The sequence below is a fragment of the Leucothrix pacifica genome (assembly GCF_003172875.1).
Classification (GTDB): domain Bacteria; phylum Pseudomonadota; class Gammaproteobacteria; order Thiotrichales; family Thiotrichaceae; genus Leucothrix; species Leucothrix pacifica.
In genome coordinates this window covers 1-57,671 of sequence record NZ_QGKM01000027.1, presented here as the reverse complement: position 1 = coordinate 57,671, position 57,671 = coordinate 1, and the positions used below count along the sequence as shown (strand labels likewise).

Annotated in this window: 57 protein-coding genes and 1 other RNA gene (1 of these 58 running past the window's edge); 19 read left to right on the top strand and 39 right to left on the bottom strand. The window is 45.8% G+C overall.

Features of this window, described 5'->3' with window-relative positions:
- Nucleotides 1-188: the 5' end (the start) of a peptide-methionine (R)-S-oxide reductase MsrB gene (gene msrB / locus DKW60_RS10885; RefSeq protein WP_109837684.1), read on the bottom strand. The gene continues 328 nt to the left of window position 1, outside the view; only the first 188 of its 516 coding nucleotides appear in the window; it begins with the start codon at nt 186-188; its stop codon lies off the left edge, out of view.
- Nucleotides 189-415: 227 nt separating this feature from the next.
- On the opposite strand from msrB, the gene DKW60_RS10880 reads away from it, so the two are divergent.
- The gene (locus DKW60_RS10880) at nt 416-1,675 is read left to right on the top strand and encodes a glycoside hydrolase family 26 protein (protein ID WP_146203472.1); all 1,260 of its coding nucleotides are present in this window, start codon (nt 416-418) and stop codon (nt 1,673-1,675) included.
- Here DKW60_RS10880 and DKW60_RS10875 read toward each other — a convergent pair.
- A complete protein-coding gene (locus tag DKW60_RS10875; RefSeq protein ID WP_181389658.1) occupies nt 1,672-2,577 on the bottom strand; it encodes an ABC transporter ATP-binding protein in 906 nt (301 codons plus the stop codon). The genes DKW60_RS10880 and DKW60_RS10875 overlap by 4 nt on opposite strands.
- Nucleotides 2,574-3,371, bottom strand: coding sequence for an ABC transporter permease subunit (locus DKW60_RS10870; RefSeq protein ID WP_109837681.1), 798 nt, complete (start codon nt 3,369-3,371; stop codon nt 2,574-2,576). The genes DKW60_RS10875 and DKW60_RS10870 overlap by 4 nt, the downstream gene beginning before the upstream one ends.
- Before the next feature lie 555 nt (nt 3,372-3,926).
- Here DKW60_RS10870 and DKW60_RS10865 point away from each other — a divergent pair.
- A complete protein-coding gene (locus DKW60_RS10865) occupies nt 3,927-5,570 on the top strand; it encodes a peptidoglycan DD-metalloendopeptidase family protein (RefSeq protein ID WP_109837680.1) in 1,644 nt (547 codons plus the stop codon).
- Nucleotides 5,563-6,684: an anhydro-N-acetylmuramic acid kinase gene (locus tag DKW60_RS10860; protein ID WP_281271846.1), complete on the top strand. Its 1,122-nt coding sequence runs from the start codon at nt 5,563-5,565 to the stop codon at nt 6,682-6,684. Before DKW60_RS10865 ends, DKW60_RS10860 begins: the two co-directional genes overlap by 8 nt.
- 33 nt (nt 6,685-6,717) lie before the next feature.
- On the opposite strand, the gene panC is transcribed toward DKW60_RS10860, so the two are convergent.
- The 7 genes from panC to pssA all read right to left on the bottom strand — a co-directional run bounded on the left by panC (nt 6,718) and on the right by pssA (nt 13,346).
- Entirely contained in the window at nt 6,718-7,566 is an 849-nt protein-coding gene (panC, locus tag DKW60_RS10855) for a pantoate--beta-alanine ligase (RefSeq protein ID WP_109837679.1), read from the bottom strand.
- A gap of 18 nt (nt 7,567-7,584) precedes the next feature.
- A complete protein-coding gene (gene folK, locus DKW60_RS10850; protein ID WP_109837678.1) occupies nt 7,585-8,097 on the bottom strand; it encodes a 2-amino-4-hydroxy-6-hydroxymethyldihydropteridine diphosphokinase in 513 nt (170 codons plus the stop codon).
- A complete protein-coding gene (gene pcnB / locus DKW60_RS10845) occupies nt 8,094-9,392 on the bottom strand; it encodes a polynucleotide adenylyltransferase PcnB (protein ID WP_181389657.1) in 1,299 nt (432 codons plus the stop codon). The genes folK and pcnB overlap by 4 nt, the downstream gene beginning before the upstream one ends.
- An 81-nt stretch (nt 9,393-9,473) precedes the next feature.
- On the bottom strand, nt 9,474-9,953 hold the full coding sequence (rimI, locus tag DKW60_RS10840) for a ribosomal protein S18-alanine N-acetyltransferase (RefSeq protein ID WP_109837676.1): 480 nt from the start codon (nt 9,951-9,953) through the stop codon (nt 9,474-9,476).
- A complete protein-coding gene (locus DKW60_RS10835; RefSeq protein WP_109837675.1) occupies nt 9,950-10,945 on the bottom strand; it encodes a uracil-DNA glycosylase in 996 nt (331 codons plus the stop codon). The genes rimI and DKW60_RS10835 overlap by 4 nt, the downstream gene beginning before the upstream one ends.
- 3 nt (nt 10,946-10,948) lie before the next feature.
- On the bottom strand, nt 10,949-12,496 hold the full coding sequence (locus tag DKW60_RS10830) for a 2-isopropylmalate synthase (RefSeq protein WP_109837674.1): 1,548 nt from the start codon (nt 12,494-12,496) through the stop codon (nt 10,949-10,951).
- 61 nt (nt 12,497-12,557) lie between these two features.
- Entirely contained in the window at nt 12,558-13,346 is a 789-nt protein-coding gene (pssA, locus tag DKW60_RS10825; protein ID WP_109837673.1) for a CDP-diacylglycerol--serine O-phosphatidyltransferase, read from the bottom strand.
- 157 nt (nt 13,347-13,503) lie between these two features.
- Between pssA and DKW60_RS10820 the strand changes: the two genes are divergently transcribed.
- Nucleotides 13,504-15,576 carry a S9 family peptidase gene (locus DKW60_RS10820; RefSeq protein WP_109837672.1) on the top strand — a complete coding sequence of 691 codons (2,073 nt, stop codon included), beginning with the start codon at nt 13,504-13,506 and terminating at the stop codon, nt 15,574-15,576.
- Between the two features lie 57 nt (nt 15,577-15,633).
- On the opposite strand, the gene DKW60_RS10815 is transcribed toward DKW60_RS10820, so the two are convergent.
- The 5 genes from DKW60_RS10815 to trhO all read right to left on the bottom strand — a co-directional run bounded on the left by DKW60_RS10815 (nt 15,634) and on the right by trhO (nt 19,801).
- Nucleotides 15,634-16,176 (bottom strand): DUF937 domain-containing protein, encoded by a 543-nt coding sequence (locus DKW60_RS10815; RefSeq protein WP_181389656.1) that lies wholly within the window; start codon nt 16,174-16,176, stop codon nt 15,634-15,636.
- Nucleotides 16,177-16,766: 590 nt separating this feature from the next.
- The gene (locus DKW60_RS10810) at nt 16,767-17,426 is read right to left on the bottom strand and encodes a class I SAM-dependent methyltransferase (RefSeq protein WP_109837670.1); all 660 of its coding nucleotides are present in this window, start codon (nt 17,424-17,426) and stop codon (nt 16,767-16,769) included.
- Nucleotides 17,426-17,923 carry a GNAT family N-acetyltransferase gene (locus tag DKW60_RS10805; RefSeq protein WP_181389655.1) on the bottom strand — a complete coding sequence of 166 codons (498 nt, stop codon included), beginning with the start codon at nt 17,921-17,923 and terminating at the stop codon, nt 17,426-17,428. Before DKW60_RS10805 ends, DKW60_RS10810 begins: the two co-directional genes overlap by 1 nt.
- A gap of 110 nt (nt 17,924-18,033) precedes the next feature.
- The gene (locus DKW60_RS10800) at nt 18,034-18,756 is read right to left on the bottom strand and encodes a TerC family protein (RefSeq protein ID WP_109837668.1); all 723 of its coding nucleotides are present in this window, start codon (nt 18,754-18,756) and stop codon (nt 18,034-18,036) included.
- A 52-nt stretch (nt 18,757-18,808) separates the two neighbouring features.
- The gene (gene trhO / locus DKW60_RS10795; RefSeq protein ID WP_109837667.1) at nt 18,809-19,801 is read right to left on the bottom strand and encodes an oxygen-dependent tRNA uridine(34) hydroxylase TrhO; all 993 of its coding nucleotides are present in this window, start codon (nt 19,799-19,801) and stop codon (nt 18,809-18,811) included.
- Nucleotides 19,802-19,998: 197 nt separating this feature from the next.
- Here trhO and DKW60_RS10790 point away from each other — a divergent pair, with 197 nt between their 5' ends.
- The 6 genes from DKW60_RS10790 to DKW60_RS10765 all read left to right on the top strand — a co-directional run bounded on the left by DKW60_RS10790 (nt 19,999) and on the right by DKW60_RS10765 (nt 25,604).
- Entirely contained in the window at nt 19,999-20,841 is an 843-nt protein-coding gene (locus DKW60_RS10790; RefSeq protein WP_109837666.1) for a CvfB family protein, read from the top strand.
- Between the two features lies 1 nt (nt 20,842).
- Nucleotides 20,843-21,775 carry a ribosome biogenesis GTPase YlqF gene (gene ylqF, locus DKW60_RS10785; RefSeq protein WP_109837665.1) on the top strand — a complete coding sequence of 311 codons (933 nt, stop codon included), beginning with the start codon at nt 20,843-20,845 and terminating at the stop codon, nt 21,773-21,775.
- 199 nt (nt 21,776-21,974) lie between these two features.
- The gene (locus DKW60_RS10780; protein WP_109837664.1) at nt 21,975-22,541 is read left to right on the top strand and encodes a hypothetical protein; all 567 of its coding nucleotides are present in this window, start codon (nt 21,975-21,977) and stop codon (nt 22,539-22,541) included.
- A gap of 3 nt (nt 22,542-22,544) precedes the next feature.
- Complete coding sequence (locus DKW60_RS10775; RefSeq protein ID WP_109837663.1) at nt 22,545-23,954, top strand: hypothetical protein; 1,410 nt, start codon at nt 22,545-22,547, stop codon at nt 23,952-23,954.
- A gap of 43 nt (nt 23,955-23,997) precedes the next feature.
- Complete coding sequence (locus DKW60_RS10770; RefSeq protein ID WP_109837662.1) at nt 23,998-24,543, top strand: Rab family GTPase; 546 nt, start codon at nt 23,998-24,000, stop codon at nt 24,541-24,543.
- A gap of 29 nt (nt 24,544-24,572) precedes the next feature.
- A complete protein-coding gene (locus tag DKW60_RS10765; RefSeq protein ID WP_245929680.1) occupies nt 24,573-25,604 on the top strand; it encodes an HD-GYP domain-containing protein in 1,032 nt (343 codons plus the stop codon).
- 15 nt (nt 25,605-25,619) lie between these two features.
- Here the strand turns inward: DKW60_RS10765 and asd are convergent, their stop codons facing one another.
- Nucleotides 25,620-26,468, bottom strand: a complete 849-nt coding sequence (gene asd, locus DKW60_RS10760; RefSeq protein WP_245929679.1) for an archaetidylserine decarboxylase — start codon at nt 26,466-26,468, stop codon at nt 25,620-25,622.
- Nucleotides 26,469-26,550: 82 nt separating this feature from the next.
- Here asd and prmB point away from each other — a divergent pair, with 82 nt between their 5' ends.
- Nucleotides 26,551-27,453, top strand: coding sequence for a 50S ribosomal protein L3 N(5)-glutamine methyltransferase (gene prmB / locus DKW60_RS10755; protein ID WP_109837659.1), 903 nt, complete (start codon nt 26,551-26,553; stop codon nt 27,451-27,453).
- Nucleotides 27,454-27,486: 33 nt separating this feature from the next.
- On the opposite strand, the gene lnt is transcribed toward prmB, so the two are convergent.
- The 11 genes from lnt to miaB all read right to left on the bottom strand — a co-directional run bounded on the left by lnt (nt 27,487) and on the right by miaB (nt 38,856).
- Nucleotides 27,487-29,064 carry an apolipoprotein N-acyltransferase gene (gene lnt / locus DKW60_RS10750; protein WP_109837658.1) on the bottom strand — a complete coding sequence of 526 codons (1,578 nt, stop codon included), beginning with the start codon at nt 29,062-29,064 and terminating at the stop codon, nt 27,487-27,489.
- Between the two features lie 12 nt (nt 29,065-29,076).
- Nucleotides 29,077-29,919: a CorC family transporter gene (locus DKW60_RS10745; protein WP_109837657.1), complete on the bottom strand. Its 843-nt coding sequence runs from the start codon at nt 29,917-29,919 to the stop codon at nt 29,077-29,079.
- Nucleotides 29,900-30,376 carry an rRNA maturation RNase YbeY gene (gene ybeY / locus DKW60_RS10740; protein ID WP_109837656.1) on the bottom strand — a complete coding sequence of 159 codons (477 nt, stop codon included), beginning with the start codon at nt 30,374-30,376 and terminating at the stop codon, nt 29,900-29,902. The genes DKW60_RS10745 and ybeY overlap by 20 nt, the downstream gene beginning before the upstream one ends.
- The gene (locus tag DKW60_RS10735) at nt 30,376-31,272 is read right to left on the bottom strand and encodes a PhoH family protein (RefSeq protein ID WP_219988718.1); all 897 of its coding nucleotides are present in this window, start codon (nt 31,270-31,272) and stop codon (nt 30,376-30,378) included. Before DKW60_RS10735 ends, ybeY begins: the two co-directional genes overlap by 1 nt.
- Before the next feature lie 271 nt (nt 31,273-31,543).
- Entirely contained in the window at nt 31,544-32,767 is a 1,224-nt protein-coding gene (gene nqrF / locus DKW60_RS10730) for an NADH:ubiquinone reductase (Na(+)-transporting) subunit F (RefSeq protein ID WP_109837654.1), read from the bottom strand.
- A 12-nt stretch (nt 32,768-32,779) separates the two neighbouring features.
- A complete protein-coding gene (nqrE, locus tag DKW60_RS10725; protein ID WP_109837653.1) occupies nt 32,780-33,376 on the bottom strand; it encodes an NADH:ubiquinone reductase (Na(+)-transporting) subunit E in 597 nt (198 codons plus the stop codon).
- A complete protein-coding gene (locus tag DKW60_RS10720) occupies nt 33,376-34,053 on the bottom strand; it encodes an NADH:ubiquinone reductase (Na(+)-transporting) subunit D (protein WP_109837652.1) in 678 nt (225 codons plus the stop codon). The genes nqrE and DKW60_RS10720 overlap by 1 nt, the downstream gene beginning before the upstream one ends.
- Nucleotides 34,050-34,859: a Na(+)-translocating NADH-quinone reductase subunit C gene (locus DKW60_RS10715; protein WP_342767117.1), complete on the bottom strand. Its 810-nt coding sequence runs from the start codon at nt 34,857-34,859 to the stop codon at nt 34,050-34,052. Before DKW60_RS10715 ends, DKW60_RS10720 begins: the two co-directional genes overlap by 4 nt.
- Nucleotides 34,856-36,088 carry an NADH:ubiquinone reductase (Na(+)-transporting) subunit B gene (locus DKW60_RS10710; RefSeq protein ID WP_109837651.1) on the bottom strand — a complete coding sequence of 411 codons (1,233 nt, stop codon included), beginning with the start codon at nt 36,086-36,088 and terminating at the stop codon, nt 34,856-34,858. The genes DKW60_RS10715 and DKW60_RS10710 overlap by 4 nt, the downstream gene beginning before the upstream one ends.
- Nucleotides 36,088-37,443, bottom strand: coding sequence for a Na(+)-translocating NADH-quinone reductase subunit A (locus DKW60_RS10705; protein ID WP_109837650.1), 1,356 nt, complete (start codon nt 37,441-37,443; stop codon nt 36,088-36,090). Before DKW60_RS10705 ends, DKW60_RS10710 begins: the two co-directional genes overlap by 1 nt.
- Before the next feature lie 24 nt (nt 37,444-37,467).
- Nucleotides 37,468-38,856: a tRNA (N6-isopentenyl adenosine(37)-C2)-methylthiotransferase MiaB gene (gene miaB, locus DKW60_RS10700; RefSeq protein ID WP_109837649.1), complete on the bottom strand. Its 1,389-nt coding sequence runs from the start codon at nt 38,854-38,856 to the stop codon at nt 37,468-37,470.
- Between the two features lie 161 nt (nt 38,857-39,017).
- Here miaB and DKW60_RS10695 point away from each other — a divergent pair, with 161 nt between their 5' ends.
- Nucleotides 39,018-39,854: an SH3 domain-containing protein gene (locus DKW60_RS10695; RefSeq protein ID WP_109837648.1), complete on the top strand. Its 837-nt coding sequence runs from the start codon at nt 39,018-39,020 to the stop codon at nt 39,852-39,854.
- An 85-nt stretch (nt 39,855-39,939) separates the two neighbouring features.
- Here the strand turns inward: DKW60_RS10695 and ssrA are convergent.
- Both ssrA and DKW60_RS10685 read right to left on the bottom strand, forming a co-directional pair.
- Nucleotides 39,940-40,295: a transfer-messenger RNA gene (gene ssrA, locus DKW60_RS10690) on the bottom strand.
- Between the two features lie 85 nt (nt 40,296-40,380).
- A complete protein-coding gene (locus DKW60_RS10685) occupies nt 40,381-41,337 on the bottom strand; it encodes a helix-turn-helix domain-containing protein (RefSeq protein WP_181389654.1) in 957 nt (318 codons plus the stop codon).
- Nucleotides 41,338-41,874: 537 nt separating this feature from the next.
- On the opposite strand from DKW60_RS10685, the gene DKW60_RS10680 reads away from it, so the two are divergent.
- Complete coding sequence (locus DKW60_RS10680; protein ID WP_109837646.1) at nt 41,875-43,722, top strand: DEAD/DEAH box helicase; 1,848 nt, start codon at nt 41,875-41,877, stop codon at nt 43,720-43,722.
- 238 nt (nt 43,723-43,960) lie between these two features.
- Here DKW60_RS10680 and cmoB read toward each other — a convergent pair whose 3' ends face one another.
- From cmoB to DKW60_RS10655, 5 genes are read right to left on the bottom strand one after another with little or no spacing between them, the layout of a single operon-like run.
- Nucleotides 43,961-44,956 carry a tRNA 5-methoxyuridine(34)/uridine 5-oxyacetic acid(34) synthase CmoB gene (gene cmoB / locus DKW60_RS10675; RefSeq protein ID WP_219988716.1) on the bottom strand — a complete coding sequence of 332 codons (996 nt, stop codon included), beginning with the start codon at nt 44,954-44,956 and terminating at the stop codon, nt 43,961-43,963.
- 3 nt (nt 44,957-44,959) lie between these two features.
- Nucleotides 44,960-45,754, bottom strand: a complete 795-nt coding sequence (locus tag DKW60_RS10670; protein ID WP_109837645.1) for an SDR family NAD(P)-dependent oxidoreductase — start codon at nt 45,752-45,754, stop codon at nt 44,960-44,962.
- Nucleotides 45,755-45,770: 16 nt separating this feature from the next.
- Nucleotides 45,771-47,081, bottom strand: coding sequence for a coiled-coil domain-containing protein (locus DKW60_RS10665; protein WP_109837644.1), 1,311 nt, complete (start codon nt 47,079-47,081; stop codon nt 45,771-45,773).
- Entirely contained in the window at nt 47,078-48,067 is a 990-nt protein-coding gene (locus DKW60_RS10660; RefSeq protein WP_109837643.1) for a MotA/TolQ/ExbB proton channel family protein, read from the bottom strand. Before DKW60_RS10660 ends, DKW60_RS10665 begins: the two co-directional genes overlap by 4 nt.
- A gap of 12 nt (nt 48,068-48,079) precedes the next feature.
- Nucleotides 48,080-48,790, bottom strand: a complete 711-nt coding sequence (locus DKW60_RS10655) for an HAD family hydrolase (protein WP_109837642.1) — start codon at nt 48,788-48,790, stop codon at nt 48,080-48,082.
- 64 nt (nt 48,791-48,854) lie between these two features.
- Here DKW60_RS10655 and DKW60_RS10650 point away from each other — a divergent pair, with 64 nt between their 5' ends.
- The gene (locus DKW60_RS10650) at nt 48,855-49,364 is read left to right on the top strand and encodes a TlpA family protein disulfide reductase (protein WP_181389653.1); all 510 of its coding nucleotides are present in this window, start codon (nt 48,855-48,857) and stop codon (nt 49,362-49,364) included.
- A gap of 93 nt (nt 49,365-49,457) precedes the next feature.
- Here DKW60_RS10650 and DKW60_RS10645 read toward each other — a convergent pair whose 3' ends face one another.
- Nucleotides 49,458-50,204, bottom strand: coding sequence for a phosphate/phosphite/phosphonate ABC transporter substrate-binding protein (locus DKW60_RS10645; RefSeq protein ID WP_109837640.1), 747 nt, complete (start codon nt 50,202-50,204; stop codon nt 49,458-49,460).
- Nucleotides 50,201-50,689, bottom strand: a complete 489-nt coding sequence (locus DKW60_RS10640; protein ID WP_109837639.1) for a PAS domain-containing protein — start codon at nt 50,687-50,689, stop codon at nt 50,201-50,203. Before DKW60_RS10640 ends, DKW60_RS10645 begins: the two co-directional genes overlap by 4 nt.
- A 214-nt stretch (nt 50,690-50,903) precedes the next feature.
- On the opposite strand from DKW60_RS10640, the gene DKW60_RS10635 reads away from it, so the two are divergent.
- Nucleotides 50,904-51,569: an HAD-IA family hydrolase gene (locus DKW60_RS10635; RefSeq protein WP_109837638.1), complete on the top strand. Its 666-nt coding sequence runs from the start codon at nt 50,904-50,906 to the stop codon at nt 51,567-51,569.
- Nucleotides 51,570-51,617: 48 nt separating this feature from the next.
- Here the strand turns inward: DKW60_RS10635 and mtgA are convergent, their stop codons facing one another.
- A complete protein-coding gene (mtgA, locus tag DKW60_RS10630; RefSeq protein WP_219988715.1) occupies nt 51,618-52,331 on the bottom strand; it encodes a monofunctional biosynthetic peptidoglycan transglycosylase in 714 nt (237 codons plus the stop codon).
- Nucleotides 52,332-52,379: 48 nt separating this feature from the next.
- On the opposite strand from mtgA, the gene DKW60_RS10625 reads away from it, so the two are divergent.
- On the top strand, nt 52,380-53,603 hold the full coding sequence (locus tag DKW60_RS10625) for a GNAT family N-acetyltransferase (RefSeq protein ID WP_109837637.1): 1,224 nt from the start codon (nt 52,380-52,382) through the stop codon (nt 53,601-53,603).
- Nucleotides 53,600-54,202, top strand: coding sequence for a DUF938 domain-containing protein (locus DKW60_RS10620; RefSeq protein ID WP_109837636.1), 603 nt, complete (start codon nt 53,600-53,602; stop codon nt 54,200-54,202). Before DKW60_RS10625 ends, DKW60_RS10620 begins: the two co-directional genes overlap by 4 nt.
- Before the next feature lie 115 nt (nt 54,203-54,317).
- Here the strand turns inward: DKW60_RS10620 and fsa are convergent, their stop codons facing one another.
- Complete coding sequence (fsa, locus tag DKW60_RS10615) at nt 54,318-54,974, bottom strand: fructose-6-phosphate aldolase (RefSeq protein ID WP_109837635.1); 657 nt, start codon at nt 54,972-54,974, stop codon at nt 54,318-54,320.
- A 302-nt stretch (nt 54,975-55,276) separates the two neighbouring features.
- On the opposite strand from fsa, the gene DKW60_RS10610 reads away from it, so the two are divergent.
- Both DKW60_RS10610 and DKW60_RS10605 read left to right on the top strand, forming a co-directional pair.
- Nucleotides 55,277-55,723: a LysM peptidoglycan-binding domain-containing protein gene (locus tag DKW60_RS10610; RefSeq protein WP_109837634.1), complete on the top strand. Its 447-nt coding sequence runs from the start codon at nt 55,277-55,279 to the stop codon at nt 55,721-55,723.
- Nucleotides 55,724-56,020: 297 nt separating this feature from the next.
- Nucleotides 56,021-57,364: a cytochrome-c peroxidase gene (locus DKW60_RS10605; RefSeq protein ID WP_109837633.1), complete on the top strand. Its 1,344-nt coding sequence runs from the start codon at nt 56,021-56,023 to the stop codon at nt 57,362-57,364.
- Nucleotides 57,365-57,379: 15 nt separating this feature from the next.
- On the opposite strand, the gene DKW60_RS10600 is transcribed toward DKW60_RS10605, so the two are convergent.
- On the bottom strand, nt 57,380-57,671 hold a 292-nt coding region (locus tag DKW60_RS10600; RefSeq protein WP_181389652.1), incomplete at its 5' end, for an ASPIC/UnbV domain-containing protein.

Here is a 57,671-nt window from a genome sequence, read left to right as displayed (position 1 = left end):
CGCAGAATCGCAAAGCGATCCTTACCTAATAGCTTCAGCCATTCCTGATCTGTTTTTACGATTTCAAATACCTCAGTTCCGTCAGCCTGCACGACTCCGCTTGCCAAAGCTGCGCTACCCGCGCCAATGACTGCTAGTTTGAGGCTACCTCTTAAAAAATCTCTTCTTGATAAAATTTGTTCGTTCATCAGTTATGACTCCTGATTATTTTAATGTTTGTGGTTATCTTATTTTGTATACGCACAGAATCATTATTTAGATTGGATGATTTACTTGTTTACTACAAATAGACCTGATATCCGTAGCACAATGCACCGCTTAGCAGTCTGCCAGAATCTTCTTGTATTCAACATAAACAGGCCTTAGAGTTATGACAAAATAATTAATTATAAGTTTGTTGCACGGGGAATTTCTGTTGAAGTCTTGGTTAATGCTAACCGCATGCGTAATGGTATGCGCGTTCCTTCTCGGCTGTAATGGTGGCACATCGGTCAGCTCAGGCGCTGAAGCACCATTTGTGTCCGCGTACTCTGTTGATAAAATTCAGGATCGTGTACTACTTGGAGCCTATCTGGATCAGGATGGTTGGGATGAGCAAATCATTGACATCTTTAACGAAAAACTCCACAAGCCTATATCGGTGATCAATGTATTCAGTAGCTTTGACATGGACTGGACTTACCTGAAATACCAGAGTAGTAACGTCGTGTCACGTCAGGCTATTCCCATGATCACCTGGATGCCCACCGTCAACAAACGACCAGACGATAGCTTGCTCTCTGAAATTTCCGATGGCGCATGGGACGACTATCTTTATGAATGGATTAATGGCTTCAGACTATGGCTAGCCAACTATGATGCGAATTATCAGCCTAAAGTCATGATTCGCTTTGCCCATGAATTTAATAGTGATTGGTTTCCGTGGAGTAACCAACCGGATGAGTTGATCAAAGCCTGGCGTCATATACATCAACGGTTCGTTGCAGCTGGCGTGGCGAAGCATGTGGAATGGGTGTGGAACGTCAACAATGTTGATGTCGATGATTATAATGACTTCTCTGTTTATTATCCCGGTGATGATGTAGTGGACTGGGTATCCATTGATGGCTATAACTGGGGCAGCAATTATCACTACACCCGCTGGAAAAGTTTTGATGAAACATTCAGTCAGTCATATGTGAAGCTAGTTACAGACTTTCCGGACAAGCCTATTATGATTGCCGAAGTATCTTCGACTGAGCCAGCCGATCTTCCTAATGAAGCACAGGGTCAGTACGGTGATGATAGTGACATTTACGAGAGTAAGGCTGCGTGGGTTAATGACATGCTGGTGACTATTGAAAACAACTACCCCGCTATTAAAGCGCTGGTCTGGTTCAATAGTAATAAAGAACTCAACTGGGCATTGGACGCCGAGCACAATACGGGCTTGGGAGCCTTTAATGCTGGTATTGAACGCGCTCATTACACAACCTTAGATGAGGTTTCATCAACAACCGTAAAACGTCCAGCTTCACCCGCAGCCAATGTAATCCCTGAAGTGGTTGGTTCCGAGCTATTACAACAGGAAGCTGACTATCTAAGAATGCTGCCCAGACAACAGCGCCAACATCTCAGACAGTCACGTTTCGCCAGCAAGGAAGCATTACTGTCAGTGCCATCCGTGGATGACTAAAAATAAACCTGATCTTCCAATGTACGCCCGTTAACCAGCTGTCGGTAAGGCCATCCCTTCTCCGACAAATGCTGCATCAATAACATATCAAGATTACTATGCTGTTTACTATCGTATTCGAGTACAAAACGATTCGGGGCGTTAAAGCTTACCGCTGTTACTCCTGGCAGAGACAATAACGATTCACGAATGTCTTGATCAGTGGTTTTGAGTTCAGCCATCACCACAGTTAAGTAACCACTATTACGTGCCTGATGAATATCGACCACACCTTTCAAGTGACCTTTATCCAAATGCACCACACTCTGGCAAACCTTTTCCAGTTCATCCAAATTGTGCGAGCTGATAATAAAGGTCGCGTTTTTTGAAGCATCATTAATTAATGAGCGCATCACCTTCACATTGGGCGGATCAAGACCCGCTGTTGGCTCATCTAATAGAATCAGCTCAGGACTACCCATTAATGCCTGCGCCAGTAAAATCCGCTTACGCATACCATGACTCAACGCCTCTGGTTTCATATCATAAGTGTTTGATAAATCCACCTGCTGTAAAACCCGCTTAACTTCGTTACCCGCCTTGGAGCCAATAAAACCTTGTAGCTTTGCAAATAACTCCAGTTGATGGCCAATGCTAAAACGAGGATCCAGATTGGCATCTTGCGGGAGTGCAGCAAGACGACCATGTAATGCTTTTGACCCCGCCTGATGACCCATAATCAAGGCATCACCACTACTCGCTCTGAGAAATCCACATAGCAAGCTGAATAATGTTGTTTTACCGGCACCATTCGGACCAATTAATGCAATGGGTGCTCCTGCCTCTAATGTCAGTGACACATTATCAAGCGCCAGCGTGCTGCCGTAGCGCTTTGTGATATTAGTACATTGAATAAGACTCACCAGTCACTCCTTTGCATAATCACACGCCCCAGAAACAGTAGAACAATGGTTTGAATTACTGGAATCGCTGCCAGTGATAAGGTATTCCAACCAGATAGTTGTAATAAGGATTGCACTTGCGCTCCGGGCAATACCATATCCAGAATACTGAGCCCCGGAAACTGACGCGAAAGCCAACCGGTTAACATGGAACACACTATCCAGATAATCACCGCATACATTGTCGCCTGTCGCGCCGAGCGTGCCATCGAAGAGACCCATGCCATTAATGCCGTATAGGGCAATAACACCAACATCATATTGACCAAAATGATGGCTGAGAGATGAAGTGAAGGCTGTAACAATGTGCTATCTCTCATCAGGACCAATGCAACCGCTGATAGTAGTGCCAGTAACGTTAACATTAACAAAATCAGCAGCTGTCCTAGAAAGCGACCAAAGAAGATTGTGTCTCTGCCAGCACGTAAGCTTAACAAGCGTAAGGTACCACGTGCCCTGTCTGACGCAGTCTGATCCGCTGTCAGCACGACACAAAAAACAGGGAACAAATACAGCGCAATTACCCACAATACCGCCAATTCCGGCACTTGCCATGACAGCAGATTATTAATGATAGTGGAATTAAAAAAACTGACGATAATTCCACCGGGCGCATCAGCCATAAAAAACTGTGCAGCACTGTAAATGGGATAACGAAGAATCAAGAACCAAACCAGGGAAAATGCGAGCAGAGATAGCAACCCCCTGCGGGTCATAATCAAACGACTTAATTCATATCGGGCAATAATAAACACGTCACCTACTCTATCGTGATGTTACGAAGCCTCATGATGCTTGCTTTAATAATTTGTCGCAACCATGGTACGAATATGCAAGTGGTTATCATCAGCATCAGGAGAATTAATCAAGCCAATGGAGTTATTTCAGCTCTGATTAATCTCATCGTAATTAAAATATCCTTCTTGAGCTGACCATAAGTGATGTAGAATATCGCTCGATATGGTTATTTTTTACACTATCTAATCTTAGGCATTTAATTTACTGAAGTATTTAATTAACAAACATAAGCCAAGTTACGCTAGAGTAGCGCCCATGTGATTTATAGGAAAGCAATTCAATACAACAAACATTTACAAGTTTTGTGCATACCTTTAACATGAGCCTCGCTTGTAGGGAGCTGGTCTGATTAACAAACCCGAGATACCGTCAGGCTGTTAATATTTTTTTCTCAGAGTGTATAAACTTGCGGACATATTATATTTCATGGTATGTAATAATGCTAAGGCGCAAAGGGGCGCTGCTGTGGTTATGCTAGTGACACATTTCTATACTTTACGGAGCTGCCAATCTTGAGTTCTCGAACAAAAGAATCGTCAGTCAATAACAATAAGAACTGGGATGACGTGTTAGCACGTTATGACATACAAAATCAGGTTGACCTTGGTTTCGATTCACCACATGACGATGCGGCTGAAATTGCCGACACTACCCCGGAGAAGCAACCTCCACGATGGGCAGGACGAGCGATTATATTAGTTGGTTGTGCGACTGCGCTCGGGAATATTCCTTTACAGTCATTTCTACCTAACACTCAAAGTAATCACTTTGAAATAAGTGTTAATGACGCAAGTAGTGCACCAACACCATCCACTGTGGCAGAGATAGCTACGGCTAAAGACGTCAAACCTGGACCTACTTTACAGCTCGCATCCATTGCCAAGCCTGTTGTAGCCTCCAGCCCAACAGCGGCTGAAGCGGTTATCAATAACACCGACATTCAAGTTGCTGACTACAATGACGAAGCAGTTCTGGAACTAACGTTACCCAAACGTGCCCTTGAAACCTATACAGGTCACGAATTAATTAATACAGAAAGTACTTGGCACACTTATACGGTCAAGCGCTATGATAGTCTGCACAATACTTTCAGTAAAATTAAACAAGCATCGATTCTTAATGACCTTCGCAGTAACGAAGAAATCAAAGAAGCACTGAAAGACATGAAGATGGACACTATTGTCCGTGCCAAGTCACATGACGGTAAGCTTGAACAGCTTGCATTCACGCCGGATAACAAGAAAAGCTTTGTTATCGAGCCGGATGGTCAGGGTGGCTACACGGGTCAATGGCAATCGAAAGTATTCGAAGTCCGTCAAGCAAGAGCCACGTTCTCAGTTAAGAATGGCTTGTTCTTAGATGGAAAGAGAGTTGAAGTTCCTAGCAATATTATTCGACAAGTTGTGAGTGTATTTGACTGGGATATCGACTTTTCACACGACGTACGTGTGGGCGACCAAGTAACGGTTGTTTACGAGAATATTTACCATGATGGCGATTTAGTGGGTAGTCAGAACTTGTTAGCGGCTGAATTTATCAACAAAGGTAAAATTCACCGCACGATTCGCCACACTACGGCAAGAGGTCTGACTGATTTCTTCACGCCTGAAGGCCGCGAAATGAAGCGTGCCTTTATTCGTACCCCGGTAGCTCATGCTCGTGTGTCCTCACACTTTAACCCGGGCCGATTCCATCCTGTACTTCACAAAATTCGCGCTCACAAGGGAACGGATTTTGCTGCTCGCAGAGGAACACCAGTCATGGCGACCGGTGATGGCGTAGTTCAGCTTAAAGGACGTAAGGGCGGCTACGGTAACACAATTATCTTAAAGCACCGTGAAGGTTATACCACGTTGTATTCTCATCTTTCTAAATACAAGAAAGATCTGAAGCAAGGCCAGGTAGTAGCCCAGGGTGAGATCATCGGCTATGTTGGATCTACAGGTCTGGCCACTGGCCCTCATCTTCATTATGAGTTCCGCAAGAATAATATTCCTGCCGACCCACTAACGGTTGAATTACCTAATAGCATGTCTCTAACGAAAAAAGAGTTAGTGAAGTTCAGAGCTGATGCAATCAATATGAAGCTACAACTTAACGTACTACATCGTTTTGCTATGGAAAACTTCGATATCAACAGCGCTACCGGTGGCTAATCAACAGCCGGACGCCGAATACTATATCGGGATAATGTCAGGAACCAGCATGGACGCTATCGACGCTGTGCTGGTTTGCTTCAAGCCTGATGATCAACTTGAAACTTCTGAAGTTCACTCCACACCCTTCCCTGAAAAAATTCGCCAATCACTTCGCGAGTTAATAAAACCCGATTGGGCCGGCTCTCTTAAAGAAGTTGCAAACCTTAACGCAACACTTGGTACTCTGTACGCCCAAACCGCGCAAACACTCATCGACAAGTCCGGATTACCCAAAGAAGCTATTTCAGCGATTGGCAATCACGGTCAAACGGTGTGGCATCAACCTGATATCGAGCCTCGATTTAGCTGGCAATTGGGTGATGCTAATCAAATAGCGGAAATAACGGGCGTGACTACGATTGCTGATTTTCGTAACCGCGATATCGCCGCTGGCGGTGAAGGCGCACCATTGGTACCAGCATTTCATCAATCGGTATTTTCATCAGCTAACAAACATCGGGTCGTTGTGAATATCGGTGGTATTTCTAATATCAGCGTACTCTCTCCGGAACAATCTACAATTGGATTCGACACCGGTCCCGGTAACGCCCTCATGGATGCCTGGTGCTTGCAACAGCAATCCCTTGCTTATGACAAAGATGGACAATGGGCCGCAAGTGGTCAATGTAATCAAGCTCTGCTGCAACAATTCCTGCAAGATCCATACTTCAAACGCCCCTACCCAAAAAGTACTGGCAAAGAATATTTTAATCTTGGCTGGTTAAACTCACACTTAGACAAGGCAATTCCGGAAGAAGACGTACAAGCGACATTATTGGAGCTGACGGCAGTGAGTATCCAGCAAAGCATTATGGAGGCCGCACCACAGACCGAGGAAGTGTATATTTGCGGTGGCGGCGCAAGAAATAACGCACTTATGTCCAGACTGCGAGCATTGATGCCAGCCGTGAGACTTGAAAAAACAGACGTACTTGGTATTGATGCAGACTGGGTTGAAGCAATTGCATTTGCCTGGTTGGCCAGACAAACCCTGAAAGGCTTGCCGGGCAATTTACCATCTGCGACGGGTGCTAAAGACTTTAGAGTGTTAGGTGCGATCTATACTGCATAACCCCTGTCCGAGGTCGCGACGCTGTGCATGAAGTTAATCCAGCTGAACAGGGATATTATCGATCAGTCGGATATCTCCCATATAGGCTGCAGCTAAAATAACCAAGTCTTTATCCTCAGCCTCTGCATTAAGTAAGGTTCTGGCATCACAGATCGTGATGTAATCGGATTTAAAACCCAGCTCATCAAGCTCAGTCATCGCCTCATTTTGCAGCACACTAAAGTTTTTAAGGCCACTGCTTAACTTAGCCTCAACCGCTTGCAGCACACGATACAAATTAGGCGCCAGCCGTCGTTGCTCTTCATCTAAACGGTTATTTCTGGAGCTCATCGCCAGACCACTATCTTCACGCATCGTTGGGGCAGCGATGATCTCTACCGGCATGTCTAAATCAGCCACCATTTGCCTAATCAACATCAACTGCTGAAAATCCTTTTGCCCAAACACAGCCATGTCAGGTGCAACGATATTGAATAACTTTGAAACAACGGTGGCAACACCTCTAAAATGACCTGGTCGTGAAGCACCTTCTAACAGGCTACTGATTTCAGGAATATCCACCTGAGTGACTAAGCGACCCTGAGGGTACATTTCGCTAGCGTCCGGAGCAAACACAACATCGACGCCCAGCGCCTCCAGCTTGGCTAAATCCGCCTCCATCGTGCGAGGATACTTTTCAAGATCGTCTTGCTTCTCGAACTGCGTAGGATTCACAAAGATGGAAACGACCTGACGATTCGCAATCTCTCCCGCCCGTTTCACCAGATCTAAATGACCGTCATGCAAATTACCCATCGTGGGAACCAGACCGATAGTATCTCCGGCTAAACGAAACGTTGAAACGATTGCCCGAAGCTGAGCGATAGAATGTACGATTTGCATTCTAGGTGTCCTAAGCGATTAAGAATGAAGTGATGACGGCGGCGTGAGGCGAATCAAACCATTATCAGATACACCTGACAGGCACTCTTTAAGCGAACTACCGTCAGGAAACAGCAAATCAGGCGCCAGCTCGTACAAAGGATAAAGCACGAACTCGCGCTGCTTCATCCAACGATGTGGCACTTGCAAGCGCGTATTTTCGATGCTTTGCTGACCGAATAGCAAGATATCCAGATCCAATGTACGTGCAGTCCACCGCTCACCGGCTCTGACACGTCCGTATTTCGTTTCTATAGCCTGTAACCGATCTAACAATAGCAGTGGCAGCAATTGTGTCTCAAAGCGTGCCACGGCATTTATATAATCAGGCTGATCCTGCGGGCCGTGTGGTTTACTTTGATAATAAGAGGAAACAGCGAGATGTCTGATTTCAGGCTCATTACTGAGCGCCTTCATAGCATCACTCAAGGTTTGCTCTGAATCGCCCAGATTACTTCCCAGGCCAATATAGCACTGAGTCCACTCCATCATACTTTCGGCGGTCCTTTACGCTTACGACGGCGCTTCTTTTTGACGTGAGGCACGGCTTTTGACATTTCAAGCTGACGCTCAGCATCCACTTTCTGAAACTCCTCCCACCACGCAGCATCTGCTTGTAATTCTTTATTTTGCTCAGCGATCGAGCGCAGGCATAAGAAATCGAAGGCCGCACGGAAACGCCGGTTCTCAACAAACTGGGTGGCGCGTCTGAAATTCTTCTGGCTAAAGCGCGACTGCAATAACCAAATCTCACGCGTCACATTGCTAAAACGGCGAGGTACCGCTGTATTTCGTACCTGACTAGACAACACATCATTTGCCGCCAGCTGCATGCATTGTGGATCGGGATAAGAATCTTCACGATACGCCGCTTCTACTTGTCGCATTGGCTTCCAAAGCATGACCGCGAATAAAAATGCTGGCGTCACCGAAAGGCCGTCATTGATCCTATTATCTGTGTTTTCCAGAGAATCATTAATCAATGCCTGAAAATAGCCGTCATCATCTTGTTGCAGGGCCTTTTCCGTGAGTGGAAATAAGCTATGAAACAAACGGTATTCACGCAACAGCTCCAACACTGATTTAGCCTGACCACTGTGGAATAATTTCAATACTTCATCAAACAAACGAGCCGGTGCAATATTTTCCAGCAATGGAGCAAGTTCACGAATCGGCGCCTCACTTTCAGCCTCAATTGACAAACCGAGCTTACCGGCAAAACGCATTGCCCGTAGCATTCTGACAGGATCTTCACGATAGCGTGTTTCCGGATCACCAATCAGGCGAAGCTGACGTTTCTCAAGATCATCCATACCACCGGCAAAGTCCAGAACCTGATCATTATGCACGTCATAGAACAGCGCATTAATCGCAAAGTCACGACGAACTGCATCCTCTTCAATGGTTCCATACACATTGTCATGGATGATACGCCCTTCTTTACCAACCTGGCCATCATCGGAACTGTCATGTGGCGCCCGGAACGTTGCGACCTCGTAATATTCACGGCCGAAATGGACATGAGCCAGACGAAAACGTCGGCCGATAATACGCGTACTAGGCAGGACAGCTTTTATTTGCTCAGGGTGGGCATTGGTTGCGATATCAAAATCTTTAGGTTCGTAGCCTAGTAGCAAATCGCGTACACAACCGCCGACAAGATATGCATCATACTTAGCTTTATTGAGCGCTTTAAGAATACTGAGGGCCTTGGGGTTAATCGACGACTTGGAAATACCCAGTTTCGACGCTGATAACACTAAAGGTTTGTGTTTTTTATTGTTCAAGGTTTCTTGCCCCGTAATCACATGTCCAAACGATCAATGTCGTTCCCTCTTAAGCAACTTCGGCGGATAATAACACAGTTTTCAAGGGATTATGCTCTTTGCCATGACTAAAGCGTCTTCCCTGCCCTCATCCGCCGGATAATAGTTTTTGCGCATGCCAATCTCATTAAAGCCCTCTGACTCATACAATGCTCGCGCACCCGTATTTGAAGGACGCACTTCTAAAAAGCACATATTGGCATGATAGGTATTAGTAGCCATATCAAATGCCCGATGCAGGATATCTCTTCCCCAACCCTGACCTTGCAGCTCCGGGTGCACACACAGGTTTAAAATATGCATTTCACCGGCAACCACCGACAAAAACAAATATCCTCTGATTTCCTTATCAATTTCTAACACCCAGGCATGATAGTGCTTAACCTTCAGGCAATCACGCATGACTTTTTCATTCCATGGCTGGGGATAAGCAAGATTCTCAACAACCATTACGGCATCAACATCGCTTTTTTCCATTGGCCGCAGCATCGCCTGATCCGCAACATCTATTGCAGCGCTCATGTCATTACCTGCTTTTTTGCAAACACAAGATCTTGCCAAACCTTAGCCTTCAAACGCGGCTGCTTTAGCAGGTAGCTCGGGTGATAAGTAGCAATAATCGGCGCTACAATACCCTCTCGCTGATGCGCTTGCAGGCGAAGGCCCGACATAGACTGACTGGCACCCAGCACTTGCGTAACCACATCACGCCCCATCAGTATGACCAAAGCGGGGTTCAGTAATTCAATTTGTCGCTGCAAATAAGAATAACAGCTAGTGGCCTGTTCCGGCTCAGGTGAGCGATCCAGCGGCGGACGGCATTTCATAAGATTCGTCATGTAGACCAGATTACTATCCAGTCCAATACTCGCCAACATAGCATTGAGTAACTCGCCACTTTCTCCGGTAAATGGCTGCTGTTGCCACTCATCTTCCAGACGAGGGATGTCACCAACAATCATCCACTGCGCCTGGGTATTACCTTTACCAAACACTGTGTGCTGACGTTGTCTATACAAATCACAGGCAGTACAGGCATCTACTTTCTGCTGCAAATCAGCCCAGCCCAGTGCCTTCAGGTCTGACACCGGCACTAATGAAACGGGTGCTGCAACGGGCCCCTCATCCAGGCTTGCCGCTATTTCAGCAATCTTCGCCGACGGATTTTGTTGCAAATCATGAATCAAGTCATCTGCAGCATGTAATCCCGGGCCAGCTGATTTTGGTGAAACTGACTTTGCAGCTTCGCCATTTTGCGCAGGCCTGACTGAATGGCTACTCTCTTCACTTTGCAGGTCGGCCGCTAATGAGGATATTTGTGACCCGGTACTTCGTTGACTCGAAGCCGGCGCTCTCCCACCGCCATGATCATTCGCAGACTCCGCCTGAGACAGATCTGCTAACTGCGCATTTGATGACTGCTCAGGAAAGTCAGGCATCTCAAGTTCACGGGAAATCCACACCGGGATTCCCATTTCATTGAGGTATTCAATTTGCTGCTGACTAACGGGCAAGGATTACACGCCGCTCATTTGTGGGTGTTCACGCTCAACCTGATTAGCGATTTTATTCAGCGCATCAATGTAAGCTTTAGCCGATGCAACAATAATATCGGTATGCGCACCATTGCCGTAGAACAGACGACCGTCTTTTTCCAAGCGGACAGTCACCTCACCTTGTGAATCTGTGCCTTGAGTCACGGCATTCACGGAATACAGCTCTAGTGTGGCACTACTGCCTGTGATCGACTTGATCGCCGAGTACACAGCATCGACTATTCCGTCACCTGAGGCCTTCCCTTGCTTCTCTTCACCATCGACTGACAATGTTAATGTCGCTTCCGGCGTTTCTCCGGTTTCGGAGCAAACATGTGAGGAAATCAGCACAAACCTTGCCTGATCTGGTTCCAGCTGTGATTCATTTGCGATGACACGCAAATCCTCATCAAACACCTCATGCTTAAGATCAGCTAAATCCTTAAAGCGAGCAAATATTTCATTGAGTTCGGCTTCAGATTCAACATCAATACCGAGTTCTGACAAACGACTTTTCAGCGCATTACGGCCGGAATGTTTACCAAGGACAATTTTATTGTCTGACCATCCAACATCTTGCGCCCGCATGATTTCGTAAGTTTCACGAGACTTAAGCACGCCATCCTGATGAATTCCCGACTCATGGGCAAATGCATTCGCGCCAACAATTGCTTTGTTTGGCTGCACCATGAAACCAGTCACGGAAGAGACAAGCCGTGAGGTTGGGACGATCAATGTCGAATCAATATTAGTATCGCAATTAAACACATCGTTACGCGTGCGGACTGCCATGACAACTTCTTCCAGCGCCGCATTACCTGCACGCTCACCCAAGCCATTGATGGTACATTCCACCTGACGTGCACCGCTGAGGACAGCTGCGAGTGAGTTACTCACCGCCAAGCCTAAATCATTGTGGCAATGCACGGAGAATACCGCTTTGTCTGAGTTCGGAATATTGTCGATGAGTCGAGCGATCAGGTCGCCAAACTGAAATGGAATGGTATAACCAACGGTATCCGGAATATTGATAGTGGTTGCACCTGCATCGATGACTTTCTCGATCACACGGCACAAGAAATCAAATTCAGAGCGCCCTGCATCCTCTGGAGAGAACTCAACGTTGTCAGTAAACTGACGTGCATATTTAACCGCTTTGACAGCCTGCTCAACAACCTGATCCGGCTCCATGCGTAATTTATCGCGCATGTGAATCGGCGATGTGGCCAGGAAGGTATGAATACGTCCGGATGCAGCAGGCTTGATGGCTTCAGCAACACGCTCGATATCACGCTCCATGGCGCGAGCCAGCCCGCAAATGGTGCTACCCTGCACAGCCTTCGCGACAGCCTGAACCGATGCAAAATCCCCCGGACTAGCCGCCGGAAAACCTGCTTCGATAACATCAACCCGCATTTTTTCCAACATTTTTGCAATACGGACTTTTTCTTCCAGCGTCATCGAACAACCCGGACTTTGTTCGCCATCACGCAGGGTTGTATCAAACACTATTAAACGATCATCGGACATTTTCACTTACCTTATTCTTTTGCTGTGTCGTCACAGCCATCTGTTTTGCCGGAGCAACGAGTTATTCTTCGTCTTCATCTTTTGGCAACGTAATTGTTGGGACAGTTTTCACATAACCAAAGTGGCGCAGTAGCCAAAATACCGGGCCTGACAATGCATAAATCAGGAACACACTGAATAAGACCTTTGGTGGATCAATCGCTGCCAAGGCAAACGCCAGTACCACCGCCAAAATAGCGATATAAGGCACTTTACTGCGATAATCAAAGTCTTTAAAACTGGTGTACAACACGTTACTCACCATGAGCAGACCTGCGGCTATCGTCATGATTAATGCCGGAATTTGTACTGACCTGCCTGTTACATCTAAGTCCTGAAAAAACCAGACCATGCCAACCATTATCGCGGCAGAGGCAGGACTTGGCAGACCAACAAAATAACGCTTGTCCACCTCTTCAATCTGTACATTGAAGCGTGCCAGACGTAACGCTCCACATGCGACATAAATGAAGGCAGCCATCCAACCGACCTTGCCCCATGACGGTGAGAAATTTGCCATATGTACCAGCGCCCACTGGTAAATGACGACTGCCGGAGCCACACCAAAAGACACCAAATCAGACAGGCTGTCATACTGAGCGCCGAATTCTGACTGTGTATTAGTCCAACGCGCTACCCGGCCATCCGCACCATCGAGCACCATTGCGACAAACACGGCGACTGCGGCATCCTCAAAACGCCCGTTCATGGCAGCTATAATGGCATAAAAACCGCTGAACATTGCCGCGGTTGTTATTAAATTCGGAAGTATGTAAACACCCTTCGAAGGTGTATTTTTCTGTTTATTCATGGCCGCTATTATTAGCACAGTTAGTATTAAAAAAAAACGACTCAACGCAGTAATTAACCGCAACGGTCAATTGATTCTATTTACGAATGGCGGGGTGTATAGTTGACTCAGCAGCTGTGTAAATTATAACGACTTTTTACTATATCGAGCCTCATTCATGGATAACAAAAAAACGATCACCCCGCCTGTCGCTACTAAACATCCCGTCACCACCACAATTCACAACCACCAACGCACTGACGACTATGCATGGATAAGAAACAAGGAGTCCGATGAGGTAAAGGCATATCTGGATGCAGAAAACGCATACACGCAAGCCAATATGAAACATACAGACTCGCTACAAACCGAGCTGTACAATGAGATGTTAAGTCATATTGAAGAAAACGATGCCTCTACCCCGGTAAAAGTCGGTGATTATTTTTATTACCACCGTATTGATGAAGGTAAACAGTATTGGGCTCACTACCGCAAACATCTGTCACTCGATGCAGAAGAGGAAGTGCTGCTTGATGAAAATGAGTTAGCGGAGTCTGGTGGGCACGACTATTTTGAACTCGGTGCTCTGGAAGTGAGCCCTGACCACCAATGGCTAGCCTACTCGACAGACACGACCGGTGCTGAAACCTATACTATTCAGGTGAAACACTTATCCAGTGGTGTATTACTGAATGACAAGCTGGAGAATAATGCCGGAACCGTTAGCTGGGGCGACAGCAACACCTTATTTTACACAACGGAAGAATCTGATACCAAACGCAGTGATAAACTTTACCGCCATACTCTCAAAACTTCCCAGTCGGACGATACGCTGATCTTTCATGACGACGATGGTCTGTTTAATGTGTCAGCTGGCCTGAGCAAGGATGAAAAGTATTTATTCATCACCTCAGCGAGTATTGAAACCACTGAGTACCATTTCATACCGACCGATGCAATTACGCAAGCAGCAACACCAATACAAAAGCGCGTCACCGGGCTACGTTACTCAGTAGAGCACCATAACGGATTCTTCTACGTTCTGACCAATGCTGATAAGGCGACTAATCAAAAGCTAGTCACCTGCCCGGTTGAAACGCCATCACAAGCACACTGGGAAACACTGATCCCACATCGTGATGATGTGCAATTGGAACACATTGAGCTATTTAATGAGTTCATGGTGCGTTACGAACGCGAAGGCGGACTGCATCACCTAAGAGTCACCAAATTAGCAGACCAATCGACTCATACTATTAGCCTGCCTGAACCCATTTACAGCGTTGGGCCAGCAGCCAACCCCGAGTTCAATACCAACACATTACGTTTCGTTTACACCTCACTGGTAACCCCCATGTCTACCTTTGACTACGACATGAATACACACGAGCGTGAGCTGATGAAACAAACCAAGGTTCCCGGCTACGATGCAAGTCTGTACACCAGTGAACGCATATTCGCCACTGCAGATGATGGCACGCAAATCCCTATCTCACTGGTTTACCGTAAATCAGCATGGACAGGCTCGCCCACTTACTGCCATCTTTATGGATATGGTTCCTACGGGCATACGATAGAGCCAACATTTTCAACGACACGTCTGAGTTTATTAGACCGAGGCATGGTTTACGCCATCGCACACATTCGTGGCGAAGAAATCTATGGTCGTAGCTGGTATGAGGATGGCAAGTTTCTAAACAAGAAAAACACCTTCACCGACTTTATCAGCTGTGCAAAACATCTAATTGCTGAGAACTACACACAAGCTCAAAAGCTTTCGACTGAGGGACGCAGTGCAGGTGGTTTGCTAATGGGTGCGGTGTTGAATATGGCACCGGAACTATTCCATGTCGCACTGGCTGGTGTGCCATTTGTGGATGTGATTAATACGATGCTGGACGAATCAATCCCGCTCACGATTGGCGAGTTTGAAGAGTGGGGAAACCCCAAAGATGAGGAATACTACCATTACATGCTGTCGTATTCGCCTTATGACAATGTGACTGCGCAAGACTACCCAGCAATACTGGTAACTGCGGGCCTGAATGATCCTAGAGTGCAATATTGGGAGCCAGCCAAATGGGTGGCGAAGCTACGTGCAAATAAAACCGACAACAACCCGCTTTATTTACATATGCATATGGGAGCAGGTCACTTTGCCTCTTCTGGTCGCTATGCCTATTTGAAAGATTTGGCATTCGACTATGCTTTCTTACTGGATCAACTAGACATCGCTGACAATAAATTATAGGCATAAAAAAAGGCCGGATAAGCTAATACCTATCCGGCCTTACTGGTGTAGAGAGTATTAACGGAAAGCTGCTTTAAACGCCATTCCTAATACATCATCCATGATCGAACCGTCGCGATCTGAGTCCAACAAAGTACCTAGAATACCTGATGATTGCTGGCGTGCAGGTGCAGCAGTACCACCACCCAAAATCTTCTTGCCGAGTGTACCCATTACCATGGTTGCTACAACAGGTAGCATCTTTTTCAAAAGAGTTGAGCCAAGTCCGGTCTCTTGTGCTGCATGCTTTGCAACATTGCGGCTGACATCTTTACTACCGAAGACATGGCCTAAAATTGAGTTACCATCATCAATGGTTTCCTGACGACCAAGGACACCCGGATCATCGATATATCTGGCATGGTTACCTTTACCCAAAGCATTAATCAGACTATCTAAACCAGCAGATTCTTTAGTGCGATGCTGCATGCCACGAGACAATGATGGTGCTAATGAAGACACTGCATCACGTGCCTGTGACTCACTAATGCCAAATTGCTTTGCCAGCGCGCCGACTGCATCTGAGCTCTGACTGCCTAATAGCAAATCTGTAATATTCAAAGTTCTTTCTCCTTTACCCTTCTCTTTTGAGGTCACACAGTGTGACCCTTTCTAACTATAGTATTCTGAGCGCAGAACTACCAGCTCTGCGCACTGAATGGTCTTTTAACTAATGAACCCAACGAACATCATGACGTCTATTCGGACGAGTAATGCGTGTCCGGCCGTTGTGACTAGTGTGGCCGCGATGCACATTATAATGACGCTTGTACAAAATGGATGGTACATGGCTTCTTTGCATTCTGCGCCACCGGCGATAATCCGATGAACGCTGCCAGACGTTTCCGTGATAGCGATAATAGTGACCATTATTCCAGTAAGTATTTGCAAGCCCTAATACGATATACATACCCAAAGCCGAATCGAAAGATACACGATGGTTGTGCGGTGTACGTGTAATGTGACCATGATGGTGCCTTGGCCCTGAATATCCGTGCCCGCTATCAGCAGATATTCTTACGCGTGTATCGTCGCAAGCGACCAGAAAGATTCCTGATAATGCGATAACAGATATTGCCTTTAACGGCACTTTTTTAAGGTTCATTGGTTCAGCCTCTCCAAATTATGGTTGTGCTGATTTGATTATGAAATCAAACATTTAGTTCCCAGCGTTGAAGAATTATTACATCTCTGCTAAGGATTTCGAGCTTTAAGCGCCAGTGTTTTGCAATCCACTTGAATGTGTCATCAGAATAGAAACAAATATGGGTTTGATCTTTCTTGTAATGCCATTCAGAGAATTGATCAGGTGCTGGTAAAAGCTGGGTCATGACACCCAGATAAGCACCGGGCTTCAGACAATTAATGAGTCGGTCAATTGTTACGCGAGGTTCACGTAAATGCTCTAAAACTTCCGTCGAAGTAATGAAGTCGTATTGCTTTGTGAGTAATTTTTTATCCGGAAGATAGTATTTATCATAGCAGTTGACTTTAAAGCCTTTCCGCTCAAGCAGAAGCGATAATGTTGGTCCCGGTCCACATCCAAAATCCAGCCCTTCAGAGGCATCTGCTAATCGTTCTGATAGCGGCTCCAGTAGCTGCCCCAGAAATGTGCAATAGCCTTCATCATGAATAGAGTTTTGGTGTAAGTCGTAACGCAGCTTTTCGTCGGATTCGTTGACATGTTGAGCGGCTGCAACAAATACAAGTTTGCACTGACCACACTGCCAGTAATCACGGTAACTGTCTTGTGAATAATGAGTAAGCGAATTGTCTGCACACAGCGGACAATGACCGGGAGATTCCGTCATTAAAAGTTCAGCTGGTAAATATCAACATGCGAATTGCTGAGGTCAGGTTTAGCATAACGCCAGCCATGTTTTTTATAAAAAGCAACACCGCGGTCATTACCAGAACTCACTAGTATTCTCGCGCCATTGCAGCCTTGTTCACGTAAGGTTTGAATCAGGTAATCATGCATTAACGAGCCAATACCAGAGCCTCGCTCCTCAGGTATCAGATAAAAAAGTGGGATAAACGCTTTGTCAGTAAATAGCTCTTCTACTCTGAACTCAATCTGACCAATGATGTTGTCGCCACGCCACACATGGATGACACCGTAGGGGTATTGTTGTTGAAATTCAGTCAGGCGGTCAGCATATGCTTCACCCTGCTCCCCCATCTCGGTTTCGAAAGACTTTTCATTACCGTAGTTAATACGAAACGAGTCTTTTCGAAACTCAATACAACTGTTCATATCCCGCTGTAAATCAGCACGCTTAAACTCAATGGACGCTGGATTGACCACTTTCATTCCCCAATTGGATAAAAATATGGGTCCGCTATAGCAGATCTTATTGTTCTAAGTGTACTTCGAACTATAAAAGTTCGAAGCCACTTTAAGATCACTTGTTGAGATTATTTGATCGAATGCTTCTTACGCATACGGATGTTAATCATCTCAACCGTTAGTGAGAATAACATCGCGAAGTAAATGTAACCTTTTGGCACATGGACATCGAATCCTTCAACCATCAACGTTAATCCGACAACAATCAGGAATGAAAGCGCCAGAATTTTAATGGTTGGATGTTCATCAACAAACTCACCAATCGCTTTAGATGCCAGTAACATCACAAGCACAGCAATAACGATCGCGATCGCCATGATGGAAACATCATCCACCAGACCAACTGCAGTGATTACCGAATCCAGTGAGAACACAAGATCCAAAATAGCAATCTGAACCAAGACCATACCAAAACTGGAGGCTGCTTTTGCTGCCTGATGCTCAGCCTCCGGCTCACCCTCAACGCTGGCATGAATCTCATGGGTTGATTTGGCCAGCAGGAATAATCCACCCAGAATCAGAATCAAATCTCGTCCTGAAATCTCTTCACCGAAAAGGGTAAACCAAGGTTCGGTGAGCCCCATCACCCACGAAATCGAGAACAGTAATGCCAATCTTGTAACCATCGCCAGCATGATACCCAATCTACGGGCACGATCACGTTGCTCATCCGGCAAGCGCGCCACCAATATTGAGATAAAGATAATGTTATCAATCCCTAACACAATCTCCAGTGCGGTTAGAGTTCCAAGCGCAATCCAGGCTTCCGGGCTGGCTATCCATTCAAACATATTATCTCCTGACAATTAGTGGTAGCGATGGTAAAACAGAACTATCTACTGCTTAACGCTTCAAACGGTCACGCTCTTGTTGACGTTTTCTTGCGGCTAACTTTTCTAATCTGGCCTGCTCAATCCGGGAAGCAACGTCACCACCAATATGCGGTTCGCCACGCTGTTTAGCCAGTTGAATCTGACGCTCACGTTCAGCAAAGCGGGCACGTTTTTCCTCAGAAATACTGTCATAACACGCCGGACAACTCACGCCAGATTGGTATTTCTCGCTGGCTTTATCCTGTTCGGTAATCGGCAAACGACACGCATGACATTGATCATAGTCGCCACGTTCCAGTTTGTGGTTCACTGTTACACGGTCGTCAAACACAAAGCACTCGCCTTCCCATAAGGTATCTGACTCATCCACATTTTCCAAATATTTCAGAATCCCACCTTTAAGGTGATATACCTCATCGATACCCTGCTCTTTCAAATATGCCGTAGATTTTTCGCAACGGATGCCACCTGTACAGAACATGGCTACCTTTTTGGGTTTACGTGGCAATACATGATCCGCAACGTATGCGGGGAATTGTCTGAAACTGTCTGTCTTAGGGTTGATGGCGTTTTTAAAGGTCCCGACCTGATACTCATAATCATTACGGGTATCGATTAACAACACATCCGGATCACTAATCAATTCATTCCAATCCTTGGGATCAACATAAGTACCGACGACGCGTTTGGGATCAATACCTTTCACACCCATGGTGACAATTTCTTTTTTGAGCTTCACCTTAGTTCGCTTGAACGGCATTTCATCAGTGAGTGACTCTTTGCTGTCGAGCTCCGCTAAACGCGCGTCACTGCGTAGAAATGCCAATACTGCATCAATGCCCTGACTAGGACCGGCGACGGTGCCATTAATCCCTTCCTGAGCTAACAACAATGTTCCATGCACTTCATTTTCCAGCATGGTATTAAGGAGTGGCTGCCTCAGTGCTTCAAAATTCTCCAAAGTAACGAACTTATACAGTGCGCACACGACTGTTTGCGACATAACAATGACCTCTGCGATCCGGAACGTAAAACCGGAGCATGATTAAAATGATAAAAACCAGCGCATTATACAAATAATCCCTGAAAAATCACCCTGCTGCACCTTAAGCATTTAATTTAATGGAGACTCGCCTGAATCAACGATAGAATGCACAATTGCAGAGGACTCTGCTTTACATTATCAAACAGGAAGAAACGATGCTGGAAATCGGGCGCATCAATAGATTGCAAGTTACCAAACAAGTCACCTTTGGTTTATACATGGACGGTGGTGAGGCTGGAGAAATTTTGCTGCCCAAACGATACGTTCCTGAAGGCACCATTGTTCAGGACTGGCTGGATTTGTTTATTTATCTGGACTCAGAAGACCGCCTTATTGCCACCACCGAAACCCCAAAAGTAATGGTTGATGAGTGCGCCTACTTAAAAGTCGTTTCGGTTACTCCTGTCGGAGCCTTTCTGGATTGGGGCTTACCTAAAGATTTGTTGGTTCCATTTAATGAACAAGACCGCCCGATGGAAGTAGGTAAATCCTATGTAGTGGTTGTATCGGTCGACGATGCCACCAACCGTATTATTGCCTCATCAAGACTCTATGATTATTTAGATGAAGAAGCGGATGATGATTTAGAAGTAGGACAACAAGTCGAACTACTGATCTCAGGACAGACAGACCTGGGTTATAAGGCAGTCATCAATCATGATTATCTCGGTCTGATTTTTCGTAACGAAGTATTCCGGGATCTTCCGCCAGGAACTGAACTCACCGGTTTTGTGAAACACATTCGAGACGATGGCAAAATTGACCTACGACTGGAAGCGAGTAAGAAAACAGTGGTTGAAATGCTTGAAGATAAAATTCTTCAACAATTGAAAAACAATGGTGGTGTTTCACAGCTCACTGACAAAAGTCCTCCGGAAGCGATCTATCGCAGTTATGAAGTGAGTAAGGCGAATTACAAACGTGCTCTAAGTAGCTTGTACAAGCAACGTAAAATTCTGATTACCCACGAACAAATTAGCTTGAGCGATAGCGAATAAGATGCAAATTCAATGGTTCCCCGGACATATGCACAAAGCCGCTAAAGCGGTTCGTGAAACACTGCCCACCGTAGATGTGTTAATTGAGGTGTTGGATGCCCGTATTCCATTTAGCAGCCAAAACCCAATGATCGCTCAGCTAATGGGTGATAAACCGTGCATCAAGCTTCTGAACAAAAGCGACTTGGCAGATCCGGCATTGACTGAGATCTGGCAAACGCACATGGAACAAAACAGCAATGTCCGTACGCTTGCCACGAATGTTAAAAGCACTGGCAACCTTCGCCAAATCACTGACTTGTGCCACAAACTAATCCCTAACAAAGGTGGAGAGGATGATTATCGCAATATTCATGCGATGATTATTGGCATCCCTAATGTAGGTAAATCCACACTCATTAATTCACTGGCTGGCAGGACGATTGCTAAAACAGGCAATGAGCCTGCGGTGACTAAAAACCAACAACGCATCAAGCTTGAGCATGGTATTACGCTCATCGATACACCGGGAATGATGTGGCCCAAAATCGAGCATGAAAACAGTGGTTATCGTCTTGCTGCAACTGGCGCCATTAAGGAAACAGCGACTGATAATACCGATGTGGCTTTTGCTACCGCTGAATATTTGCTAGAGGTCTATCCTCACCTACTCACCGCGCGCTATCAACTCGACGAAGTGCCTGAGTCTCCACTAGAGCTTATCGAGTCGTTGGGAAAGCTGCGAGGCTGCCTACGCTCTGGTGGTGGAGTGCTACTGGAAAAAGCCAGTAACATTTTAATCTCAGAATTGCGCAGCGGTGTCTTGGGTGAGATTACCCTTGAAGACCCAGCCCGTGTGGAGGTGGAGCAACAAGAAGTTATTGCTGCCAGAGAAGCTAAGCGCCTTAAAGATGAAGAGCGTAAGAAAGGATTTAAGAAAAAGCGACGCCGTTAGTCCTAATTTTACACAACTCATCACTTATTCATGAGCTATTAATAACTGAGGTGTATCATGAAAAAGATGAACCTTCGGCTCACCTCCAGTACTAATTAACTTAGTGCCAATGAAGTGCTCAACATCCCAAACTATAACAATAAAAGTTAGGGTAAAACGTAGCGACAGCGGCTAATTATACCCCTAAGTGGAAGATAACATGACTGATTCCAACAATACTCATGCGCAAAAGCATAATAAAAATACTGCTCAGGAAATTCTCGAAGAATCCATGAAAGTTTCTGACGATACAGGAAGCTTAGCAACTATCCGGGATATTTTATTTGGCAAAGAAGCCAAGGAGATCGAGCAAAAACGTCAAGACTTGCATCAGGACTTTCATCAAGGCCTGAATACATTGAAGCAAGAGACGCATTCACAGTTTGAGCAAATTTCAGCGGATATCCAAACGCTGTACCGACTGCTCAATGATGAGTCGGATCAGCGCCGGGCAGACACTGGAGAAGCTAATCAACGACTTGAGCAACTTAAAACGTCACTTGATGATTCAAATAGTAAACATCTAAATGCCCAAGACGCATTGCAGTTAAAAATTCAGAGTGAGTCGTCTCGTTTGGAGCAACAAACGAATCAGCTACATGACGATATTTTAGCGAAACTTGATACAGCTGCTAAAGAGTTGAAGTCTGACAAAGCCGATCGTGGTGATTTAGCAAGAATGTTACGCGGTGTTGCCGAGCAATTGTTGGATGAGCACAAGAGTTAATTTATGGCGGCGGCGATTGACCAGATGAGTGAAAGCGCGAACGAGCACGGCAAAGCCAAGCTTACGGACAGTGAGCTGGCCACATTACGCCGCTTGTTGATGGGGCCTGATTATGAAAAGCTTCTAAAGCACAAAATCACTCTGGAAAACCCCGAACTTCTGGCAAAACACATTTCACCCGTGGTCAGTGAAGCGTTAAAACTACGCGCTAAGCATGACTCCAGTTTACAAAAAACGCTTAACCCTATCATTACTGAAGCTTTGCTAGACTCTGTATCTAAAGATCCAAAGCCTATCGCCGATGCCCTCTACCCTATTATGGGGCCTGCGATTCGTAAGTCCATTAACGCTACCATGAATCAAATGATGAGTAACTTTAACGAGCTACTCGAGCAAAGCGTGTCACCAAAATCATGGCAATGGCGTTTTGATGCGTGGCGCACCGGGCGGAGCTACGCTGAAGTTGCCTTAATGAACAATGTGGTATTTCAGGTTGAGCAGATCTTTTTAATTCACAGTGAAACAGGCTTACTACTTCAGCACATTCTGTCTGATACTGCGATCAGCAAAGACCCGGACATGGTCTCCGGAATGCTGACCGCCATTCAGGACTTTACAAGGGACTCTTTTGAGGTAGATGAAAACAGCGGCCTGAGCACCTTAAAACTAGGTGATTTGACCGTACTCATTGAGCAAGGCCCTTCGGCTACTCTCGCCGCCGTCGTGAGGGGTACTGTGCCACAAGGCATGCAGAATTTATTGAGCGAGACACTGGAAAGTATTCATCAGCAAGTACCACAACAACTTAAGCATTATGATGGTGATCCGGAGCGCTTTGAACAGCTTCAGCCTATCCTGGCAAACTGCCTGAGAGTAAAGAAAAAGGAAGGTGCCAGCGAAAATACAAAAAGCAATGAGTCTGGTAAAGCGGTAAAAAAACCAAATAAAATAATTTGGCTATTGTTACCGCCATTAATATTAGGCTTAGTTTACTCACTGTATAATTCACATCAAACAATTAAAAACTGGCAAGATGTACAGTCAAAGTTATCATCCGAGCCGGGGATTATCATTACAAACGCAACGGAATCCGACGGTCAGTACCGTATTTCAGGTTTGTATGACCCGCTGGCTAAAAGTCCGGATAGTGTTGTAAATAGTGACATCATGAGCAGCTTACCGTTAGAATTAAATTTCAAACCTTATCTGTCATTAGAACCTGAAATTATACTAAAGCGTGTCCACAAATCACTTCTGGTACCGAATACAGTTAAGCTGAGACTGGTTGACAACACGCTCTTTGCAAGTGGACAAGCTAGCTCCGACTGGATAAAAGAGTTTCGATTAAGAGCACCACTGTTTGAAGGTGTTAAGGTGGTAAATCTCAACCAACTAATGATCCGGTCAAATTGACAACGAGCTATTGATAAACCGAAACATTTCTTAGGACGACACAGTGTTACAAAAAAAAATCTGTTTGCTGGGGGCATTTGCAGTTGGTAAAACCAGCTTAGTTATGCGCTATGTCGACAGCATATTCAGCGATAAATACCACACGTCAGTTGGCGTCAAAATTGACAAGAAACAACTCACTGTCGATGAGCAAGATGCAACACTGATGATCTGGGATCTGGCCGGTCAAGATGACTTGACACGCCTGAGAACATCTTATCTACGTGGTGCAGCCGGTTTTATCGTAGTTGCTGACGGCACACGCCCCTTCTCCGTTGAAACGGCCATTAATATGTATAAAGAAGCACTGGAGTATACCGGTGATATTCCATTTGTGGTGGCACTTAACAAGGCCGACCTTCAAGATGACCCGAAGTGGCAAGTAGAGCCAAAACAGTTAGCTACTCTTGAGGACCTTGGTGCTGAGATTATCCTGACCAGCGCAAAAAATGATGAAAACGTAGAACTTTTATTCCATAAACTGACTCGTAAAATTCTTGATTATCGCGAGGGCGAGCAGCACTCCTCTACAATGGTTGATAAACTATGAGCCAGATACTGTCCAGCATATTTCAATCAATGAGCATTGCGGTTTTTTTGAGAGAAGATCGTGATAATTTCAAACTATTAACTAAAAAGCCAAGCTGGTTGAACACATTTTGTGACCGCAACTTTGAAGCAGGCCAAACCGTTAAACTTGGTATGTTATTCCCGTTTCTCGAATGCTTTATGTATGAAGCTGAAGATGTTTGGGAGTCAAAGGTTAACACTCCACACCGCTCCGGCCCCTGGATTGAATTTACCCAACACGGAGAAGAGTTACCACTTGAGGCAACAGCGATCTGTCAGGACACTCATTCTCTGCTAGTGATACAAGATCTGGGTGAAGAATATTACAACGAAGTGGTACGCCTGCAGAGTTTCCGTGAGAAGTCACTCAACCAAGAAGAACTCCAGTTAGAGATTGACAATAAAACTCAAGAAATACGTTCCAGGGAAGAAGAGATTGCGATGAAGCTGCTCACTGCCGCAGGTCATCGTGATCACGAAACTGCTGCCCATGTGAGGCGTATTGGTCTCTATGCAGAGGTTATGGCGCGGGCCCTAAAGTGGGATGACGCTATTGCAGCTGACATTCGTATCGCAGCCCCCATGCATGACATCGGTAAAATCGGCATACCTGACAGTGTATTACTCAAACCGGGCAAGCTAACTGAGGAAGAGTTCGAGGTAATGAAACGTCATGCTGAAATTGGTGCTGATATGCTGCGAGGCACAAATATTCCTCTGCTTAAAATGGCGTCAGAAATCGCCCTCTGCCATCATGAGCGATGGGATGGTAGCGGTTACCCAAGAGGCTTGAAAGGCAAAGAAATACCAGAGTCTGCACGCATCACCACAATTGTGGATGTTTATGATGCATTGATACATAAACGTGTCTACAAAGACGCCAGTAGTGAACAATCCGCTCTAAAAATGATGGAGAAGATGGTCGGCAAGCATTTTGATCCCGACCTCTTCAAAGTGTTTATTGCCAACCTACCCAAAATGCAGTCCATCAAAGAATCAGTGAGTGAGCCGGCAAGAATTCCGGGATCATTAGCTCCCTGAGTGACCTGCAGAAGATCAGTCTGAGAAGGCTTGCCCCATTTTAACGGGCAGGCCTTCAATCAATGACTTTGACAATTCAGGGCTTTTAGATTCCATTAGCATGACGATCGTTGATCCCATGTTAAATCGCCCTAACTCCTGGCCTTTGTCCAGAGTCACATCACCCACAGCATAAGCCTTACGTGAGATGGTTTTACCTTTAGGCGGAGTCACAAGTCCGTCCCATACTGTTTCTATAGCCGCTACATTGATAGCACCCACTAAGACCATCGCCATTCGACCGTAGTCTGTATCGAAGTGGGCCACTACACGTTCGTTACGGGCAAAGATTCGGGATACGGTTTTTACGGTATGCGGTGCAACACTAAATAAGCGTCCGGGTACATGCACTTGTTCCGTTAAATGCCCCTTAAAAGGCATGTGCATACGATGATAATCTCGTGGTGACAAGTAGATTGTCAAAAACTGGCCATTAGCAAACGACTCAGCCATTGCATCATCACAAGCCAACAACTCCTGAACGGTATAATCCTGCCCCTTAGCCTGAAAAATTCTACCGGCATTAATTGCACCTGACTGGCTCACGGTACCATCCACCGGACTTACGATAGCTGTGTCTGCGATCGGTCGAAGCTCTGGTTTAATCTCACGAGTGAAAAAGGCATTAAAGCTCTTATAACTTTCTGGCTCTGGCTGTTTCGCCTCACTTAAATCGACCTTAAATACTCTCGCAAACCCCTTGATAACAGGCACGACTACCGGAGACTCAATCCGCGTTAACTTATACACAACCCGTGAGATAGCGTGGTGTGGTAGTGCATACAAAGAGCCAGACTTTATGTAATCGAGTAGTGAAGCGTTCATTTTTAACCTTATTTGAATGACTGGCTTTTCAGAAGCCATAAATTAGGCGATGATACGCGATTCAGTAACAGGAAAACAGCGCATGCAAGCCTTCAGCGAATTTCAGCAACTTAACACCGTAAAAGATATGATTCGCTGGTCTGCCAGTCGATTTAGCGAGGCTGAACTTGACTTTGGTCACGGCATGTCATCTGCGATTGATGAAGCGGTTTATTTGGTACTGAGAGGCCTGCACTTACCTGTCGACACACCTTCTGTCTATTGGGATGGGCTTGTGACGGAAGCCGAGAAGCAACATATTTACGCCATGCTGGCACGCCGTGTCGATGAACGCATCCCTGCCGCTTATATCACCCAGGAAGGCTGGTTTGCCGGATTGCCATTTTTTGTGGATGAACGTGTTTTAGTCCCCCGCTCACCTATTGCAGAGTTAGTAGAAACTCAATTTGCGCCGTGGGTTGACCCTGAAGACGTTGATAGCATTCTGGATCTATGCACAGGTAGTGGCTGTATTGGTATTGCAAGCGCCTACGCTTTTCCGGGATCTAATGTGGATCTTGTCGATATTTCAGAGGAAGCACTGGAAGTTGCAGCAATCAATATCGAACGACATGATGCAGGCTCTCAGGTTCACACCATTGCTTCAGATGGCTTTAAAAGCCTCAGCGGTCGTACCTACGATATTATCGTAAGTAACCCACCTTATGTTGATCAGGAAGACATGGACGCGCTCAGCGCTGAATTTAAGCATGAGCCGGAATTGGGGCTCAGCTCTGGTGCAGATGGCCTGAATCTGACACGTCACATTCTTGAGGAAGCAGCGAAACACCTTAACGATAACGGTATCTTAGTGGTCGAAGTTGGCAACAGTCAGTACGCCCTACAAGCCGCATTTCCTGACGTGCCATTCCAATGGTTAGAGTTTGAACGTGGTGGTGATGGCATTTTTCTGCTGACCAAAGAACAGCTGGAAATTCATTTTTAAACTACAGAACTACAGAACTACAGAACTACAGAACTACAGAATATTTCGGTTTTTTCTGGACACTGCAAACAATATGAGAAGGAGTAGTGAACTTAGGATAACAACTAAGTAATTGCCAAACTTCACATACGGTGTACTTCCGGATAAGACCATCATTTCACCACTAACGACGCCCTGCTCATAAGCAGGTATGGTATTGATAACCTTACCACGATGATCCACGATTCCAGAAACGCCTGTGTTGGTGGCGCGTAGCAAATAACGCCCCGCTTCCAACGCACGGAAACGAGCAATTTGCATATGCTGATAGGGTTGTAGCGATCCGCTGAACCAACCGTCGTTGGTGATATTGATCAGATAGTCAGCTTCCGGCAGATCATCAATAATCTCTTCACCAAACGCATCTTCATAACAAATACTCATCTGGGCACGATGCTTGCCAATCGTTAGTAAACCGTCTTCTCCACCACTCGATAGATTGTCATAGGGAATATTCATCCACTTATCCAGCCAGCGGAGATATTTGAGCAAAGGGATATACTCACCTAAGGGCACTAAGTGGCGCTTTGAGTATATGTCGACTTCATCAACATCATCGCCCAACACGATCGCGCTGTTTTTAAATTGCCCCGACTCTGTCTCATGAAAACCACCCACAACAAGATTGGTATTGGTCTCAATTGACTCTTGATACATAGGCGCTAACACAAAGTCATTAAACTCGGCAAAGCGTCCCGGAATTGCCGTCTCAGGCCAGACAATAAGATCACTGTCCCAGTGTTTGCGAGTCATTGACATATATCGTTCAACCGATGGCACACGCTGCTCCGGTAACCACTTTTGATCCTGAGCAATATTTGCCTGAATCAAACTAACCTTAAGGTTATCACCGGTTGGAACAACCCAGTGCTTAAGCGAAAGTAGCCATGCTCCTGCCACCAAAGCAAGGACAACCGCAGCAGCTATGCCTCGACTCCAGTGTGACAGAGGCTCAGAAACACGCACATAGTTTGCAGCCGGTAGATTAACTTGGTGATAGCGTTCGGAATTTTGGCCTGCAATTGTCGTCACTAAAGCGCCTGCGATGATTGCAGTAACCCAGCTGACTAATAAGCTACCACCAACGGGTGCATAATGCGCAAACCAAGTGTCGATCTGGGAGTGGCCCAAATACAACCAAGGAAAACCGGTAAATAACCACCCTCGACACCACTCGACAAACACCCACGCAGCTGGATAAATAACTAATAACCGTGAAATAACAAGACACTTATTAAAGAACGATACGATGAATCCAAAAAATGCAATTTGTAACGCAAGACCCAGTACAAACAGGAACGTCAGAAAAGCAGCAAGCGCCAAAGGCGCTTGCGCAAAACTGTACATACTCTGGAACACCCATGAAGCACCAGCACCAAATAGACCAACTCCAAATGCCCAGCCGAGCTTCACGCTTTGGGAACGTCGATTGCTACGTAATAATAGAAAAAAAAGAATCGCCGGTGAGATGTATGCAATTGGAAACAAACCTACGGGGGCAAGCGATAAAACTAGTGATGCTCCCGCTAGTAGAGAGTATAGGTAGTTAAGCTTCCTAAAAGCATACTGCATATGATTGAATCCTTAAGCTGCCTCAGCAGTTTGCACCTCTAACAACTGAATACGACGACTATCCGAGCGTAATACCCGAAATTTGATTTCCTCAATCATCAACTCATCATGCTGCTTTGGTATCTTGCCAAACTCATTGGTAACGACGCCACCTACTGTGTCGAATGCTGAGTCTGGTAATGATGTTTTAAAATACTGATTAAATACACTAATCTCAGTTCCCGCTAACACAGTAAAACGCCCGTCACCATGTTTACGAATATCTAATTTGTCATCGATGTGATCATGTTCATCATCTATCTCACCAACGATTTGTTCTAATACGTCTTCTATCGTCACAAGTCCGGCCGTGCCAGAATACTCATCAACGACTACCGCCATATGGTTGCGGCTTCTTCGGAAGTGAGCCAATAAACTCTCAAGCTTCTGCCCTTCCGGTACAACGATTGCAGGTCGCAAGATATCATCCATATCGAACTCATCTTCACGTCCTACATACTTCAATAAATCTTTCGCCAAAAGCACACCTTCGACATCATCCAAATTATCATCTAACACTGGATAACGTGAGTGCCCTGACTCCAGAACCCGGTTCAATATGTCATGATACTTGTCATCATGAAATACAAACTGAATATGTGATCTCGGGATCATAATATCCCGAACTTTCAGCTGATCAACCTGCAGCACACCTTCCATCATACTTAATGAGTTCGGTGCAATCACATTTTTCCGCTGAGCTGCACGTAAACGATCTACTAGCTCATCACCACTGCTTGCTGACAAATCAAACTTGCCAAGCGCCCACCGCTTCAACCAAGACGGGGGTTTTATTTTAACTGGCTTCGGTTTCATTATAAGGGTCTGGAACTCCTATTTTTCCAAGTAACTTAATTTCAAGGCTCTCCATTAGGGCAGCCTCATCTTCTTCAATATGATCATATCCCTGCAAGTGCAGGATGCCATGTACAACTAAGTGCGCCCAGTGGTGCGCTACAGATTTGCTTTGCTGCTTCGCCTCATCAGCAATGATGTCAGCACACACCACTAAATCACCCAAATAACCCGCCTCTTCATCATCCAGTACACCTTCCGGTAAGTCACTGAAGTCGCTGGGAAAGGACAAAATATTGGTTGCATAATCTTTATCACGGAATTCATGATTGAGTGTTCGCGCTTCATCAGGCCCTACTATTCGTAACACGGCTGAGCCTTGAAGTTCACCTTGATAGGCAAGCTGTGCACAGTCAACCAACCATGCAGGGTCTGGCAATGCTGCAGCACACTCATTTTGTATCTCAAGGTGAAACATCAGCTCTCATCATGATCGTTATAGGCTTCAACAATTCGCTGTACTAACGAGTGACGAACCACATCTTTAGGTTGGAAAAAGCAAAATTCAACCTCTTCAATACCCTGTAAAATATTGATGACGTGTTTGAGGCCAGATGTCTGATGCTTTGGTAAATCAATCTGTGTTACATCACCTGTGACAACTGCAGTTGAACCAAAGCCAAGACGTGTCAGGAACATCTTCATTTGCTCAACGGTTGTGTTCTGCGCCTCATCCATAATAATGAATGAGTCGTTCAGGGTGCGTCCACGCATATAAGCTAACGGTGCTACTTCAATAACCTGCTTCTCAATCAGCTTATTCACTTTTTCGAAGCCCATCATTTCAAATAACGCGTCGTACATAGGTCGTAGATAGGGATCTACTTTTTGCGACAAGTCGCCCGGTAAAAACCCCAGTTTCTCGCCCGCTTCAACGGCAGGTCTAACCAAGATAATGCGCCTGACCTCGTCGCGTTCCAATGCCTCGACCGCACAAGCTACCGCCAAGTAGGTTTTACCCGTTCCGGCAGGACCTACACCAAAGGTCAGGTCATGCGTTTGCACGCCACGAATATAGCGATTCTGATTAGGCCCACGCCCACGTATCACCCCTTTTTTGGTACGAATCGATGCTAAGCCTTTTGGCTCACTGTCATCGCTACTGGTCGATTCATGCAGGTGAAGGTGTAGAACCTCAGGACTCAGTTCTTCACTAGCCGTGAGCTGATAGAGGTGTTGAACAAGATCAACAGCACGATTTACATTCGCAGGTAAACCTGTGATCGTAAATTGTGGACCTCTGTTATTGATTTCTACGCTTAATCCCGTTTCAAGCTGCCGCAAGTGTTGGTCGAGCTGACCACATAAATTCATCAAACGCGGACTATCTGCGGGCTCCAAGTCAATACTGACCGAATGCAATTCTGCATTATCATTATTAGAATTTTTCAAAAAGTACGGATTCTCCGAAAACGTATTTATCATCGATGTTTAAACAAGCATAAAGGAAAGTACTTGCGCTTGGAAAGACTCAATTTGAATTATTAGCAGAATTCACTAAGTTTTCATACCTTTAAAATCAAAAAAGGCACTGATCAGTCACGATCAATGCCTTATCTTTACAGCATTTAAGCAAAACTTCTACTTAACCACCGAAGTCATCCAACATGATGTTGTCTTCTTCAACTCCCAGGTCATCAAGCATATCGATAACCGCAGAGTTCATCATTGGAGGACCACACATATAGAACTCACAGTCCTCTGGTGCTTCATGCGTATTCAGATAGTTCTTGTACAGAATATCGTGAATAAAACCAGTGTAGCCTGTCCAGTTATCTTCAGGCTGTGGATCTGATAAACCAAGATGCCATGTGAAGTTTTCATGCTCTTCCGCAAGCTTATCAAATTCATCCACATAAAACGCTTCACGCAGACTACGCGCACCATACCAGAAGCTGATCTTACGCTTACTGGCAAGACGACCAAGCTGATCGAAGATGTGTGAACGCATTGGCGCCATACCGGCACCACCACCAACAAACACCATTTCAGCATCGGTCTCTTTAGCAAAGAATTCACCGAACGGACCAGAGATAGTCACATCATCACCTGGCTTCAGGTTAAAGATGTACGAAGACATAATGCCCGGAGGAATATCTGTACTACCCGGAGGTGGCGAAGCAATACGGACGTTCAGCATGATAATACCTTTCTCTTCCGGATAGTTAGCCATTGAGTATGCACGAACCGTATCTTCTTTAACCTCTGAGACATTGTCCCAAACTTTAAAGCGATCCCAGTCACCACGATACTCTTCTTCGATATCAAAGTCTTTGTAGTTAGCTACGTGAGGTGGACATTCAATCTGGATATAACCACCTGCACGGAAGTCAACATTCTCACCTTCCGGTAGCTCAATCACCAATTCTTTGATGAAGGTTGCCACGTTGTGGTTAGAACGAACTTTACAGTTCCACTTCTTGATACCGAAGACTTCTTCCGGAACTTCGATCTCCATATCTTGCTTAACAGTTACCTGACAAGCCAGACGGTCACCAGCAGCTTCCTGCTTACGATTGATGTGAGCTTCTTCAACTGGTAGCAAAGACCCGCCACCATCATGAATCTGTACACGACATTGTGCGCAGGTACCACCGCCACCACAGGCTGAAGCCACGAACAAACCATTCTCAGACAGAGTACCTAGTAGCTTACCACCAACAGGGACCTTGATCTCTTTCTCGCCATTGATACGCAGTGTGACGTCGCCGTCAGGTACTAACTTAGAACGTGCGAAAAGAATGATGTAAACCAGTGCTATTACGATCAGGGTAAACAACACAATACCCAATAAAATTTCGAGTGCCATGATTGTTAATCCTTACAGTTGTACGCCGGAGAATGCCATGAAACCCATGGACATCAGACCGACTGTAATAAAGGTGATACCTAGGCCTTGCAGACCTTTAGGTACATCGCTGTACTTGAGCTTTTCACGAACACCCGCTAGTGCAACGATGGCCAACGCCCAACCGAAACCACTAGAGATACCGTACGTTAAACTCTCACCGAAAGTGTAGTCACGCTCGACCATGAACAAAGATCCACCCAGGATCGCACAGTTAACCGTAATCAGTGGCAAGAACACACCCAGCGCGTTATAGAGAGACGGTAAGTACTTATCCAGAATCATTTCCAGAATCTGTACCATCGCCGCAATAACACCGATGTAACTGATCAAACCAAGGAACGTCAGATCAACACCCTGAAGTAATGCGTTCTCTTTTAAGAATACATTCAAAATCAGGTTATTAACCGGAACGGTAATGGTCTGTACAACGGCTACTGCGATTCCCAAACCAATCGCTGTTTCAATCTTCTTGGAAAGTGCCAAAAAGGTACACATTCCAAGGAAGAAAGATAAGGCTAAGTTTTCGACGAAAACCGCTTTAATAAATAAACTTAAATAAGCTTCCATTAGTGTGACTCCCCTGCGCTATGCGAATGAGACTCGTGAATAACAAAGTCAGGCGCTTCATTTTGCTCAGGCTGATAAGTACGAATAACCCAAATCATGATGCCGATAATGAAGAATGCACTCGGTGGCAATAACAACATACCATTTGACTGGTACCAACCGCCCTCAGTAGTTAACGGTAGAATCTGGTAACCCATCAAGGAACCTGCACCGAACAACTCACGGAAGAACGCGACAACAATCAAAATTAAGCTGTAGCCCAAACCGTTACCGATACCATCCAGAAAGCTAAGACCTGGTGGATTCTTCATCGCGTAAGCTTCAGCACGCCCCATTACGATACAGTTGGTAATAATCAAACCAACAAATACCGATAACTGCTTAGCAGTGTCGTAAGCAAATGCTTTCAATAACTGATCAACCACGATTACCAAAGAAGCAATGATCGTCATCTGAACGATGATACGAATACTTCCCGGAATATGGTTACGAATCGCACTAATGGATGCGCCAGAAAACGCAGTTACTAATGTTAACGCCATCGACATCAATAACGCTGTCTTAAGCGAGGTTGTAACCGCCAGTGCTGAACAGATACCAAGAATCTGCAGCGTGATGGGATTATTACCAATCAGCGGATCTAATAAATTATGTTTTGCTTCAGGGCTCAATTTCATGACTCGCCTCCTGTTGCACGGACTTTATTAAGGTACGTCGTGAAGCCTTGCTCACCTAGCCAATAGTGCAGCATATTCTCGACACCGACACTCGTTAGCGTTGCTCCAGACAAGCCATCTACTTCATAGATTGCTGTCTTGCTAGCAGGGTCAACCGCCCCTTTAACCACATCAATCATTACCTGATTATCAGGACCATAGACCTGCTTACCAATCCACTTAGCCTTCCAGCCCGGGTTATCAACTTCACCACCAAGACCCGGTGTTTCAGCATGCTCATAGTAACCAAGACCCACGACAGTTTTCGCGTCAGCTTCAAGCGCAATGAATCCATAAAGCGTAGACCAAAGACCGTAACCTTTGATTGGTAAGATGTATGACTTAACCGCATCACCGTCTTTTACCAAGTAGACCGAAGCATACTTAGCGCGACGTTTAATACCCGCAATGTCATTGTCTGCACTGATCAGTACATTTTGTGCAGGATCATTCGATGCTTTACGTTGGTCATAAGTTGCTGCATCAACATCATCAACGTACTCACCCGTTTCAACATTGACAACGCGAGGTTCGATCTGTTTGAACAACTCATCTACTGACTTACCTTCTTCCATCAAACCAGCGATTTGCAGAATGTTACGCTTCTTATCAAAAGCTTTGTTTGCTTCTTGCATTGGCTTTAGCGCAACCGCTGCGAACGACACCAAAACAGAGCAAACTAAACAAGCTGCCAAAGCAACAAAGATTGTTTTCTGCTTGCTGTCATTAGGTAACGCCAGCATTTCATTAAACTTATCTTTAATCACGCCTGACCTCCTTGCTCAATACGCTTGGTACGTCTGCGGATATTCGCCTGAACCACAACATAATCGATCATCGGTGCGAAGATATTAGAGAATAGAATCGCCAACATGATACCTTCCGGGAACGCAGGATTGATGACACGAATCAATACTGTCATGAAACCAATCAAACAACCATAATAGAAGCGACCAGTATTTGTCATTGACGCCGACACAGGATCTGTCGCCATAAACAACATACCAAATGCGAATCCACCAACAACCAAGTGCCACCACCACGGCATGCCAAACATTGGGTTCGTGTCACTACCGATCAGATTAAATAGTGTCGCAGTCGCCATCATGCCGAAGAACACACCGAGTACGATGCGCCATGAAGCAATTTTGGTTGCCAATAAGATACCGCCACCGATAAAGATAGCCAGCGTAGAAGTCTCACCAATCGAACCAGGGATCGTACCTATAAACGCTTCCCACCAAGTGAACTGCGCCTGTACTGCTGCCATTCCATCTGCCGCTGCAATACCCAATGCTGTTGCACCGGTGTAACCATCAACCGCTGTCCACACTGCATCACCTGACATAGAAGCCGGATAAGCGAAGTACAGGAATGCACGACCAACTAGTGCTGGGTTCAGGAAGTTCTTACCGGTACCACCAAATACTTCTTTACCAATCACGATACCAAAGATGATACCTGCACCAACCATCCACAATGGAATATCTGGTGGTAGAGTTAAAGAGTAAAGGATAGATGTAACAAAGAAACCTTCGTTAACTTCGTGACCACGAATCAATGAGAACGCCGCTTCCGCAATACCACCGACGATAAACGTGGTCATGTAGATTGGAATGAAGTACGTCATACCGTGGAAGAAGTTTGCAAAGAAACTACTCGGATCATAGCCGATTCCATTCAGGAAGAAGCCACGTAGACCGTCGATGCTAGTCATACCCAGAGTTTGCATTGCTTCATTCGCTTGCAAACCTGTGTTGAAACATGCCATGAACATGATTGGGAAGGTACACATCCAAACCATACCCATTACACGCTTCAGATCCAGCGCATCACGGACGTGTGGACCACCAACCGTTTTATTTGGCGGGCTGTAGAACAGCGTGTCCACCATTTCGAACAGCACGTAGAAACGCTCGTATTTACCACCTTGGGTAAAATGAGGCTCCGCACCGTCAAGTAGCCGACGTAAGCGGCTAGGACTTGAAGAACTCATTATCCATCCCTCTCGATCATTTCCAGGCAAGCACGTAGTGCCGGACCGTATTCATATTTACCGTGACAAACAAAGGTACATAACGCCAGATCTTCTTCATCCAACTCCATGCAACCTAAGCTCTTAGCCGTTTCTGTATCACGAACCAATAAAGCACGCAGTAACTGAGTCGGCAGAATATCCAGAGGCATCACTTCTTCGAAGTTACCGATCGGAACCATTGCACGAGGAGAGCCATTCTGAGTACTGCTCATTGGGAACAGCTTGCCTTTAGCACGATTCACTGAATTGAAGAAAACATTCATTACAGAGAACTGATTTAAGGTCGGGTTTACCCAGTGCAATAATTGACGAGGCTCACCTTCAGGAATCACTGATACCTGTAAGCTGTAGCGACCAAGGTAAGCACTCCAACCTGCTGCGCGGAAGCCACCCAGAACAGAACCAGAGATAACACGCACGTCGCCTGAATCGATCTCACCTTCAACGATCTCAGAAGTACAAGCTCCCATACGAACACGAAGTAGACGAGGGTTCTTAACTGAAGGACCAGCCAGAGAGATAACACGATCAACACAGCGCTTACCGCTGGTAAACAGGCTTCCCAGAGCGATAACATCCTGATAGTTCATGTGCCACATTTCACGATCAATACCCGCAGGCTCAATCATGTGCATATGTGTACCAACTAAACCAGCCGGGTGAACACCTGAAAACTCACGGTAAAGCACGTTGCGATAAGACGTCTGAGGGATTGACTTACCCGCCTCATGACACACGTAAACGTGGCCTTTAGTCAGCTTTGACAGCAGCGTCAAACCATTCTGGAAGTCTTCAGCACGCTCATTGACGATAATGCTTGGATCTGCCGCAAGCGGGCTGGTATCCATAGCGTTAACATAAATATGAACGGGCTCAGCATCTGCCAGAGGGACCTTGCTGTTAGGACGCGTACGGAACGCAGTCCATGCACCGGACTCCTGCATGTTACGGCGAATGTCGCTGGCATCCAGCTCATCCAACTGATCCGCATCGTACTTCGGAGAATTAATCGACTCTTCACTGTCATCAAGATCAATAATAATCGACTGCAATACACGCTTTGCACCCCGATTAATCGCTGAAATAGTACCAGCGCCCGGTGAAGTGTAATTCACACCAGGATTTTTCTTATCAGTAAAAAGTGTTTGGCCAATCTTAACCTTATCGCCTACCTTCACTTGCATTGAAGGGCGTAGACCATGGAAGTCCCGCCCTAGTAATGCGACTTTAGTAATAGTAGGTGATACTGAATCGATCGACTGTATGGGACGACCCGAAATCGGGACATCCAAGCCAGTTTCAATCTTCATCATACTTCTTCACTCAATTTTAAAAGCTTATTCGGCTGACACAAGTGCCAGGCCTTCTTCGAGAGGAACCATCTCACGGTTGTCATTCTCAACCGCAACGATTTCTCCTTTCAGGGAATTTCTAAATGCGTCAGTGATTTTCACATCCACAAACCGACCGATTAGCCGTGGATGTGCTACAAAAGTCACCGAACGATTGTTTTCTGTTTTACCGGACAACTCGCCCTCATCTTTGTGAGAAACCTTATCCACGAGCAGACGTTGTACAGTACCTAACATGGAACGGCTAATCTCTGTCGCCATTTCATTGATACGCTGTTGCAGTCTCTGTAAACGCTCTTTCTTAACCTCCATCGGCACATCATCTTGTAACGATGCCGCCGGCGTTCCTGGACGCTGGCTGTAAATAAAACTAAAACTATGGTCGTAACCAATGTCTTCGATCAATTTCATCGTATCTTCAAAGTCCTGATCGGTTTCGCCCGGGAAACCGATAATAAAGTCCGAAGACAAACTAATATTTGGACGAATTTCACGCAACTTACGAATCTTAGACTTGTATTCAATCGCCATATGCCCTCGCTTCATTGCTGCGAGAATACGGTCCGATCCACTTTGAACAGGTAGGTGTAAGTGATCTACAAGCTCAGGCACTTCGCCGTATACTTTGATTAAGCTCTCACTGAACTCTACCGGATGGGAGGTAGTATATCTAATTCGGTCTATGCCGTCGATTTGTGCTACATAAGTAATGAGCATGGCAAGATCGGCTGTGTCACCCGTGTGCATCGGGCCACGATAGGCATTTACATTCTGACCTAACAGATTCACTTCGCGAACACCCTGCTCTGCCAGCTGCACCACTTCGGCAATAATATCGTCAAACGGCCGGGAGATCTCTTCACCACGCGTATAGGGAACCACACAGAATGTGCAGTATTTGCTACAACCTTCCATGATCGACACGAATGCACTCGCTCCGTCAGCCTTCGGCTCAGGCAAGCGATCGAATTTTTCAATCTCCGGAAACGAAATATCCATTGCTGTTTTTTGGGTTGTCTTAGCCTGCTCAATCAGCTCTGGAAGACGGTGGAGAGTTTGTGGCCCAAAAATGACATCGACGACTGGTGAGCGTTTTCTTAGATTATCGCCCTCCTGACTAGCGACACAACCACCGACACCAACAATCACACCTGGCTTCTTTTCTTTGATTTTGCGCCAGCGCCCAAGCTGGGAATAGACTTTATCTTCTGCTTTTTCTCGAATCGAGCACGTGTTCAGCAGTAGGACATCCGCCTGTTCCGGGTCGTCTGTTAACTCAAGCCCATCTGCTTCGTTCATGACTTCCGCCATTTTTGCGGAATCGTACTCGTTCATTTGACAACCGTGTGTCTGTACGAAGATTTTGCCGGACATATTTTAGACCTAGTTTAGCGTGAACAACAATTTAGCCGGCGCATTATCTCGGATTGTGTCTACCTTGTAAATAAATGGAATGCAATAGCCTGCATTGATATCTTGTAATTCGTAATGCTCGGGAGTATCCTATTGAAAACTAAACAATAAGAAAAATAACCATGAAAACACTAACAACAAAGCTAATTGGGGCAGCTTTATTATTAGGCGCCTCCACCTCTCTTGCGATTGCCAACACCTTTTCAGTCACTAATATTCCCGCTGGTGGTTCTCTGACCTTACGAGCATGGCCGAGCACGATATCAAGACCATTGAGTAACATCCCTTTTGATGCCACAAAGATTGAAGCTACCGGTAAGACAATTCTATTAGATACCGTAAACTGGCTTCAGATAGCGTACGGAGACAATACTGGTTGGGTCGAAGCAAGCTATTTAAAGAAGACTGCCCCACAGGCACAGGCACCTCAAGTTTCCATTCAAGCTGATACGATTGGTCAAGAACGAAATAGCGCTGTTATCAATAAAGCAGAGTTTTTCTCATATGGTGAAACAAAAACACCAACAACCAAGCCTACTCCAACAGCTCCCCCCACGACACTTGACCCGAACGCTGACATCATTGCTAACAATATTAAATATCCCTGGAATATCGCTGCCGACTCGATCTACAACGATCCCAAGACAAAAACGCATCCACGCCCTATTCAAACGACAATTGCTGATGCGGAGCGATTAGAAGCTCAAAACAGTGTGGCAACAACAACGACAACGGTAGAGACTCAACCTCAGACAAATACGACTACGGCCACTCTGCCGATAGCGCAGACTCAAACTGTAGCAGCGGCAACTCCTATTGCAACACCTACCGTTACACAGCCTACTCCCGTTATTATAGATCAAGCAGAACAATCAAATGATTATAGATTTGAATACATCAGCGGGAATCGCTACGAACATATAGAGACTGCTGCCACAGCAGGTTTTATGCCTAACTAAGCAAAGAAACCTTAATGTAACAGACACAAAAAAGCCCTTGGAACTAGTGTTTCAAGGGCTTTTTGTTTGTACAAACCAGAGTAAGTGGTGGAGACGGCGGGAATCGAACCCGCGTCCGCAAATCCGCTGCCTGAAGGCGCTACATGCTTAGATCCGTCATTAATTTAGCAAACACAATCTCGACGGGCAGAGAAGGTATCCGCGATTCCGGTTAGGTTTTAACGCTTCGGCCCCGAACAGTCCTCCACGCGATACCGCATAAATGATTCCCAGTAAGCACCTGCGGGCGAACGCTAGTGGGAATTTAGCAGGCTTATTAAGCCGCTAAAGCGTAGTTGTCGTCGTTGGCAACTAAAAGTTCACAGCTTGAATTAAAGTGGTCACTGCATCCACTGCATGCTCCCCAGGTTTTGTAATCCACGTCGAAGCCAAGTCGCCCCCAAATGAATACTTACTGGTGAATCGCACAGTCTAACGGATCATCATGACCCTGTATATGACTGTGTGATTTTTTCTCCTGACGATATTACTGCGAGAACTTAGCGCGGTAACGTGTAGGAGACAAACCTAACAGACGAGTAAAGTGATGACGCAAGTTCATACCCGTCTGGAAGCCTGTTGAAGAGGCAATCTCTTCGACACTGTAATTTGTTGTCTCAAGAAAATCCTGTGCAAGATTAATGCGCTGGTGAATCAACCACTCTTTAGGACTCTTTCCGACGGTAGAACGGAACTGACGGTCGAAGCTGCGACGAGATAAGCACGCCTGCTCAGCCATTTCAGTGACATTCAATGGCTTATCAAGATTTTCCAATACCCAGTTAATTGTCTCATGTAGACGGCCATGCTGTTGACGCAAGGTACGCTCAACAAACTGAGACTGGCTTCCGTCGCGATGCGAGGAAACGACTAAATCCTTAGCCACAACGTTAGTGCGATGTGCACCGTAGTCCTGACGAATCATGTGTAGACCGATGTCAATCGCACCAGTATGGCCCGATGAAGAGTGCATACGATTTTCACCGGTATATAAAACGTTATCCTGGAAGTTCACTTTTGGGAACATCTCAGTGAATGATTTTGCCAACGACCAATGTGTCGTTGCTTTTTTGCCGTCAAGCAGGCCAGTCGCAGCCAGTGCGAATACACCCATACCCAGCGCGACGATTCGACCACCGCGCTGATGCATCTCTAGCATTGCGTCGATCAAATGCTCTGGTGGTTTAACATCGATGCCAGTCCAGCCCGGAATGATCATCATGTCATAGTCAGTTAAATCATCAACTAGCTTGTCGGCCTGGACCTTCACACCACCGGTAGAACTCACAGGATCAGCTGTTAAGCCCAAAACGTCTGTTTGATACCATGCTTCCAACTCAGGTCTTGGTGTTGCGAACAGCTCCACAGCACAACCGAATTCAAAACTATCCAGATTTTCGTATGTTAATATCGCCACTTTTGGCGATGCAGTGAATTTATTCATAATTTTCCATTCTTCAATATGATTGTTTAACGATAGGTCACTACGTTTTCTTACTGCCATTTTTGCCATCAACGAACGCTATAATGGCAGATTATCAATGCTTTCTAGCAAAAGTATATCAATCAAGCTTAATAGAAACTTAATTTAATATACTCTTCTTCAAACTATTATCCAAGAAAACCAGACACTAATTATGAAAATAAGAACGCTACGACAAAATTAAGCAACACAAGTGCATCACTTTAAACCAGTACTACAACGATATTCAGTAATCAATGAGTACCAAACGGTTCAATTAAGTAGTAAATAAATTGACCCAGCCCGAGTGGCTGCCAATAATACTTACTATTTAAGCACATTAAACGACCTAAATCAGACAATATCAATAACTAATTAGATATTTACGTTTACTTTACACCTTAAAGGGCCACTACGAACGAAAGAATCGTTGATTGAACCTCAAATATTTCCCACATCATGCGCTAAACTAGCGTAGAATCGGCAACCTTAAACATTTCTAGTGATTCAAACCCCGCAATGTCTGACCAAAAAACGCCACCATTCTCAGAACTTGGCCTTTCTGAAGCTATCTTATCGGCAATTGATTATGAATTTCCGTCACCCATTCAAGCCGAAAGTATCCCTCCCTTATTAGAAGGCCGCGACTTACTCGGACAGGCCCAAACAGGTACTGGTAAAACGGCTGCATTCTCGTTACCGCTACTGTCAAAAATTGACCTAAGCCAGTCTAAGCCACAAATTTTAGTGCTTACACCGACTCGTGAGTTAGCGATCCAGGTTGCGGAGGCAATGCAGTCATACTCAAAGAACCTACCGGGCTTCCACATTTTACCCATATATGGTGGGCAGAGCATCGGTATTCAACTAAAACAACTAAAACGTAATGTTCACGTTATTGTTGGAACACCTGGCCGTGTAATCGATCACATCAAAAGAGGTACGCTGAAACTTGACCAGCTGAAAACGCTTGTTATGGATGAGGCCGACGAAATGTTGAGAATGGGCTTTGTGGATGATGTCGAAACGATCCTTCAGGCCACTCCGGAAAACAAGCAAGTAGTGCTATTTTCCGCCACTATGCCGCCTGCTATTAAGAAGCTCACACAGCGCTATTTAAAAGATCCGGCTGACATACGAATCAAAAGTAAAACAGCGACTGTACCGACTATTCGCCAGCGTTATTGGCAGGGTAAGACCATTCACAAACTGGATGCACTGACCCGTATTTTTGAGGCCGAACCTTTCGACGGCATCATCATATTTGTGCGCACTAAATCTATGACTCACGAGCTGTCAGAGAAGCTGGAAGCCCGCGGTTATGCGACCACTGCACTGAATGGTGATATCAAACAAGAGCAACGTGAAAAGACCATTGAGCAGTTTCGCCGCGGCAGAATTGATATCATGATTGCAACGGATGTGGTCGCCCGCGGCTTAGACGTTGAACGTATCAGTCATGTTATAAACTACGACATGCCGCACGATACGGAATCCTATATTCACCGAATTGGTCGTACGGGGCGTGCTGGCCGTGAAGGTACAGCAATCCTGTTTATCCCTCCTCGTGGTCAGCGCATGCTGCAGAGTATTGAGCGCGCAACAGGACAAAAGATTTTACCGTTTGAGCTGCCAACGGCGGAGTCAATCAGTGAAACCAGAATCAGCAAATTCAAGCAACAAATTCAAACCATCGTATTGCAGCAGGATCTCGACTTCTTAGAAAAGGTGGTTGTTGACTTCGCAAATGAAGGTGACCTGAGTCTGGAACAAATTGCTGCCAGTCTTGCTTATTTGGCACAAAAAGACCGCCCCTTATCTGCAAAGCAATTAGACATTCCTAATTTCAGCGAGCGAGATTCAAAGCGAGACAGTCGCAGAGATAATGATTTTGAAAAACCTCGCAGAAGTCGTGAGCGCTCTGAAAAGCCAGCAGACACAAAACGCCGCCCACGTCGCGAGCGTGATGAAGGCGTGGAAACACCGGATATGGTGACTTACCGCTTAGAAGTGGGTAGTGATCACGGTGCAGAAGCAAAGCACATCGTTGGTGCCATTGCTAATGAAGCCGGCGTTGATAGCGCCTTTATTCGCAACCTGAAGATTGAAGGCGAATACAGTACGGTAGAGCTGCCTGATGGCATGCCCAAGCCCATTCACAAACACTTATATAAGCTGTGGATTCAGGGACAACAAATGAAGCTTCGTCAGCTGACGCCAAAAGGAGACGGCTCATTTGATTCTGAGACTGGAAACTCGCCTAAAAAGTCACATAGTCGCACGGATGCACCGAAAAAGCGTAAACCCTCCGCACCTAAAAGTGGTGGTGGCGAACAGCGCCCACGCAAAAAGAAAAAGAAGTCATAAGCGCGTCATTTAACCGTTAGCGCCGATTAAAAAAAGGGCGAGACACTTAAACGGTGTTCTCGCCCTTTTTTGATTCTGTGATTTGAAGTGGCGTAAGTTACAAGACTAAAAACAATTCCAAGCAATCTCCACGCCTAGCTATGACTTAATACCGCAATACGCAATACGCAATACGCAATACGCAATACTACAAATAATAGTCCATGCACTTAGCTACAAGGTTTTACTCAATACAACCCTATGGCACTTCACAAATAATAGTTGCTCGTCGTGGTGCCGGATAACCTTCAATCGTTTTACTGTGGTCTGCAGGATCAAGGAAGTCTTCCAGCGATTCAAAGTTCATCCAGTCCGTCGCTCGCTGCTCCTCTAGCGAAGTCACGCATTCATCAACGATCCTGCAATTCACAAAGCCCACCCGCTCCAACAGGCGAATCAAGAACGGTGTCGATGCAACGAACCAGACGTTACGCATCTTTGCATAACGATCCTCAGGAACCAGTGTTGTCTGCTCGTCACCCTCTATCACAAGCGTCTCCAGCACTAACTCACCGCCACGCCGCAAAAAGCTACGTAACTCTTGCAGATGAGTGACTGGTGAAGCACGGTGATATAACACGCCCATTGAAAACACGGTATCAAATCCAATGCCTTTATACTCACGCGTAAACGCCGGTAATTGCTCACTCTTCATTGGTAGCAGGTGTACTGGTAAGTCACTACCTGCGTACTGCTTAATCGCTCTAAACTGCGCTAAAAAGAACTGGCTAGGGTCCGCCCCAATCACAAGATCAGCGCCTTCACCCAGCATGCGCCACATGTGATAACCGTTACCACAGCCTACATCCAGAATAGTCCGACCTTTTAACGGTGATAAATGAGGCTGAATACGGTCCCACTTAAAGTCAGAACGCCATTCCGTGTTGATGTGGATACCAAACAGTTCATAAGGCCCTTTGCGCCAAGGGATTATCGTGCGTAGCTGTTGTTCCAGCACCTCAGCATCAGCCGTATCAATATCTTCAGCACAACCTATCCTCACCCGACCAGTATTAAAATCAACGCTGCCAGGCTGCGGTTTCGGCATATCGTGAATGAGCTGAACCCAGTCCGCCAAAAAGCCATGCGTCTTTTCTTTAAAGACCTGTTCAATTTGATCCGGCAGATCATCCAACCAAGGCGCTAGCTCTGACTCCTTCAGATCACGGTAAAGCGTATCAAATTCAAACATCATGAGTTAAGCGCTTTCCACTTTGATACCTGGCCAAACGAAGTCAGCATCGACCTTACCAAAAGCGATTGCCTCTCCGGTTCGGGTGCCGGCATCATCACTCATGAAATAGATATAAGGGCCAATAACCGCCTCTGGCTCAGCCAGACTATCAGTGTTTTCACCCGGATAGTTTAGCTTGCGCATTTGTGTGCGAAGCGGGCCACTATCAATAGTATTGACACGCACAAAGCGATCTGGATTGTCATATTCATCCGCAACAATCGACATCATGGCGGCCATTCCTGCTTTAGCCACCCCAAACGCACCCGCATACGCACGATTCATGGTGTGCGCAGAATGAATGATAGAACCATGCTCCGACGCGCAGAGCATCGGTAGACAAGCCTGTGTAATCAAGTAGTTAGCCGTGAGATCAATCGTCATCACTTTTTGCCACATTTCCAGATCATACTGTTCAAAAGGCACAAAGCCCGGCAACCATGCGGCATTGAGGACAAGACCGTCCAACCCCTCTAACTGCTCGTTGAGGATACGTGACATTTCTTCATAGTCGTGGGCAGTAGCCCCTGTCATATCCAGAGGGTAAATGGCAGGCTCAGGGCCACCAGCTTCGGTGATTTCATCATAGACGACTTCCAGTTCCGGAATCGTTTTTCCTAACAAAACCACTGTCGCACCAAAGCTTGCATATGCTTTTGCAATCGCTCGACCTATTCCCGCACCAGCTCCGGTGACAAGAATTTTTCTCCCGTCTAAAGCGCCGGCAGATGGAACAAAATTGAGTAATGATTCAGACATACACCATCCTGTAAGGTTATTCATCGTCTTGATAATAATAGTCATAAGCCCGCTGCATTTCCGTGGTAAAACGCCATGCATCGGAATACGAAAGGCCGCTATTCTCAGGGATTATGATTCTAACGTACAGCGATTTACCATGTTTGTCTTTTAATCCTGCCAATGCTGACGCCATTGCGGGACGGCTTATGGTTCTGAATTCATCCTCTGTCGCATCACGAATACGATACACTTCGCGGCCACTTTGCTTGCTAAACCAAACAGATACGACATGTTTACCCTCACTGGAACGCGCTGGCCGGACTAGCTTTTTATACTTAGTATCCAACGTATCAAACTCACCCTGCAGGCTCTCGAGCTTGGCCATATCCTCAGAGCGTAAGGACTGAATTCGGGCAATTTCGCTTTGCAGGCCTGCCAGTCGGTCAGATTCAGCTTGTTTCGCTGCTTGCAACGCTGCGAACTCACTTCGCATATTCTCTAATTGCTCTTGGCTAACCTGCTGACTTTCCTGTGTATCTGACAAGGAAGTTTGCGCACTAATCAATTGATTCTGTAATTCACTAATACGCTCGTCATTAGCCTTTTTAGTGTCTGCTAAAGTCTCTTCAGATGCTTTCAGTGCTGCCTCTAACACCGCCAAACGCTCATTCGCTTCTAAGCTTTTCTGCAGCTCAAGTTCAGACCGCGTCATCGCCAGCTCAAGCGCTTTTATCTTTTCCTCATTTGCTTGTTTAGAGGACTCCAGCTCAACTTCTTTATCATCCAAAGCGGCTTGCAAACGTAGCACCTGACTCTGACTTGTCTCCTGAATACCCTGCAACGTTGCCAAGGCCTGTGCTCTGTTTTCCAGTGTCACCAATTGCTTATCGCGATCTGCTTTAAGGTTTGCAATTTGATCATCACGCTGTGCGATCTGAACTTGTCGCTTCTCCAGCAGCTTCACACTCGCGGCCAACTCCGTTTCAATCTGTGTGATCTTTTTGAGAATACGATCAATCTCAGCTTGCAGGCTTTCATTCTCAATTTGTTTTTCAGCCACCACTTCTCTGGATGACTTCAAACGATTTTCCAGCAAATTCATACGATCTTCCAAGGTATGATTCTTGGCTTCTTTATCCAGCGCCTGCTCTGCCGCCAAACGCTGCGCCTGCATACTTTCCTGTAAATCCGTTACCAACTTCCAGTTATTGGTAATCACCATCACCGTGACTAACAAAAACACCATTGTGATCACCATCATAATATCGGTAAATGATGGCCAGAAGCTTTCCTCCCCCTTATCCCGGTCAGGAAAATTATGGTAATCGGGGAAGCCGCCCGTCATAGCTTAGGATCCATGTGATCACGCTTTGGGATATGTGAACCTAATGGTTCCCGAGGCGCTGCTTTTAATGGCGACTTTGGTAAACGGAACCCTTCACGCAGTAAATCTTTAAGTTCCTGAATACTTTCCTCCGTCACACCAGCCGGCCCATTTTGCTTAACCACCGCGCCCGCCAATTGATTAGCTGCGGTAGTGAAATGTTGCTGCATCTCATTCAAACGATCCGCAGACTTATTCAAGGCCACAGTGAGATCTGCAACATGGCGAATCAATGATTCCTCGTTATGCGTCACATTCGGCAATAAATGCATACTTGTCATGCTCTCAATGCCATTAAGCAATTGGGCACGCGCATTATTCAGTCGAAGGTAAAAATAGGCATAAATGACGAAACACACAATAGCAGTCATAGTGGTACTGAGTGCTGATGACATGCCACCGATAATCATCCCCATGCGATTGGCACCGTCCGGTGAATCCAATAAGTTAGACGCGCCAATCAACGCAATCGACAATGACACGACGGTTCCGAATACACCCAGCAAAATCAAAATACTATTGATGTAACGCACCAGCGTAAAGCGGCTTTGCTCTGACGTACTTAGACTAGATGCCAACGCGCCATGATTAATCGGTAGCGCCCGTAACGCCATACTCTGAACATATTTGTAGCGTGCTACGGCCAATGCATTCTCCGGCAAACGTCCTGTCGGGTCATTTGCGCCATCGGTAATCGAATCGACCAAGCGCTCCAACACACTGTGCTCACGGCTGTAAGACAGCAGTAGAGAAATCATGCGGAACATTCCAAACAGGAATAACAACACAATGATGCTGTTCAGCAACCAACCAACCGGATTGATTTCACCCGACAGATACAAGTCAGCAATATTATTTCTCTGCCAGAATAAGGCCGCCGCTACCAAAATCAGGAACAGCACGACCTGTAATAACGTGGACCGTGCGGTGTTTTTACTTATATTCACGCTTTTTCTCCATTAGTTGGCTTTTTGGATATCCAACTCAAGTTCGTCGGCTTTAGTCAGCCAATCCAATATTTCATGTGTGTGCTCAATGATACCATTTGCGCCCCACCGTTCCGGTTGATCTCCGGCATCGATGTAACCATAACTGGCCAACAAGGTAATCATCCCTGCCCTGTTTCCAGCAACAATATCGCGCTCAGCATCCCCAACGTAGATACACTCTGTCGTGAGCACATCGCACTCGTTTGCAGCATGAAATAATGGTTGTGGGTGTGGCTTGCGCTGGGGTAAGGAATCACCACTAATAATGGTGCTTGAGCGCTTGTCCAGATTCAGTGCCTTCATTAACGGCTCCGTTAAAAACGCCGGCTTATTAGTGACAACCCCCCAAAGGATATCCTGATCTTCTAAAAATTTCAGTGTTTCTGCCATCCCCTCAAATAAATCTGTATCCACACAGAGGTTTTCCTCGTATAGAGATAAATATCGCTGGCAGCGACGCTTGTGATCGCGCTCCGTTTGGGTCTCGCCAAACCCCAGAGTCACTAACGCTCCAGCCCCATGCGATACTTGTTGACGTGCTTTTTCATGCTCAACCGTTGGTACACCTTCTTCTTGAAGCAGAAGATCGAGAGCCCGTACCATATCCGGTGCGGTGTCCAGCAACGTACCATCGAGATCGAAAAGTACAGCGCGGGTCGTATATAAGGAACTTGTCGGCATTTTTTATATCTTTGTCGTTATTGGAATTAATCTGCAACTGCATCATAAATTGAGGAACATACTCGTGAAACTGTTTTCTTTAACAAAAACATTATTTTTATCATTCTTTACGGTCGTTGTGCTGAGCACTTCAGCGTTCGCTTTCACCGAGCTTGATGGAACAAAAACGACCATTGAAGACCAGATTGGCGATGGCAAATGGACCGTTCTGGAAATATGGGCATCAGACTGTCATGCCTGCCGTGAGCACATGCCGGAAATGGTTGAGTTTGATGGCAAAATGAATAAAGTACGACTACTCGGTGTGTCACTGGATGGTCAGGCAGGTAAAGCGCAAGCCGAAGGTATGATCAAAGACTTTGACATTCCCTTCAAGACCATCCTTAGCAATGTCATCGAAATGAACGCGTGGATGGAATTGAATGCTAAAGAAAGTCTCAGAGGCACACCCACGTTCATGGTATTTAGCCCTGACGGCGAGCTGGTAGGCCTGAATCCTGGTGTTCTGTCCATTGCAGCTTTAGAGAAATTCATTAGCTCAAGAGATGTTGAGACAACGGCAAACGATAGTTAATCAACGCTTCTCCGATATCTTCAGAGGCAAGAGTTAGCTCTCTCAGAATTGACTCTTGTCTCTAAAACAACCAACTACCTATTGGTGGGCGAATCACGCCAAGGTATCCATCAAATCAATCATAAATTCAGTGTCTTCTTGAGCTTGTAACTGCCATCCGGATAATCCCATGCTATCCAAAACACCTTGCCCCTTATCCCGATGAGGCATATCCAATAGGCAGGCTCTCAGCTCATCTTGATGTGTTGTAAAAGCCGGGCTTGCCAATAACACATGTGTGACGACATGAATCTCACTGCTCAATAGCACACTTAGCTGACTTCTCACAAAATCCGATAGACTTTCGTAAGCCTCCTTCAGAAAAAAGCCAAGATCAGCCCGCTCCTGAAATAAAGCTTTGGCGACCAGCACATAACTATCCAGCATTTGAACATGGGTGTTATCCGCCTTTAAATCTGCAGATTCAATCATCATCATGCCAATCAAATTGACATCAGGGTCATCCGTTCGGGCGATGCGCGTGCCTGGCGTTAGGTCATCTAGCTTTTTGACGGGTGATTCAGCCGGCACTGCGAGAATGACTTCATCTGGCTTATCTTGCGGTGCTGCAATCGCACTAAATCCCTTCTCTCGTACCAACATTGCGGCATCAAATGGGTTTGCATAAATCAGATCAATTTCATCTCGTGAGATCGCTTCGCGTTGGGTGGCGAAATCGTTATACAACTCAAGGTGGATCGACTGGCCAAGTTGACGTTGCAACCAGGTATTAAAAATATACCAACCCGCAATATAGTCCGGCATAAAGTCAGGGCTCACTGTCATCGTATAAGGTTTCATGAGGCCTCCTCCAGACGCATCTGACGATATAGCTCGATACACTCTGCGATACGCTCACGAGAAGGCTTTCGGCGCACCGAGGTATACCCCGTCACCTCCCCTCCACGAATATTTGCCACTACTGTTGCCAGCACCCAATAATATGCACCGTCTTTACGCAGATTCTTCACATAGCCAGACCACTTTTCGCCCCGCGCCAAGGTATCCCAGAGATCTTTGAATGCGGCTTTTGGCATGTCAGGATGCCTTAAAATATGATGCGGCTGTCCAATCAATTCATCCTCAGTGAAGCCAGACATTTCAACAAATGACTGATTGCCGTGTGTAATGATTCCTGCTTCATTGGTGCGTGACACGATCAGTTTACCCTCTGGAAACGGAACTTCCTGATCCGCTACATACACTTTTCTGCGACTGTCATCGTGATACACCAACACCTGTTCGATACAGGAGGAGACCACATCATCCTGATGCATATCCTGCATATTTCACCTCTTAGCTTATTAGATTCCATTCTCGCTATAAAATGATTATAACGTTGGAGACTCACTTCAATTTGCTGATAATTTAAACAAATCAAACAGATACTCTTAATACAGGATATTAATTGCTTTAACACTCAGACATAGTGACGTAGATCATGCTGTGATATGTTTAGTCGCGATAAATTATCATCAAAATTACGGGAATCACTCACTCATGAGCCAAACTACTATCAAAGCCGTACTGTTCGATATGGACGGACTGCTACTGGAAACTGAAAGCATTTACACCGAAGTCACTCAGATGATCGTGGGACGCTACGGTAAAGTGTTTGATTGGTCAGTGAAGTCACACATGATTGGTCGTGATTCATTAGATGCTGCGACTTATTTGGTGAAAGCGCTGGAGCTTCCCTTTACACCGGAATTTTATCTGGAAGAACGCAATGAGCTGCTGAATGAGCGGTTTGCCTTTGCCCAGCCAAAGCCTGGTGCACCTGAATTAATTCGTAAGCTTGCTGACATGAATGTACCCATTGCGGTTGCGACTAGTTCTAAGAAATATCAGTTCGAGATTAAGACCAGCAAGCATCAGGATTGGTTTAGCTTATTTGATACGATCGTGACCAGTGATCATGAGGATGTGAAACACGCTAAGCCTGCACCTGATATTTTCCTGACAGCAGCAGCGCAGTTGGGTGTCGCGGCTGAGCATTGTCTGGTGTTTGAAGATGCACCTTCAGGCGTAGCGGCGACTAATGCGGCGGGGATGAGCGTGATTGCCGTGCCTGATCCGAATATGAGCCATGATCAGTTTACTGATGCGAATGAGGTGCTGGATTCGTTGGCGGAGTTTGATTTTGATAAGTGGGGATTGAAGTGATCACCACTGAAATCTAAATGGGATTAATAGCTTGAAGAAGCTTCGTCATCAAAGCTTCTTTAAGTAATTGACACCACCCAATTTCTCCATATGCTCCAATATCCACGCATGCCGCTTCTGCAGCGTTTCACTCGGCTCATTCGCATTAGATTTAGCCGGTGTCGGTAACACCGCGGCTAACATAGCACACTCTTCCAGCGTCAATTGCAGCGGCTCTTTGTCATACAACACTTTACTTGCCGCTTTTACCCCAAACGTCACCGGTGCAAACTGTGCAACATTGAGATATACCTCAAGAATGCGTTGCTTAGACCAAACCAATTCCAATGAAAAACTAATAAAAAACTCAGCCGCTTTACGCACATAACTACGGCCATTCCAAAGGAATAGATTCTTAGCCACTTGCTGAGTGATCGTACTAGCACCACGCATGGGTTTGCCGTCGCGCATATCACTAATAGCGTTGCGGATTTCGATCAAGTCCACACCCCAATGATTCGGGAAGCGCTGATCCTCAGCGGTAATCACTGCAAGCGCCAAGGCTGGCGGGATTTGCTCCCAATCAACCCATTCAAATTTTGCTGCACTGTACACCTTTGGATCAGTCTCATGCAGTGTATTTTGGTGATGAATAAACGCGGAGGTCGGGATCGGCACCCATCGGAAAATGAGTAATGCAGAGAAATAAAAAAGAACAACACCCAACATAACCAGGAATAAAACCCTGAACCCTCGCATCATTCTTTTTGTTATTAGTTTCATGTGCCTATAATGCAATAATCCCGCGTCCTCGAGCAACAATTTTTAAGCATGCAGATTAAAATACACAGTGAAATCAATCAAATTCCAGCCAAACAGTGGAATAAAATGGTGGATGACAATAACCCATTTGTCCGGCACGAGTTTTTAGCAGCCTTAGAAAACCACGGTTGCGTTGACCCTGAGTTTGGCTGGATTCCTTGCCATATCGGGATCTATGAAGACGACACACTGGCTGCAGCCATGCCGCTGTATCAAAAATTTAACTCCTATGGTGAGTTTGTTTTTGATCATGCCTGGGCGGATGCCTACAAACAGAGCGGTATTCCGTATTTTCCAAAATTAGTCTCAGCAGCACCCTACACGCCTGCGACGGGTCAACGCATGCTAAGCAATGCGGAAAATCCCGGGACTCACTATCAAATCCTGATGCAAACCGTAGCGCAGTTTGCGACAGACAATAACATTAGTGGTTACCACTGCCTGTTTCCCCGCCCGGACCAACTCGACTGGCTTGCTAAGCTGACGCTTAATGGCGCGGATGTTTTACTACGCCATGATGTGCAGTTTCACTGGCATAATCAGGGCTACAAAACCTTTGAAGACTTTCTGGCAAAGCTGACAGCAAAGAAACGCAAAAATATCCGTCAGGAACGCAAGCGCATGCAGCAGTCCGGCGTCACGCTCCGCTTGCTTGATGGTCACACAGCAACCGCTAAAGATTGGGACGACTTTGCCTATTTTTACAAAACCACTTTTGAAGAAAAATGGAGTACACCAACGCTTAATGCTGGTTTCTTTAAAGAAGTGGCGGAAAAAATGCCGGATCAGGTGTTCTTAGTGATGGCTGACCTACCGTCTGATCCACAAGCTGAAAACAGTCAACCTGACACAGATGCAGAAAGAACTGAAGATGCTGATAGCAACTCCCAAGGCAATCGCTGTATTGCCGGATCACTGATGTTCCGCAGTGACACCCGACTTTATGGTCGCCACTGGGGCTGTACTCATCAGATCGATAAATTACATTTTGAAGCCTGTTATTACCAAGGTATCGAATACTGCATCCGTAATAACTTGCAGGTCTTCGAGCCAGGTGCTCAGGGTGAACATAAAATTGCCCGCGGCTTTATTCCAACCGAAACACGCTCCGCACATTGGTTAAATAACTCGCCATATCAAGACGCCATCGCGCAATATGTCGGGCATGAGCGTTTGGCAATTAATGAATACCGTGATCAACTCAAGTCGCCCTATCAGGAGGATCAGTCATGAAGCCTTATTCTGGCGCTTGCGATCAAAACCGTGACCCTATTCTTTCTGTGTTGGAACAGTTGTTGAGTGATGCTTCAACCGTTTTGGAAGTAGGAACAGGCACCGGACAACACGCCGTCTATTTTGCTGAGAAACTGCCGCATCTGACTTGGCAGTGTAGCGATCAGGTGCAATATCACGAGGGTATTCAAGCATGGCTGGATGAAGCCGAACTCAGTAATGTGCTTCCGCCCATCGCCTTAAATGTCAGTGAAGATAAGTGGCCTGAGACTCGCTATGATGCTCTCTATAGTGCAAATGTGATGCACATTATGCATTGGGAGAATGTCGTAGATTTATTTGTATCAGGTGCGAAGTGTATAAAAGAAAATGGCCTGATGATTTGCTATGGCCCTTTTAATTATGACGGTCAATACACCAGCCAAAGCAATGCTAACTTTGATCAGAGTCTAAAAATGCGTGATCCTGACAGTGGTATCCGGAACTTTGAGGATTTGCAGAAACTAGCGAATGAGAATGGGCTGAAGTTTTTACATGACATAGAAATGCCTGCAAACAATAGAACTCTGGTTTGGCGTAGAGCAGCTTCAACTACCTAAATGCTTAACCGCGTAATCGGGAAACCATTTATACAGTCTAGAGTTCGCGTATTACCACACCAAGAGCGTTTGACCTGAGGCGTACTACCACCTCAGGTCAATCAACACACCGAAATTAGCCAGCGATGTTCTGACCTGTTTTAGCCCAGTCCGCAAGGAATGCTTCCAGACCTTTGTCAGTCAATGGGTGCTTAACCAGTGCTTTTAAGGTTGATGGTGGCATCGTGCCCACATCCGCACCGATCAACGCAGCAATTTTCACGTGATTCACTGTACGGATCGACGCTGCCAAAATCTGTGTATCGAAGTTGTAGTTGTCATAAATGGTGCGGATTTCCTGAATCAACTCCATGCCATCAATACCGCTATCATCCAAACGGCCGATAAAGGGTGAGATATAAGTCGCCCCTGCTTTTGCCGCCAGTAGCGCCTGATTGGCAGAGAAACATAGTGTCACATTTGTCTTGTGACCCATATCAGTCAGAGACTTACACGCCTTCAGACCATCCAAAGTCAGTGGCAGCTTGATACAGATGTTATCAGCGATCTTTGCAAGTACAGCCGCTTCCTTCATCATTTCATCGTACTCTGTTGCAGCGACTTCGGCCGACACCGGACCTTCAACGATATCGCAAATCTCTTTGGTCACTTCAATAATGTCGCGTCCAGACTTAAGAATCAGAGATGGGTTTGTCGTCACACCGTCAACTAAGCCGAGTGAATTTAACTCGCGAATATCATCGACATCAGCGGTATCAACAAAAAATTTCATAGGTAAACCTTATATTTTGATTGGATTAATCGTTTGCGGCCGTTCAGACTCGCATATCTAAATTTAAATCACGGCAGACCCGCATATTATCAAGGATTAAGCATGGCTTATCAATTTTGAAACCGATACATCTTCACGATGTCGAACCTAAACTGATCGATTTTTCACACATACTTACAAACATTTACGTAATGGCTAACCCTTCTGTTAGTGATTTCGCGCATACTATTATAGTCGGCCTGCAAATCACTATTTTAAGGGTCAGTCGACATTAACGCTTTTTATCATAGGGGTAACAAATTATGAAAGGCATAAAAAAGGTTGTAATTACGCTGTTTTCCGCTGCTGCTTTCACCAGCATGGGCTCTGTTATGGCTGACAACTCTGTCAGTGTTTCAGCGGATGGCTTTTTAGAGCTAACGGTTCAAGAGGCGCCTGCAGCACCAGCCAGACAATCCGTCAACGTTTCTAAGCAATCGACGGTAAAGTCAGCCGCCCAAAAAAGCGCTGAGCGTAAGAAACTTGCTCAACGCCGTGCGGCAGCAGAACGCAAAAAGCGTGCGGCTGCTAAAAAACGCGCCGCTGCCAAACGTGCGCGCAGTAAAACCTACCGCGTCCGTCGTGGTGATACATTAACGCAAATCTCGAAAAAAACCGGTGTTAGCTTTAGCCGTCTGGTACGTTTGAATCGTTTGTATGGTGATAAGAAAAACCATATTCAAGTTGGCCAGCGTCTGCGTTTACGCTAAATCAGTACAGAGCTGACATAAGCTCAATCGCTTTCAGTTCCTGGTTGGAATATTTACCGCCGGGAACTGTTGATTTGTCTATTCCTACTCCTTTATTCACCTTCAGCCCCTTACTATTTATCAACCGAAAATGACCACTCTAAACGAGTCATGCTAGGCTAATGCTTAAAATGAGGTACGTCAATCAAAAACCACGGATTAATCTGATTTTTCCGTTATACTTCATGAATAAGGCTTGAAACCGCAGGCAATGACAATGGAGCGAAACATGCAGCAGATACACAATAAGGTAGTGGTATGGTGATTAAATATTTGGTGTTTACCAGCCTACTGTTCTGCACCTGCAATACCGGTTATTCAAACACAATTGATTTACCCGCCCCGCTTTCCCAACAAGACTTTGTCAGCGCCACACAGGCACGTGTTAAACTCGGCCAGCAACTCTTTTTTGACCCCATTCTCAGTGGTAATAAAAATATTGCCTGCTCCACGTGTCACCATCCTGATCTGGCGACGGCAGATGGTGTTTCATTATCACTTGGCGAGGGCGCTAAAGGACTCGGCACTAAACGTTTACCTGTAACTGATGACAACCGACCAGAACAACGCATTGGTCGCAATGCTCCAGCCTTGTTTAATCTGGGAGCGAAACAATTTACTGTGTTGTTTCACGATGGCCGCCTGGAGGCCGACCCCACTCGCAGCAATGGGATTCGCACACCACTAGAAGATGACATGACCCAAGGCTTCGACTCTATTTTATCCGCACAGAGCATGTTCCCGGTGTTATCACCCGATGAGATGGCGGGGCATTATGCAGAAAATGACGTTTCACGCGCAGTACGAATGGGCCTGATAACCGGGAAACAAGGCGCATGGCAAAAAATTGCTGAGCGGGTACAACAGATTCCTGAATATGCCACAGCCTTCAAAGCCGCTATTCCACGCATTCAGACAGCTGAGGACATTCATTTCACTGATATTTCGAATGTCCTTGCCGACTTTATTGCCAGTGAGTGGCAGGCTATTGATAGCCCTTTTGACCGTTATTTAAATGGCGATCAACAGGCTTTAAATGAAGCCTCAGTTCGTGGAATGAATTTATTCTATGGTAAAGCGAATTGCAGCAGCTGTCATAGCGGCGCATTGCAAACTGATCACAGCTTCCATTCCATCGCAATTCCTGAATTTGGACCGGGCAAAGTTGCACGTTTTGAAAGTACGCCACAAGACTTAGGAAGAATGCGGGTCACTGGTAAGACAAAAGATCGCTACCGTTTTCGCACACCAAGCCTGCGTAATGTCGCCCTAACCGCACCGTATACTCACAATGGCGCTTACCTAACACTGGAAGGTATCGTCAGGCATCACCTTGATCCGAAAGCTGCACTTCATCGCTACCAGCTATCAACCCCTACCCTTTCTCCTCTTCCAGAGCAGGATAAAAAAGACTTAGATCCCGATCGTCTTAAGGCTGTGATCCCACAGCTACTCGCCTCAACTGAGTTAACATCCATCTCTTTGCAAGATCAGGAAATAACAGACCTAATCGCTTTTCTGCACGCCTTAACTGACTCCGCTCAAGGAAAAGGAATTTTGGGCAAACCAGACAAGGTGCCAAGCGGATTGTCGATGGACTGAGCCGATGGTTTCGCTCTATTCCGACTTTATGATCTTGTGAATAACACCCGCTATGAGTCGCTGCCAGACGCTTTTTGTTTGATCCGGCCACGTGATTTGAACATCCGCAAACTCTGCCTCTGATAGCCCGAAATGTTGAGGTACTAAGCTGCCACCGGCATGCCCACCACCTATCGTTAATTCACGATGATAATGCTTGTCCCCAACCTTGAGTTGAATCCAGGCGCCTACTGCATCGCGGTTCACACCTGCCTGCTGTAGACGAATGGCTAACCAATTGCGCTTAATCCTAAAATACTCAGTTAAA

Coding starts and splice junctions, on each gene's coding strand:
- panC (WP_109837679.1), bottom strand. CDS start 7,566: ATGCAAATCGTACATTCTATCGCTCAGCTTCGGGCAATCGTTTCAACG.
- folK (WP_109837678.1), bottom strand. CDS start 8,097: ATGATGGAGTGGACTCAGTGCTATATTGGCCTGGGAAGTAATCTGGGC.
- rimI (WP_109837676.1), bottom strand. CDS start 9,953: ATGAGCGCTGCAATAGATGTTGCGGATCAGGCGATGCTGCGGCCAATG.
- DKW60_RS10830 (WP_109837674.1), bottom strand. CDS start 12,496: ATGTCCGATGATCGTTTAATAGTGTTTGATACAACCCTGCGTGATGGC.
- pssA (WP_109837673.1), bottom strand. CDS start 13,346: ATGAATAAACAGAAAAATACACCTTCGAAGGGTGTTTACATACTTCCG.
- DKW60_RS10820 (WP_109837672.1), top strand. CDS start 13,504: ATGGATAACAAAAAAACGATCACCCCGCCTGTCGCTACTAAACATCCC.
- DKW60_RS10810 (WP_109837670.1), bottom strand. CDS start 17,426: ATGACGGAATCTCCCGGTCATTGTCCGCTGTGTGCAGACAATTCGCTT.
- DKW60_RS10800 (WP_109837668.1), bottom strand. CDS start 18,756: ATGTTTGAATGGATAGCCAGCCCGGAAGCCTGGATTGCGCTTGGAACT.
- trhO (WP_109837667.1), bottom strand. CDS start 19,801: ATGTCGCAAACAGTCGTGTGCGCACTGTATAAGTTCGTTACTTTGGAG.
- DKW60_RS10790 (WP_109837666.1), top strand. CDS start 19,999: ATGCTGGAAATCGGGCGCATCAATAGATTGCAAGTTACCAAACAAGTC.
- ylqF (WP_109837665.1), top strand. CDS start 20,843: ATGCAAATTCAATGGTTCCCCGGACATATGCACAAAGCCGCTAAAGCG.
- DKW60_RS10780 (WP_109837664.1), top strand. CDS start 21,975: ATGACTGATTCCAACAATACTCATGCGCAAAAGCATAATAAAAATACT.
- DKW60_RS10775 (WP_109837663.1), top strand. CDS start 22,545: ATGGCGGCGGCGATTGACCAGATGAGTGAAAGCGCGAACGAGCACGGC.
- DKW60_RS10765 (WP_245929680.1), top strand. CDS start 24,573: ATGAGCATTGCGGTTTTTTTGAGAGAAGATCGTGATAATTTCAAACTA.
- asd (WP_245929679.1), bottom strand. CDS start 26,468: ATGAACGCTTCACTACTCGATTACATAAAGTCTGGCTCTTTGTATGCA.
- prmB (WP_109837659.1), top strand. CDS start 26,551: ATGCAAGCCTTCAGCGAATTTCAGCAACTTAACACCGTAAAAGATATG.
- lnt (WP_109837658.1), bottom strand. CDS start 29,064: ATGCAGTATGCTTTTAGGAAGCTTAACTACCTATACTCTCTACTAGCG.
- DKW60_RS10745 (WP_109837657.1), bottom strand. CDS start 29,919: ATGAAACCGAAGCCAGTTAAAATAAAACCCCCGTCTTGGTTGAAGCGG.
- ybeY (WP_109837656.1), bottom strand. CDS start 30,376: ATGTTTCACCTTGAGATACAAAATGAGTGTGCTGCAGCATTGCCAGAC.
- DKW60_RS10735 (WP_219988718.1), bottom strand. CDS start 31,272: ATGAATTTATGTGGTCAGCTCGACCAACACTTGCGGCAGCTTGAAACG.
- nqrF (WP_109837654.1), bottom strand. CDS start 32,767: ATGGCACTCGAAATTTTATTGGGTATTGTGTTGTTTACCCTGATCGTA.
- nqrE (WP_109837653.1), bottom strand. CDS start 33,376: ATGGAAGCTTATTTAAGTTTATTTATTAAAGCGGTTTTCGTCGAAAAC.
- DKW60_RS10720 (WP_109837652.1), bottom strand. CDS start 34,053: ATGAAATTGAGCCCTGAAGCAAAACATAATTTATTAGATCCGCTGATT.
- DKW60_RS10710 (WP_109837651.1), bottom strand. CDS start 36,088: ATGAGTTCTTCAAGTCCTAGCCGCTTACGTCGGCTACTTGACGGTGCG.
- DKW60_RS10705 (WP_109837650.1), bottom strand. CDS start 37,443: ATGATGAAGATTGAAACTGGCTTGGATGTCCCGATTTCGGGTCGTCCC.
- miaB (WP_109837649.1), bottom strand. CDS start 38,856: ATGTCCGGCAAAATCTTCGTACAGACACACGGTTGTCAAATGAACGAG.
- DKW60_RS10695 (WP_109837648.1), top strand. CDS start 39,018: ATGAAAACACTAACAACAAAGCTAATTGGGGCAGCTTTATTATTAGGC.
- DKW60_RS10685 (WP_181389654.1), bottom strand. CDS start 41,337: ATGAATAAATTCACTGCATCGCCAAAAGTGGCGATATTAACATACGAA.
- DKW60_RS10680 (WP_109837646.1), top strand. CDS start 41,875: ATGTCTGACCAAAAAACGCCACCATTCTCAGAACTTGGCCTTTCTGAA.
- cmoB (WP_219988716.1), bottom strand. CDS start 44,956: ATGATGTTTGAATTTGATACGCTTTACCGTGATCTGAAGGAGTCAGAG.
- DKW60_RS10670 (WP_109837645.1), bottom strand. CDS start 45,754: ATGTCTGAATCATTACTCAATTTTGTTCCATCTGCCGGCGCTTTAGAC.
- DKW60_RS10665 (WP_109837644.1), bottom strand. CDS start 47,081: ATGACGGGCGGCTTCCCCGATTACCATAATTTTCCTGACCGGGATAAG.
- DKW60_RS10655 (WP_109837642.1), bottom strand. CDS start 48,790: ATGCCGACAAGTTCCTTATATACGACCCGCGCTGTACTTTTCGATCTC.
- DKW60_RS10645 (WP_109837640.1), bottom strand. CDS start 50,204: ATGAAACCTTATACGATGACAGTGAGCCCTGACTTTATGCCGGACTAT.
- DKW60_RS10640 (WP_109837639.1), bottom strand. CDS start 50,689: ATGCAGGATATGCATCAGGATGATGTGGTCTCCTCCTGTATCGAACAG.
- DKW60_RS10635 (WP_109837638.1), top strand. CDS start 50,904: ATGAGCCAAACTACTATCAAAGCCGTACTGTTCGATATGGACGGACTG.
- mtgA (WP_219988715.1), bottom strand. CDS start 52,331: ATGAAACTAATAACAAAAAGAATGATGCGAGGGTTCAGGGTTTTATTC.
- DKW60_RS10625 (WP_109837637.1), top strand. CDS start 52,380: ATGCAGATTAAAATACACAGTGAAATCAATCAAATTCCAGCCAAACAG.
- DKW60_RS10620 (WP_109837636.1), top strand. CDS start 53,600: ATGAAGCCTTATTCTGGCGCTTGCGATCAAAACCGTGACCCTATTCTT.
- fsa (WP_109837635.1), bottom strand. CDS start 54,974: ATGAAATTTTTTGTTGATACCGCTGATGTCGATGATATTCGCGAGTTA.
- DKW60_RS10610 (WP_109837634.1), top strand. CDS start 55,277: ATGAAAGGCATAAAAAAGGTTGTAATTACGCTGTTTTCCGCTGCTGCT.
- DKW60_RS10605 (WP_109837633.1), top strand. CDS start 56,021: ATGGTGATTAAATATTTGGTGTTTACCAGCCTACTGTTCTGCACCTGC.